Source organism: Streptomyces sp. NPDC006552, assembly GCF_040611655.1.
Taxonomy (GTDB): Bacteria; Actinomycetota; Actinomycetes; order Streptomycetales; family Streptomycetaceae; genus Streptomyces.
Genome location: NZ_JBEXOS010000010.1, coordinates 1 through 57,671, shown reverse-complemented (window position 1 = coordinate 57,671; position 57,671 = coordinate 1). Strand labels below are relative to the sequence as shown.

Below are 57,671 nucleotides of genomic sequence, written 5' to 3'. Positions count from 1 at the left end.
AAATCGCCCTGTTCATGGGGGACTTCGGGCTGAGCATCGCGGCCGCGGTCGCCGCGGTGTCGAACTTCTTGTACGCCCGCCGCCGGCGCAGCCGCTTTCGAGCCGCCTGGCTCCTGTTCGCGCTCTCCTCCCTGATGGCGGCGGTGGGCAACGGCGTATGGGGCTGGTACGAGGTCGTCCTGCGGGTGCCCGTGCCGACGCCGGGCCTGGCCGACCTCTTCTTCCTCTGCTTCGCGCCGCCCGCGATCATCGGCCTCCTCGTCCTCGCGAAGCGGCCCGTCACCAAGGCCGGATGGATCTGCCTCGGCCTCGACGCCTGGCTGATCGCCGGGTCGCTCGTCACCCTTTCGTGGAGCCTCGCCCTCGCGCACACCGCCGAGTCCGAGGGACAGAGCGTCACCCGCACCGCGCTCTCGCTCACGTACCCGCTGCTGGACATCGCGCTGGTCAGCATGGTGCTCGCGCTGCACTTCCGGCGCTCGTCCGGCAACCGCACGGCGGTGAACACCGCGATCGGCGCGCTCGCCCTGACGGTGATGTGCGACGCCCTGTTCACCTCGCCGCTGCTGCACGCCAGTTACCGCTCCGGGGAGATTCTCGACGCGGGCTGGTTCGCCGGGTCGCTGCTGCTCGCGTACGCCCCGTGGGTGAGCCCCCTGGGCGGGGCGGCCACCGAGGAGCGAGCGCCGGGCCCCGGCGGGCGCTATCAGGTCAGCCACACCCGGCCCATCTCCGGTTCGCTGGCCGCGCTCACCCCGTATCTGGCCGCGGCGGTCTGCACGCTGGGGATCCTCTACAACGTGTTGAACGGCCACAGCGTGGACCGGGTCGTCCTCTTCACGGCCTGCACCGTGGTCCTGGCCCTCGTCGTGCGCCAGGGCATCATGCTCCTCGACAACATCACGCTCACCCAGGAACTGGCGCAGAAGGAGAACCACTTCCGCTCCCTGGTGCAGGGCTCCAGCGACGTCATCATGATCGCCGCTCCGAACGGGATCCTGCGTTACGTGAGCCCGGCCGCCGCCGGGGTCTACGGACGCGACGCGGAGGAACTGGTCGGCTCCGAGCTCGCCACGCTCATCCACCCCGAGGACCTCGGGCGGGTGGTGCACGAGATCCGCAGGTTCCTCGCCGCGAGCCAGGTCGAGGAGCCCACCACCCGCATCGAATGCCGCTTCCGCTCCGGCACCGGAGCCTGGCTGAACGTGGAGTCCACGATCAACCGCCATCACGGCGGTCTGATCCTCAACAGCAGGGACGTCACCGAGCGAGTGCGCCTCCAGGCACAGCTCCAGCACAACGCCGAGCACGACCCGCTCACCGACCTGCCCAACCGCGCCCTGTTCACCAAGCGGGTCGGCCAGGCGCTCAACGGGCGGCGGGCCACCGACCGGGGCACGGCAGTGCTCTTCATCGACCTCGACGGCTTCAAACAGGTCAACGACACGATCGGCCACCAGGCGGGCGACGAACTGCTCGTACAGGCGGCAAGAAGGCTGGCCGACTCCGTACGGTCCGGAGACACCGCGGCCCGGCTCGGCGGTGACGAGTTCGCGGCGCTCATCGTCGGCGACGGGGGCCGCGACCACACCGCCAGGGAGCAGCAGATATACGAGCTGGCCGACCGGCTCAGAATCACCCTCTCCCAGCCCTACACGATCGACGGGCACAAGGGCGTCCGGGTCGCGGCCTCCATCGGCGTCTCGTTCGCGGAGCCCGACATCTCGGCGGGCGAGCTGCTGCGCAACGCGGACCTGGCGATGTACCGGGCCAAGGCCGGCGGGAAGGACCGGGTCGAGCTGTACGCGCCGCAGATGCAGGCCGACGTCGTGCGCAAGGCGGAGCTGTCCACCCGGCTGCGCACGGCCCTGCACGAGGGCCAGTTCGCGCTGCTGCACCAGCCGATCGTCTCTCTCGACGACGGCCGGATCACCGCGGTCGCCGCGCAGGCGCGCTGGCGCTCGTCGCAGGGCCTCCTCTTCACGCCCGGCGAGTTCCTGCGCGTGGCCGACGACGGCGAGCGCACGGCGGAGCTGGGGCGCTGGATGCTGGAGGAGGCCGTCGCGCAGGCGGCCGAGCGCGGCCGCAGCGGACAGGCGACCCCGGTGGCCGTGCGGATGAGCGCGCGCCGGCTCCTGGACCGCGCCATGCCGCTCGGCTCCGTCGAAGGGCTGCTGACGCGGCACGGGCTGCCTTCCGGCGCGCTCGTCATCGAGCTGGCCGACAGCGATCCGCGCGTCCCGCTCGACGAGCTGGAGCGGCGTCTGACGGCGCTGCGCCGGCTCGGCGTCCGGATCGCCCTGGACGGCTTCGGCAGCGGCTACGCGGCCATCACCGCGCTGCGCCGGCTCCCCGTGGACGTCCTGAAACTGGACCGCTCGCTCGTCGAGGGCGTCGTCGAGTCCGCGCGGCTGCACAAGATCACCAGCGGGCTGCTGCGGATCGCCGGGGACCTCGGGCTCGCGTCCGTGGCCGACGGGGTGGACCTGCCCGAACAGGTGCGGGCGCTACGGGCGATGGGGTGCACGCACGGCCAGGGGATGGCGTTCTCCGGGCCGCTCGACGAGTACCGGCTGCGCCGCGCGCTGGCCTCGGGGGAGTACGCCGTACCCGGGGACATGGCCGAGCCGGCGCTGGCCGGAGCGGCCGGGGGGCGCTCACATAATGAGACTCCCGTCCCACCCACTTGACACGCCCGGTGCGCCGGGGGGAGGGTCAGTGCCATGCGCACCCGAATTCTCGTACTTGGAAAGCGCGTCGGCTGAAGCCGGGATCCAGCGGTGGGACCACCGCGATCCCCGGCACCCGCTCCCGGCGCGCTCCCCTCGCTTGCCTCACGGCACGAGGGGTTTTTTGTTGCACCGGACCAGCCGCGCAGCTTGTAGCACCCCCGCACAACCCTCGCAAAAACCCTCAGCATCGAGAAGAGAATGCCGATGACCGAGCAGGCCACCGGGGCCCACCATCCGCAGCCGCGGCCCCGTTCCGGAGGACAGTCCGCCCCTGTCGAGCACGTCACGGGTGCGAAGTCCCTCATCCGCTCGCTTGAGGAGGTCGGGACCGACACCGTATTCGGCATTCCCGGCGGCACGATCCTTCCCGCGTACGACCCGATGATGGACTCGAGCCGGGTGCGCCACGTGCTCGTCCGTCACGAGCAGGGCGCGGGGCACGCGGCGACGGGGTACGCGCAGGCCACCGGCAAGGTCGGAGTGTGCATGGCCACCTCGGGTCCGGGTGCGACCAACCTGGTGACGCCGATCGCCGACGCGATGATGGACTCGGTGCCGCTCGTCGCGATCACCGGCCAGGTCGTCTCCAAGGCGATCGGCACGGACGCCTTCCAGGAGGCGGACATCGTCGGCATCAGCATGCCGATCACCAAGCACAACTTCCTGGTCACCAAGGCCGAGGACATCCCGAAGACGATCGCCGAGGCGTTCCACATCGCCTCCACCGGCCGTCCGGGCCCCGTGCTCGTGGACATCCCCAAGGACCTGCTGCAGGCGCAGACGACGTTCTCCTGGCCGCCGCAGATGGACCTGCCCGGCTACCGCCCGGTGACCAAGCCGCACGCCAAGCAGATCCGCGAGGCCGCGAAGCTCATCACCAGTGCGAAGCGGCCCGTCCTGTACGTCGGCGGCGGCGTCCTCAAGGCCCGGGCCACCGCCGAGCTCAAGGTCCTCGCCGAGCTGACCGGAGCGCCCGTCACCACCACGCTGATGGCGCTCGGCGCGTTCCCCGACAGCCACCCGCTGCACGTGGGAATGCCGGGCATGCACGGTGCGGTCACCGCCGTCACCGCGCTGCAGAAGGCCGACCTGATCGTCGCCCTCGGCGCCCGCTTCGACGACCGCGTCACCGGCAAGCTGGACAGCTTCGCCCCCTTCGCCAAGATCGTCCACGCCGACATCGACCCGGCGGAGATCGGCAAGAACCGCGCCGCCGACGTGCCGATCGTCGGGGACGCCCGCGAGGTCATCGCCGACCTGATCCAGGCCGTCCAGAAGGAGCACAGCGAGGGCCACACCGGCGACTACGCCGCCTGGTGGAAGGGGCTCAACCGCTGGCGCGAGACCTATCCGCTCGGCTACGACCAGCCCGCCGACGGCTCGCTCTCCCCGCAGCAGGTCATCGAGCGGATCGGCCAACTCGCCCCCGACGACACGATCTTCGCCGCGGGCGTCGGCCAGCACCAGATGTGGGCCGCCCACTTCATCCAGTACGAGAAGCCGGCCACCTGGCTCAACTCGGGCGGCGCCGGGACCATGGGCTACGCGGTCCCCGCCGCGATGGGCGCCAAGGCCGGCGCCCCCGGCAAGCCGGTCTGGGCGATCGACGGCGACGGCTGCTTCCAGATGACGAATCAGGAGCTCACCACCTGCGCCCTGAACAACATCCCGATCAAGGTCGCCATCATCAACAACGGCGCCCTCGGGATGGTCCGCCAGTGGCAGACGCTCTTCTACAACCAGCGCTACTCGAACACCGTGCTGCACGCGGGCCCCGAGGGTGACACGCCCCCCAACAAGGGCACGCGCGTCCCGGACTTCGTGAAGCTGTCCGAGGCGATGGGCTGCTACGCCATCCGCTGCGAGCGCCCCGAGGACCTCGACAAGTGCATCGAGGAGGCGAACTCGATCAACGACCGGCCGGTCGTGATCGACTTCATCGTCCACGAGGACGCCATGGTCTGGCCGATGGTCGCCGCCGGGACCTCGAACGACGAGGTCATGGCCGCGCGTGGCGTCCGCCCCGACTTCGGCGACAACGAAGACGACTGAGAGCCGGAACGGAAGAGGGAACCCGCACCATGTCCACCAAGCACACGCTCTCCGTCCTGGTCGAGAACAAGCCCGGCGTGCTCGCCCGGATCACCGCTCTGTTCTCCCGCCGCGGCTTCAACATCGACTCGCTCGCCGTGGGCATCACCGAGCACCCCGACATCTCCCGCATCACCATCGTCGTGAATGTCGAGGGACTCCCGCTCGAACAGGTCACCAAGCAGCTCAACAAGCTGGTCAACGTCCTGAAGATCGTCGAACTGGAGCCGGGCGCCGCCGTCCAGCGCGAGCTGGTGCTCGCCAAGGTCCGCGCCGACAACGAGACGCGCTCGCAGATCGTCGAGATCGTCCAGCTGTTCCGCGCCAAGACCGTGGACGTCTCGCCCGAGGCGGTCACCATCGAGGCCACCGGCTCCAGCGACAAGCTGGAGGCGATGCTCAAGATGCTGGAACCCTTCGGCATCAAGGAGCTCGTCCAGTCCGGGACCATCGCGATCGGCCGCGGCGCGCGCTCCATCACCGACCGGAGCCTGCGCGCGCTCGACCGCTCGGCCTGAGACCGGCCCGACCCCGGTCCCGCCCGCATGGCGAGACCCGAAAACTTCCCGTCCTTCTCCCGCCGTACGGTGGGACGCAACACCAGCACACAAGGAGAACCCCAGTGGCCGAGCTGTTCTACGACGACGACGCCGATCTGTCCATCATCCAGAACCGCAAGGTCGCGGTGGTCGGATACGGCAGCCAGGGCCACGCCCACGCGCTGTCCCTGCGCGACTCGGGCGTCGACGTGCGCGTCGGTCTGCACGAGGGCTCCAAGTCCAAGGCGAAGGCCGAGGAGCAGGGCCTGCGCGTGGTCACCCCCGCCGAGGCGGCGGCCGAGGCCGACGTCATCATGATCCTGGTCCCGGACCCGCTCCAGGCCAAGGTCTACGAGGAGTCCATCAAGGACAACCTGAAGGACGGCGACGCGCTGTTCTTCGGCCACGGCCTGAACATCCGCTACGACTTCATCAAGCCGCCGGCCGGCGTCGACGTCTGCATGGTCGCCCCCAAGGGCCCCGGCCACCTGGTGCGCCGCCAGTACGAAGAGGGCCGCGGCGTGCCGTGTATCGCGGCGGTCGAGCAGGACTCCACCGGCAAGGCCTTCGAGCTGGCGCTCTCCTACGCGAAGGGGATCGGCGGCACCCGCGCCGGCGTCATCAAGACGACCTTCACCGAGGAGACCGAGACCGACCTCTTCGGCGAGCAGGCCGTCCTGTGCGGCGGCACCGCCGCGCTGGTGAAGGCGGGCTTCGAGACGCTGACCGAGGCCGGCTACCAGCCGGAGATCGCGTACTTCGAGTGCCTGCACGAGCTGAAGCTCATCGTGGACCTCATGTACGAGGGCGGCCTGGAGAAGATGCGCTGGTCGATCTCGGAGACCGCCGAGTGGGGCGACTACGTCACCGGCCCGCGGATCATCACGGACGCCACCAAGGCCGAGATGAAGAAGGTCCTCGCCGAGATCCAGGACGGCACCTTCGCCAAGAACTGGATGGACGAGTACCACTCGGGCCTGAAGAAGTACAACGAGTACAAGACGCAGGACGAGAACCACCTCCTGGAGACCACCGGCAAGGAGCTGCGCAAGCTCATGAGCTGGGTGGACAACGAGGAGGCGTAAGCCCTCCGGGGACGGGGCCGCGGCACACGCCGCGGCCCCGTTCTCCATAGGCGGTCCACGCCGTTGTCCATGGCGTCCAGCCACGGACGGGTGATCCTTCCAGGGAGGCGCAAGCCCGCCCCCCTCGCGCCACTACACTGCTGAACTACATTCGCGTCGGGCCCACAGCGTCGTGCGTCTTTCACGCGGCTAGCCACCTCCACCGCTTGCGGCCGTCGGGACGGCCGTCCGCATTGGGACTTGTGAGGACTCACGTGAGCACTGCTGACACCGGCAAACCCGTCGTACTCATCGCCGAGGAGCTGTCGCCCGCCACCGTCGACGCCCTGGGCCCGGACTTCGAGATCCGCCACTGCAACGGCGGGGACCGCGCGGAGCTGCTGCCCGCCATCGCCGACGTCGACGCGATCCTGATCCGCTCGGCCACCAAGGTCGACGCCGAGGCGATCGCCGCCGCGAAGAAGCTGAAGGTCGTCGCACGAGCCGGCGTCGGCCTGGACAACGTGGACGTCTCCGCCGCCACCAAGGCCGGCGTGATGGTCGTGAACGCCCCGACGTCGAACATCGTGACCGCCGCCGAGCTCGCCTGCGGCCTGCTCATCGCCACCGCGCGCAACATCCCGCAGGGCAGCCAGGCCCTCAAGGGCGGCGAGTGGAAGCGCAGCAAGTACACGGGTGTGGAGCTGGCCGAGAAGACCCTCGGTGTCGTGGGTCTGGGCCGCATCGGCGCCCTCGTCGCCCAGCGCATGTCGGCCTTCGGCATGAAGGTCGTCGCCTACGACCCGTACGTGCAGCCCGCGCGGGCCGCGCAGATGGGCGTGAAGGTCCTCTCCCTCGACGAGCTGCTCGAGGTCTCCGACTTCATCACCGTCCACCTCCCGAAGACGCCCGAGACCCTCGGTCTCATCGGTGACGAGGCGCTGCACAAGGTCAAGCCGAGCGTGCGGATCGTGAACGCCGCGCGCGGCGGGATCGTCGACGAGGAGGCGCTGTACTCGGCGCTCAAGGAGGGCCGCGTCGCCGGCGCCGGCCTGGACGTGTACGCGAAGGAGCCCTGCACGGACTCCCCGCTCTTCCAGTTCGACCAGGTCGTCTGCACCCCGCACCTCGGCGCCTCGACCGACGAGGCGCAGGAGAAGGCGGGCATCGCCGTCGCCCGGTCGGTGCGGCTCGCGCTCGCCGGCGAGCTGGTGCCGGACGCGGTGAACGTGCAGGGCGGGGTCATCGCCGAGGACGTCAAGCCGGGCCTGCCGCTCGCCGAGCGCCTCGGCCGCATCTTCACCGCGCTCGCCGGTGAGGTCGCGGTCCGCCTCGACGTCGAGGTGTACGGCGAGATCACCCAGCACGACGTGAAGGTGCTCGAACTCTCCGCGCTCAAGGGCGTGTTCGAGGACGTCGTCGACGAGACGGTCTCGTACGTGAACGCGCCGCTGTTCGCGCAGGAGCGGGGTGTCGAGGTCCGGCTGACGACGTCGTCCGAGTCGCCCGACCACCGCAACGTCGTCACGGTGCGCGGCACCCTCGGCGACGGCCAGGAGGTCTCGGTCTCCGGCACGCTCGCCGGCCCCAAGCACCTGCAGAAGATCGTCGCCGTCGGCGAGTACGACGTGGACCTGGCGCTCGCCGACCACATGGCCGTCCTGCGCTACGAGGACCGTCCCGGTGTCGTCGGCACCGTGGGCCGCGTCCTCGGCGAGGCGGGCATCAACATCGGCGGCATGCAGGTCGCCCGGGCCGATGTGGGCGGCGAGGCGCTGGCCGTGCTGACCGTCGACGACTCGGTCCCGCAGAGCGTCCTCACCGAGGTCGCCGCCGAGATCGGTGCGACGTCGGCGCGCTCGGTCAACCTGGTCTGACGCACGACCGGCAGGCGCCGGACGCCCGTACGGCACACGAGGGCCGGGCCACCCACGGGTGGCCCGGCCCTCGTGTCGTGGCGGGCGCTCAGCCGGAGGGGCTGGTCTCCGGCTCGATCAGGCCCTCGCGGTAGGCGATGCCCACGGCCTCGGTGCGGCTGGCGGCGCCCAGCTTGGCCAGGATGTTCGAGACGTGGACGCTCGCCGTCTTGCCGCTGATGAACAGCTCCTCACCGATCTGGCGGTTGGTCCGACCCCGGCCCAGCAGCCGCAGTACGTCGCTCTCGCGGGCGGTCAGCGCGGCGATCCGCTCGCCGTCGGGCCCGTCGCCGAAGCCGCCGCGCCGGGCCAGTGCCGCCAGCGCCTCGCACAGCGGCGCGGCGCCGAGCCGTACGGCGGTCTCCCGGGCCGCGCGGAGCTGCTCCGCGGCCTCCTCGCGGCGCTCCGCGACGAGCAGCGCCTCCGCGAGCCGTCGCCGGCACCGGGCCAGCTCGTACGGCTCGCCGTAGCCGAACGCCGTGACGGCCTGCTCCCAGGCGGTGACGGACGGGCCGTTGGCGGCCCGGGCCTCCTCGGCCTCCGCGCGCGCCAGCCACGCCTGGCCCTCGGGTCCCTGGCCGGTGCCGTCCTCGCCCCGGGCCGCCGTGGACCGGGCCAGCCCCACCAGGTCGGCGGCGGTCCCCGTCCAGCGGCCGAGCGCTTGCGTGTCGCCGGCCAGGCGGGCCTCCCCGGCGGCGTCGGCGACCGCGGAGAGGGTCAGCGCGGCCAGCCGCACGAAGGCGTCGGGCCGCTCGGAGCCCGCGCCGTCCGTGAGCCGCTCGACCGCGGCCCGCATCGTGCGGACGCAGTCCTCGGCGTCGCCGCGCAGCGCCGCCGCGTCGAGGAGGACGATGTTCGCGACGAGCGCCGCCATCCAGTCGCCGTCCGGGGAGAGCAGGGCGCGGGCCCCGACCACGGCCGCCTCGAACTCGCCGCGCGCCAGGGCGACGTAGAGGGCGGGCGCGGTGGTGAAGGCGACGGCGGCCGGGAGCAGTGCGGCGTCGGCCTCGGCGGCCCGGGTGCACTCGTCCCAGCGGCCCAGCGTGTAGAGCAGTACGGAGCGCAGGTAGCGCAGTTCCAGGGCGTAGGGCGAGGAGAGGAGGCCGGCGCGGCGGGCGCGGTCGAGGCCGTCGGCGAGCCAGGTCAGGCCGGCGTCGAGGTCGCCGGACTCGTAACAGCCGAGGCCGAGGTTGTACAGCGCCCGCATCTCCACCGGGAGGTTGGCCGCGGCCGCGGCCAGTTCGCGGGCGCGCACCAGGCGCTCGCGGCCCTGCGGTGTGCGCCGGTTGTGGGTCTCCAGGCCGACCAGCGAGATCAGCAGGTCGGCCTGGGCGTCGGCGAGTCGCAGCCGCTCGGCCACGTCCAGGGCCTGCCGGGCGACCCGCTCGGCGTCCTTGTCGCGCCCCACGTACCGCGCGGCCATGACGTGCGTCGCCGCCGCCCACACCCAGGTGGCGGAGGGCGGTTCGGCCGGGATCAGGGCGAGCGCCTCGCTGCTGTACGTGTACGCCGCTTCGAGGTTGTCGATCCGCATCAGGTTGCCCGCGAGGGTGTAGCGGACCCGGGCGGCGAGTTCGGAGCCGGTGTCGGAGCCGACCTGGGCGAGCGCGGAGCGGGTGAGCTGGACCGCGCGGTGCGGTTCGCCGGTGCGGGCGGCGGCGGCCGAGGCGCGCAGGGTGAGCGTGACCGGGTCGGTGCCGGCGGGGCGTACGGCGTCGTCCACCGCGCTCCACAGGTCGAGCGCGGTCTCCAGGTGGCGCAGCTCCTCGGCGGGGGCGCCGACGCGCTGGGCGTGGTCGGCGGCTTCGAGGGAGGCGGCCAGCGCGTCGGGCAGGTCGTGGCTCGCGCGCGAGTGGTGGGCGCGCTCGGCCGCGCTCTTGGCCTGCCGGCCCTCCGCGGAGAGCAGGCGGGCGAAGATCCGGTGCAGCCGGACCCGTTCGCCGGGCAGCAGGTCCGCGTACACCGCCTCCCGGGTGAGGGCGTGCCGGAACGAGTACGTCGCGTCGTCGTCGGGCAGCAGCAGCTGGCGCCCGACGGCCTCGCGCAGCGCCGACTCCAGCTCCTCCTCCGGGAGTTGGACGGCGTCGCGCAGCAGGTCGTGGCTGACGCGGCGGCCCGCGACGGCCGCCGTGCGCAGGACCTGCTGGGCGGTCTCGGGGAGTTGCTCGATGCGGATCAGCAGGACGTCGGCGAGGCCGCCCAGGGCCTCGGGCCCGGTCTGCGGGCCGGCCGCGCCGGGCGCGTCGTCGCCGGGCAGGGCGGCGAGCAACTCCTCGGCGTAGAAGGCGTTGCCCTCGGCGCGGTCGACGATGCGGCGGACCGTGCTGTCGGGGACGGGGCCCGTGCGCTGCGCGCGCACGAGCCGGGCCACGTCCGCGTCGGCCATCGGGCGCAGTTCGATGCGGTCGACGGCGGGCAGCCGGACCAGTTCGGCCAGCAGGGGGCGCAGGGGGTGGCGGCGGTGCAGGTCGTCCGCGCGGTACGAGCCGAAGAGCGCGAGGCGGTGCGGGGGGCCGCCGGGGGCGGGCCGTTGCAGGACCCCGCGGCTGAGCAGGAAGCGGAGCAGGTCGCGGGAGGACCGGTCCGCCCAGTGCAGGTCCTCGATGACGAGCAGGAGCGGGGTCGCGGCGGCCAGGTCGGCGAGGAGCCCCGCGACCCCCTCGAAGAGCTGGAGGCGGCTGTCGGGGTCGGGCGCGGTGCCGGTCCCCGGTGCCGCGCCGATCAGCCGGTTCACCGCGGGGCGGCCCGCGAAGGTCTCGGCGAACCGGGGGTCGGCGGCCGCCGCGCCCAGGATCTCCGTGAACGGCAGGTACGGCAGGCCCACGTCGCCGAGGTCCACGCAGTGGCCGGTCAGGACGGTCATGCCGGTGGCGGCGGCGTGTGCGGCTGCCTCCGTCAGGGTGCGGGTCTTGCCGACGCCGGCGTCCCCGCCGACGAGGACGGCGCGCGGCTCGCCGGCCGCGGCTCGCTCCAGGACGCCGGTGAGCCGGGCGAGTTCGCCCGCCCGGCCGATGAACGGCGTATCGAATGTCTGTGGCACCGGGCCATCCTGGCATGCGGGGTGGGGGTTGCTCGCGCAGTTCCCCGCGCCCCTGAAAGGCGGTTCGTCGGCTGCCGGCCGGTGGGGCTTCTCGCGCAGTTCCCCGCGCCCCTGAGGGGCCTGCGCCCCAGGGGCGCCGATGAGATGGCGCACGTAGTGCGCATCTCAGGGGCGCGGGGAACGGCGCGCGCAACCACGACGGCGCGTCAGCCGGAGTCTCTTCCGGGGCGCGAGCAACCACCACGGCGGTGCCTCTGTCGAGCGGGGCTCAGGCGCTCGCGGCGCCGGGCCCCGCCGCGTCCGACCCGCACGCCAGCTCCCCAGACCCTTCGGCGGGACCCGTGGCAGCGGCCCCCGCCCCGCGCAGCGCCACCGCGGCCAGGAGCGCCCCCGCCAGCAGCAGGACCGCCCCCGCGGCCGACGCCGCCTGCATGCCGTCGGTGAAGGCCTCCCGGGCCGTCGCCGTCAGGGCCCGGGCCGCGTCGCCGGGCAGGTGGCCCGCCACCGCCAGCGCGCCGCCCAGCGTCTCGTGGGCCTCGGCCGGGGCGCCGGCCGGGATGCCGTGACGGTAGACCGCCGTGCCGATGGAGCCGAGGACGGCCATGCCGAGCGCGCCGCCGAACTCGGCGCCGGTCTCCAGCAGGGAGGCCGCCGCGCCGGCGCGGGCGGCCGGGACGGTGCCGAGGGCGAGATCCATGAGCTGGGACATGACGGTGACGATGCCGGCGGCGAGGACCCCGGCGCCGGCCAGGACGAGCCACAGGGAGCTGGTGCCGGCGCCGGCCAGCAGGGCGTAGCCGCAGGCCGCCACGGTGAAACCGCCGGCCACGACATGGGCGCGGTGCACCCCGCGCCGGACGAGCCCCGCGGCGACCGGTGCCGCCGCGCCGACCAGGACCGTGGGCAGCAGCGACCAGAGCGCGGCCGCCATGGAGCTCTTGCCGAGCACGGACTGGAGGTACTGCGTGGTGAACAGGGCCGAGCCCATCATGCCGAACGTGGACAGGAGGTTCAGTGCGACGGCGGGGGCGAACCCGCGGCCGCGGAAGAGGGCGGGGGAGATGAGCGGGGACGCCGCGGTGCGCTGGCGGTGCACGAAGAGGGCGGCGAAGAGCAGGCCCACGGTGATCGAGACGACGTACCGCACGTTCCAGCCCTCGGACGGGATCTCCTTGACGCCGTAGATGACGGGCAGCACGGCGGCCAGCGAGAGCGGCACGCTGAGCAGGTCGAAGCGGCCGGGCTCGGGGTCCTTGGACTCCGGGAGCAGGAACGGGCCGAGGACCAGGAGCAGCACCATCGCGGGCAGGTTGACGAGGAAGACCGAGCCCCACCAGAAGTACTCGACGAGGACGCCGCTCATGACCGAACCGAGCGCGACGCCACCGGTCATGACGCCGGACCACAGGGCGATCGCCTTCGCCCGCTGGCCGGGGTCGGTGAACATCGTGCGGACGAGCGCCATGGTCGACGGCATGAGGGTCGCGCCGCCGACACCGAGCAGGGCGCGGGCGGCGATGAGCGTCCCGGCGCTGTCGGCGTAGGCGGCCAGGACGGAGGCGGCGCCGAAGGCGGCGGCGCCGGTCAGGAGCAACTTGCGGCGGCCGATCCGGTCACCGAGCGCGCCCATGGTCATCAACAGTCCGGCCAGCACGAAGGCGTAGATGTCGAAGATCCACAGCTGCTGCGTGCCGCTCGGCTCCAGGTCCGCGCTGATCGCGGGGACGGCGAAGTAGAGGACGGAGACGTCCATCGAGACCAGGAGCAGCGGCAGCATCAGGACGCCCAGAGCGGTCCATTCGCGGCGCCCGGCACGGGAGTCGGGGGGTGCGGTGGTGGTCGGCGGGTTCGTCATGCCCGGAACTGTACGAGCGTCTTATACGGTTGTCTAGTACGCACGTATAAGACGGTTGTCTGGGGGCTGGGTAGGGTGACGGCATGGGACACCGCGAGGATCTGCTCGAAGGCGCCAAGCGCTGCCTGCTGGAGAAGGGGTTCGTGCGCACGACCGCGCGCGACATCGTCCGGGAGTCGGGGACCAACCTGGCCTCCATCGGCTACCACTACGGCTCGAAGGACGCGCTGCTCGCCCAGGCGTACGTGGCCCTCGCCGAGAGTGCCTCGGACGAGTGGGGCGCGCCTCAGGAACTCCCGGGCGCCGACGGCTCGTTGGAGCGTTTCAAGGCCGTCATCGCGGGCATCACCGAGAGCCTCGGCAGGCCCGGCTCCATCTGGCACCTGAGCATCGAGCTGGTGACGATGGGGGACAAGCTGCCGACCGTGCGCGCGGACCTCGCGGCGGCTCAGCGCGAGGCGGGCCGCGGCTTCATCGGCATGATCATGGGCGGCGCGGAGCCGCCCGCCGACGACCCGAGCGTGGACACCCTCGGCAAGTTCTTCTCCGTCCTGGTCCTCGGCCTGATCGCACAGCACACCTTCGACGCGGAGTCCTCGCCGAGCGCCGGGGAACTCACCGAGGGCCTGCGGCAGCTGCTGGCCGCGGCGCGCCCGTGTAGGGTCCACGACTCGATGAGCACTGGCCGCTGTGGGAACGCGCAGTTCCACGCCTGACGGGCACTCGTTCTATCGGCGTTGCGTGAGCAATCGCCACCCTCCGAGCACCTTCGCGGTAACGGTGCGTGGGGACGGCGGGTAGGGCGGGTACACGCCGAGTTCGCGCCCAATGCGGTTCAGCCAACCGGCACCGTGCCCACCGGATCAAGGTCAAGGCAGATCTTGCTCAGCCAGTCTCCGAGCACATGCTCGCCGGTAAGGGTATCGGCGGAGCCGCGGAAGATGCAGGTAGCGGACATGGATCAGCCGATCTGGGATGGGTCCGATGCGACCCACGCCGGGGGTGGCTGTGTGATGCGCGCACGAACCGCTCGACGTCGAATCGGCGCACGCGCAGCCGCCGTTCGGCGGTCTCCAGCTGCTCATCGGTGAACAGTTCCCGGTACCACGGCAGCACGTGCGCCTCGACAGGCATCTCCAGCCGTCCGTTTTCCCAGAGGGTGGTGAAGCCGTCCGAAGCGTCCCGACCGCGTAGTAACTGGCGGGCGGCTTCGGCACTGCCCAGTTCGCCGACCATCTGCATGAAGCAGGTCGCGCTGTAGCCGATCTCCCGCTTGAGGCGCTCCACGTCAAGGACCATGTCCCGGTGGAGCTGCCGTTCCGCCTCGCTGCTCACGACGTCCCCCGGATGCTCTGGAGGAACTTCCCAGAGCCGTCATCCAGCACCCAGAACGACCAGCCGTTGCGGTTAGGGCTGACCCCAGGCTTGTAGTGCGCCACCACGGCGCGGGCCGCACCGGTCGGCGACTTGAAGCTCTGCCCACTGAGCGGCCCCGACGTGATGTCGATGCGCGTCGTCCTCGGGTCGTAGCGGCCCTGCGTGCGGTGTCCCTCGTAATCCGCGTACACCGTCACGCCGCTCGCCGCTTCGGGCTGCTCCGTCTTCTCCTTCGCGGCAGCCATGGGCATGCTGGCGACGGACACCAGCCGTGCCACCACCTCGCCTGCCGTACAACCGCTGATGCGAGCCGCGAACTCCAGCGACTGGTAGGTCTGTGTGTCGACCTCGACTGTCTCAGTCATGGCGTCTCCTCTCTCTAATTGGAGCGTATCAACAAGAAAGGAGATTAAGTAAGCAAACTGAGAGAACAGAGGATGGCCCCGGCGGTCGACACCGGGCTGAAGGTCAGGCGGCAACCGGCCGCAGGTATGTACGCCTCCGCTCTGAACCACGGTGTGCCTACGATGCCTGGTTCGTGCGCCATCCTCGTGACTGTCGGTGGTGGTCCGTAGAATCTTCCCGTGAGCGATACAGACAAGTCCCAGCTGACCGAGACGGAGATCCGTACCCGGTACATCACGCCTGCCCTAAGTACCGCCGGTTGGCCCCTGACGTCGCTCCGCGAGGAGTACTACTACTTCTCGGCTGGACGCATCCAGGTAGTCGGCAAGAAGGGTGTGCGCAAGAAGCCCAAGAAGGTCGACTACCTGCTTGAGTGGCGTCCCAACCTCCCGATCGCCGTGGTCGAGGCCAAGGACAACAACCACGAGCCGGGCGACGGCATGCAGCAGGCCATTGAGTACGCCGAGCAGCTCGACGTGCCCTCGGTCTTTACCAGCAACGGTGACTCGTTCGTGTGGCACGATCGCACCGGCATCCGGCCAGAGATCGAGGTCGAGATCCCGCTGGAACAATTCCCCTCTCCCGAAGCCCTCTACCAGCTGTATAAGCAGTGGAAGGGCATCGAGGACGCCGACGAGCCGGTGATCGCAGGTCAGTTCCATGACGATGGGTCGGGACGCCGGCCGCGCTACCACCAGCGCATCGCGATCAACCGGACGCTCGAAGCGATCGCCAAGGGGCAGCGCCGGCTGTTGCTGGTCATGGCCACGGGGACGGGTAAGACCTACACCGCCGCGCAGATCATCTGGCGCTTCATGGAGTCCTTCCGGGCGATCAACCCGGACAAGGGCCAGGCCCGCGTGCTGTTTCTGGCCGACCGCAACATCCTGATCGACCAGACCATGATGAACGACTTCGCCATGTTCAAGGGGCGCATGGCCAAGCTCAGCGCCTCGCGCGGCACCATCTCCAAGGTGGCGAACGCCGACGCCCCGGGCAGCAGGGGCAGCAAGGTCGTTGACAAGAGCTTCGAGCTGTACCTCTCCCTGTACCAGGCGGTGACTGGCACCGAGGAAATCGACAACGTCTACAAGCAGTTCTCACCCGACTTCTTTGACCTGATCATTGTCGACGAGTGCCACCGTGGCAGCGCCCGGGAGGACAGCGCTTGGCGGGGCATCTTGGAGTACTTCGGCTCGGCCGTCCAGCTGGGCATGACGGCCACGCCCAAGGAGACCAAGACCGTCAGCAACAGCGACTACTTCGGTGACCCGCTCTACACCTACTCCCTGAAGCAGGGCATCGACGACGGCTTCCTGGCCCCGTACAAGGTCATCCGCACGGCGCTCGACGTCGACACCTTCGGCTGGCGGCCGGAGGAGGGGCAAGTCGACGACTCGGGAACGCTGATCCCCGACAGGCACTACACCGGCGAGGACATCGACGACTCGATCGTCTTCCCAGAGCGCGACAAGCGGGTTGCCGAGCGCATCACTGAGTACCTGAAGAGTACGGACCGCTACGCCAAGGCGATCGTCTTCTGCCAGGACATCCCGCACGCCAACCGCATGCGCCGGATACTGGCCAACCTCAACGCCGATGAGGTCCGCAAGGACTCTCGCTACGTCATGCAGATCACTGGCGACGACCAGCAGGGCAAGCAGGAACTCGACAACTTCATCGATCCTGAGATGCCCTACCCCGTGATCGCGACGACCAGCAAGCTGCTGGCGACCGGTGTGGACGCCCAGACCTGCAAGCTGATCGTGCTCAACAGCCGGGTCGAGAGCATGACCGACTTCAAGCAGATGATCGGGCGCGGCACCCGCGTGCGAACGGACTACGACAAATGGTTCTTCGTGATCATGGACTTCAAGAACGTCACCAAGCTGTTTGCCGACAAGGACTTCGACGGCGATCCGGTCAAGGTCTACGAGCTGCCGCCCGACGGCGATATGAACGATGCCGTCGAAGAGTTGGACGATGTCGACGAGACCGAGGGCGAAGACCAGGACGACGGCCCGGAGCAGTGGGTCGAACGGCCGGGAGCGCGCAACATCCGTCGCAAGCGGATCGTAGTCAGCGGCCAGGCCGTGACGATCATCGGCGAACAGGTGCAGATGCTCGGGACCGACGGCAAGCCGCTCACCTCCAGCCTCAAGGAGTTCGTCCGCAGCGGCCTACTGGCGCGATACCCGGCCGCAGACGACTTCGTGAACGCCTGGTCGGCCGCGGACCAGCGATCGGCTCTGCTCGACGAGCTGGCGGACGCCGGCATACCGCTGGAAGACCTGGTCGAACAGGCAGGCCTCGCGCTTGATCCATTCGACATGGCGCTCGATGTTGCCTACGAACGCCAGCCGATCGAGCGTCGGCAGCGGGCCGCAGCAGTCCACGCGAACGGCTACCTTGGCAAATACCAGGGCCAGATGCGCTCCGTGTTGGAGGCGCTGCTCGAAAAGTACGTTGAGTCCGGCGTGCGCTCGTTGGAGGACATCGGGGTGCTGCGGGTGGAGCCCTTCCGCTCGATGGGCGGCCCCATGGAACTCATACGATCCTTCGGAACCCGCGAGACCTATTTCAAGGCTGTGCATGACCTTGAGCAGCAGTTGTACCAGGAGGCGCAGTGATTTCGTCCACGCTCATCAAGTCCATCCAAGACGTCATGCGGCAAGACCAGGGTGTAGACGGCGATGCGCAGCGCCTCAGCCAGCTCGTCTGGATGATCTTCCTCAAGATTCTGGACGACACTGAGCAGGAGCTGGAGTTGATGACCGACGGCTACGTGCCGGCGATCCCAGCGCAGTACCAGTGGCGGGCCTGGGCTCGCGACGAAGAAGGCTTGACCGGTGAGGGCCTCAACGACTTCGTCAACAATGACCTCTTCCCGGCGCTGCGCAAGCTGAGTGGCGGTACCAACCCGCGGACCATGATCGTGCGCGAGGCCTTCGAGGACTCGTACAACTACATGAAGAGCGGCACACTGCTCCGTCAGGTGATCAACAAGATCAACTCGATCGACTTCACGGTTCGAGCTGACCGACACCAGTTCAACGACCTCTACGAGAAGCTGCTCAAGGACCTCCAGAGCGCCGGCAACGCCGGTGAGTACTACACGCCGAGGGCGCTGACGCAGTTCATCGTGGAGATGGTGCGTCCCCAGCTTGGGGAAGTGGTGTTGGACCCAGCCTGCGGCACCGGCGGCTTCCTGGCCAACACCATCGACCACCTGCGGGGGCAGGTGAAGACGCCCGACGACGAAGCGCTTCTACAGGCCTCGCTGCGGGGCATCGAGAAGAAGCAGTTGCCGCACCTGCTCTGCCTCACCAACATGATCCTGCACGGGATCGACGCGCCGACCGCCATCCGCCGGGCCAATACCCTGACCCGCCCGCTCCGTGACTATGGTCCGGCCGACCGCGTAGACGTGATCGTCACCAACCCGCCCTTCGGTGGCGTCGAGGAGCCAGGGGTTGAGCAGAACTTTCCGCAGAAATTTCGTACTCGCGAGACGGCTGATCTCTTTCTTGTCCTTATCATGCGGCTGCTCAAGCCGGGAGGCCGGGCGGGGGTAGTGCTTCCGGACGGGACGCTTTTTGGCGAGAGGGGAGTCAAGACTCGCGTCAAGGAACAACTGCTGGAAGAGTGCAATCTGCACACGATTGTCCGTCTGCCAAACTCGGTGTTCGCGCCCTACACGACAATCGCGACTAATCTCCTGTTCTTCACCAAGGGTGAGCCTACATCTGAGGTCTGGTACTACGAACACCGGCTGCCGCTTGGGGTTAAGGCGTACAACAAGACGTCACCCATTCGTATCGAAGAGTTTGACGATATTCGCGAGTGGTGGGGAAATCGTGTTGAGAACGACCATGCTTGGCGAGTCTCGATCGACGAGTTGAAGGATCGCGGATATGATCTTAATATTCACCATCCCACGAGTCGTATCACGGAGACGGTCCGCGCAGCCAGCGTGTTGACTGATCATCGAAGCGACCAACATCGTATTGATGAGATTTCGGAGAGTCTCGGCGAGTTGCTACGCGAGATGGTCACTGGGGCTGATGAAAGTGATCAGTGCGTGGTGGCGGACAACCTACCTGAGATCGCCAGAATTTCGGGCGGTGCGGACTATGCTTGGAAAGTTGTGATCTCGGCCGCTTTGCGTGGGCAGACGAGCCACACGGCTGGGTCGCCCTCAGACCTTGTTGGCGAGGGCATTCCGATTGAGGAAAGCGGCCCCTGGGATCTGCCGGAAACGTGGAACTGGGTAAACCTAGCTCATTTGTCGGAGAGTGTCCTCGGTAAGATGCTCGATAAGGCCAAGAATAAGGGAGAATATAGGCCCTACCTTCGGAATACTAATGTTCGCTGGTTCGGGTTCGATCTGGATGATCTCAAAGAGATGCGCTTCGAGGATCGCGAATTCGACCGGTATGGGCTGCTGCCGGGAGACGTGATCGTGTGCGAGGGCGGCGAACCGGGTCGAGCTGCTGTGTGGACGCGCGACGACATCGACATGAGGATTCAGAAGGCTCTGCATCGTATTCGGTGTAACCACCTACTGCGACCTGAGTGGCTTGTCTATGTGCTGCGTGGTTTCGCTGACGACGGAACACTGAAGTCCTTTTTCACTGGGATCGGAATCAAGCACCTAACTGGGGCATCCCTAAAGAAGATTCCGATCCCGCTTCCTCCCGTAGGCGAGCAGGATCAGATTCTAGCCATGCTTGAAAATGTGAAGGCGGGCGTCGCTGAGCTAAAGGGCGCCCTCGACTCACAGACGCGATTGAATTGAGCGGAGGCTTTAGGGTCATTGCTTCTAAGCACTGCGTGCCCGTCGCCCTGGGTCGTAAAGCCCAGGGTGACGGACGTTTTGCTCAGGGGGCGCTATGTCCCTCTTCTTGGAGGCCCGTTCAGCGTGTGCTGAGTGGTGTCTGCGCGGTGGTGCGTATGTCAGTGCATGGGAACCCTCGGGTCCGTACTCGGTGAGAACTGAGCGTGGTGGTGAGGTGAGCGCTTGAGGCTGCTATCGCTGTTGGAGCTGCTCGCTGTCGGTAGCGGCGTGGAGGATTTCCTGGGCTTCGAGGAGGAACTCACGTCCGCGTTCGGTGGCGGCGAGGGGCCTGGCGGAGCGGTCGATGATCTGGAAGCCAACTGCCTTTTCGACGCCAATGACTCGTTGGCGGAGCGCGCTGTCGGTTCCGGCGCCGGCGCTTCGGGCCGCGGCGGCGAAGCTGGGGTGGCCGGGGATCTGGGTGATGGCTCGCAGTCGGTTGAAGGCTTGCGAGTTCATGACTACTTTGCGCATGTCCTCGGACAGGGGGCGGTGAAGGTTCAGGTGTCCGACGGCGTTGTAGCACTGCCCTCCAGCGGGGCGGATCGTGATGCCCCAGGCTCTGGCCATCTTGGTGAGGTGGTAGTGGGTGACGTCGCGTTCGCGGGCGAGGTTGGCAATGTCGCGTTGGCGTTCGACGTATTCGTGGTGGAGCCATTCGCGGGTGATGTCAGGGCGGTCTGGGATCCGTCGTGGCCGGGGGCGGAGTGGGATGCCGCCTTGTCTGAGGAGCCGGCGGACTGTGTCGGGACTGCAGGACGCCAGCCTGGCGATGTGCGTGAGTTCCAGTTTCTGTTTCACGTAGAGGTCGCGGAGTCGGTCCGGAGCGAGAATGCCTTCGCGGGTCTTGACCGTTCTCACGGTGCGTGTGCTGAGGTGCTTGCCGATCACGTCGCTCGGGGTGGCTGCGCCGGTCTCCGTGAGATCGCAGTAGAGGCGGACGTGTTCTGTGGCCAGGCCGAGAGCATCAGCGGCCTCGTGGACGGTGCCGGACGTTGCGAGCAGGTCGCGGAATTCGTCCTCGACGATGTCTGTGGGGGAGAGGCCGGGCCATTGGACGGCGGTCACCCAGGCGTCGGGTGGTTCCCAGGTGACGGGTTCGGTGATCTTGTGGTGGGTGAGGTTGTCCTCGGCCTGCTGGCGGAGGAACGAGCGGAGGGCCTGGGGTGCATGGAACCGGAACTGCGAGCAGTGCCATGCGAATCGGTAGGACGCTCCTTCGGGTGGGGGATGAACCTCGCCGGTCAGCAGCATCAGGAGATAGGCGCGCATGAGGAGGACGCGATGCTGCTGGCCGGGGTTCCAGCCCTGCTGTGCGCATAGCCGTGTATATGCGTCGAGATCGAGGGTGACCGTGGTGCTGGTGAAGGTGGCTCGCCGTCTGGCGTAGTCGATGGGAGAGCTGTGCTCGTCCAAGGCGCGGGCGAGCTGGGCCAGCGTGGATGCCAGTGGGGTCAGATCGTGATCGAGGTAGAGGCGTCGTTCGATGCTGTCGCGATCGGTGTTGATCTCCTGGTTGCCCAGGAGCGGGCCGACACGTTCGAAGTTCAGTTGGGGCGGCCCGCCGGGAAGCAGGAGGAAGCTGCTGCAGCCGCGGCGGAACGTGCCAGCGCGGGGGTCATTGTTGTTCGTGGGGCGAGGGAGCAGGCGCATCGTCCATCCGGGCCAGAGCATGGCAGGGATCATGGTCGCCCGGCGGGTGATGGCGTCGGCGGGGAGGTCTGGCCAGCGTGGTCGGGGGCTGGCGCTGGCGTAACGAAGCCGGGCGTGCAAGGTGGCCTGGGGGTCGAGCTTGGCCAGCACGCGGCCGACCAGCTCGGGACCGCTCCAGGTCCATCGGTCGGCCATCGCGCCGATGTTGTTCTTCGAGGTCTTCAGCAGTGAGCGGTCGGCTTCGAGGATCCACTCGAAGAGTGCCTCGTGGTCGGCATGGCCGGGGTGAAGGGCGACGCGGGCCAGTGTGGTGCCGACGGCGGCGTTATGGGCGTCGTGTCCGACGTCCTCGCCGGTCAGTTGTGGTAGCTCTCCGCCGCATTCGGCCACCACGGTGTGTACGACTTCCGGTGCCCGGTCCGCGATGGTGTGCAGGCCACGCAGAATGCGCCAGGCCAGAGCGTAGAGCTGCTTGACCTCGGCCAGCGCGGTCGGCCTTGCGGCCGGTTCGCCGTTCAGCAGCGTGGCGATGTGCTGCTGGGCGCCCAGTACGAGTCCCGAGGTGGGCAGCGGGGTGGCCGGGGCCTGCGTGAGGTTGGCTCCGCAGGCCGCTCTGAGGCCGAGACTGCTGTGGGCTCGCGTGCAGGCGCCCGTTGCGCGGGGGCCGAGCCGTCTGGCCTTCCAGGGGTGCGGGGGCTGATTGCAGTCCGGACAGAAGTCCAGCAGCAGAGTGTGATGGGTGGGACAAGCGAAAGCCCACGGGAGGCGCCAGAAGAGCGGCCCACGGCCGGCGTTATCGCCCAGGCACCCAGGGCAGTAGCGGGCTCGGCTTCCGCTGAATCTCCAGGCCGGTGGTCTGGCCAGCTTGCGCCGGTCGGGCATGATCGCCACTGCCAGTCCGTCATAAGGTTCGAGCGTCATGCTGGCGAGTGCTTGCCGTTCGACGCCGGTGGCCCGCTCCAAGGCGGCCGCTTCGTCGGCGGTGAGCCGTAGCGCGAGGTGTGGCGTGCGGGCGCCGGGCAGCCCGACGGCTTCGAGGAAGGCGCTGTTGGTGACGCGGAGGCGCCGGGCGTAGGCGCCGATCCAGCTTTCCAGGGCCTCGCCAGCCAGCGGCGTGACCACGAGGGGGATGCGGTCGGGAGTCCAGAGCGTCATGCCGGCCGTTTCAGGCTCGGTGAGCGCAGACCGGGTCGCGTGGTCAAAAGCCCTGCCTTGATCGCGGCATCGAGTTCCAGACGGGCCTCCTCCGCCGCCGCGTCGTTCTTGACCCCGTTCATCAGGTCTTCATCAAGACGCTCGTGACCGCGGCGGATCGCCCGCAGACACCCGCGGTTGATCAGCGACATCAGCGAGGCGAAGTGCCCGGTCGAGCGGGCGTAGAGGTAGTCCGAGAGGTCCTCGGCCAGCATGCCGGGGAACTTCTCCGCGAGGACCAGTTGCTGTTCGATCGTCTTCAGCAGCGTCCTCCACTCCAGACGGCCCTGCTCGCTTTCGACATCGAAAGGCCGCAGGGTCAGCGGGGTGGTGCGTCGCCCGAACTGGGCGAAGAGAGAGTCTCCGTGGCCCATGCCTTCCTTGAGGATGCCGCGGTGCTGGACTCCGACACCCACATAGATCAAGGTGACGGGGAAGACGTTCGACAGATACTTCAACTGGTTGGCCATCCTAGACGAGTTGGTTCTCGAACCCGCCAGGAAGTGGACGTCATCCACGATGATCGCGGTGGTCTTCATGCTCAGCACCGCATCGACGGCCCGCTCGGCCAGAGTGTCGGCGTCCCCGGTGACCGGCAGGCCGTAGAAGCGGCAGATCGAGGCATTCAGCCCGCGGATCTGCGTGTTGCCGCTCAAAGCGATGTAGATCACCGGGACCCTGCGGTCCCCGCTGGGCGTGGTCTCCCCTCGCAGGGCGACCTGGTTGCGGTAGAGGCCGCAGCCGTAAGCCCGCACTGCCGTACTCTTCCCCAGCCCCGGATACGCGTCCACCAGCGCGGCCGGCTTGGTCTTGTCGCCGTCGTGCCGGTTCGACTCCACGATCTCCGCAAGCTCATCGTGCAGCGCGAGGAGTTGGGGCGTGTCGATCGGGCCGATGTTGGCGTGCCAGACCTCCCGGCCGTCGTTGTGCACCAACAGATCCCGCGGCGAGAGGCTGGCGAGCTGGGCCCGGGTGAGCTGCTTGGGCTTGACGCGGTCCGGGCCGTTGACCTCCTGCAGCCAGCCCGCAAGCCGGGTGGGCGAGTACTGGCGGTCATCGCCCTCGAACGGCGCGAGGCCCCCGGCCGTACTCAACGGCTCTTCCAGACATCCGCGTAGTACTCATCCTCATCGACCAGGCCCGCGGTCTCCTCATCTGCCGGGGCTGCCTCGCACTCCTCGTCCTCGTCGTCGTCCCCGCCCAGGTCCTCATCCGCAGGCGCGACCACCTGCAAATCCGGTGCCGACTCCGGGCCCGCTCCCGCGTCCGGCGAACCGAGCGTTGCCAGACGGCGCACGGAAGGAAGGCCGGCGATCTCGTCGACCTCCGGATCGCCTTCGCCGACCAGCCGCAGACGGTCCTGCGACAAGCGCACCGCCATGCGCCGCTCCGTCCGGTCCTCCGTCAGCCCGGCACCCCAGCGTTCCAGCAACTCGATCAAGGCGCGCTTGGTGTCCGGGAAACGATGCGTCTTGGCCGCGAGCCGGCGTGCGTACTTCAACGCTTCCAGGCTGGCCGGCCCGTTCAGGGCCGGGGCATGCTCCCAGTCCAGGGTGTGCCACAGGTGTGGCTGCTTCGGATCCTGGAAGTAGATCTTTCTGATGTCGGCGCGATCCACGGCGACAGGCCATTTGCCGGCGTGCTCGCCGCGGTGCGGGCTGACCTGGTTGCGGTAGTCGTCGAGCCCGTCACCGTTGTAGCGGAGCCCGTTGATCTCCACCCCGTAGTGGTGGATGGGGCACCACTCCTCTTCCAGGAACTCGAACGCGAGGCCCGGCCTGGACGGGATGCGCAAGGGCCCCGCCCGGTTCACGCCGTGCTCGAACATCTCCAACGGGCTCAGCTTCAGTCCGGGGACCTCCGGGACTGTCAGCCCCCGGTGGTGCCGCCTGTGATAGATCAAAGTGATCCATTCGCGGATGATCATCTCAAGCTCGTCCAGGAAGAAGTACGCCTCGTCCTCGACTTTCTCGCCCCGGCTGTGCACGTCCGGCCCCTTGTAGCCCGGCAGAGCCGCCAACAGCCCCTGGTTCAACGTCTTGAACCACCGTTCCACCGGCTTGTCGGTCGGCGTATAGGGACGCGCCGGCTGCAGCGAGATCTCCAGCTTCGCGCAGACGCTCGCGATGTGGTTCGAGACATAGATCTTGCCGTGGTCGTAGATGATCGTCTCCGCGGCAACAGGCGGCAGTAGCGGCTGCCCGTCCGCGTCCACCAGCTTCTCCGCGTCGAATACCACGGTGGAGGGAACCCCGCAGTACGGAAATGGCTCACCCGTGCCGGTAGACACTTCCCGCGGACGAACCGTCTCGAACAAGACGCCGGCCACGTCGGTCGACTTCGTCGACACCGGCGTCAGCCGCAGCCCTGTGATCACCTTGCTGTAGAGGTCCATCGCGACCGTGAGCTCGCACTGCACCCACCGACACGTCACCGGCTCCATCGCGAAGACATCCAGACTGTTGGTGTCCAACACGACGTACTCACCCGGCCGCGTCGCCCGCAGCCTGCCGAAGACCCCCTGCGGACGGTTCGCAATCGACCGCTTCCCCTTCGTGCTGCCATCGAACGTGTTCGTCCCCCGGCCGAGCTCCTTCAGCAGCGCGTACCCTTTCGTCTGCTTCGGAATACTCACCACACCGGGGCCGTACTCCTTGACCACACGCTCCTCGATCTCCAGCAGCACCAGACCACGAACCGGGCGGCTGGACTTCTCAAGGCTCTTGATCACCGAGCGGGCTGTCTCCAACCAGCGCGGATCCACGCGGTCCAGCACGCTCGTGGGCTCGCGCTTGCTCACCAGGCCCGCTGGCCCCGACTCCTCCACCAGTGCCACCCACCGGCGCACCGTGGTCACGCTGACGCCGAGCTCCGCGGCCTTCGCCTTGTACCGATGCATCAAGGGCACTCCCGGCGCGTAGTCAGGCCGCGGTTCACCCTCCAACGCCATCTCAGCAGAGCCCAACTGGTAGCTGGACCGCACTTCCTGGACGTGCTGGAACCGGGTGGTGAGCGCGTCGTCCTCCGCGGTGCTGAGCTCGCCCAGCGTCGTTGCGACCGTCGGCTGTGCAGGCGGAGTTTCCACCAGGAGCTCGGTGGAGGGATGGGCCATCAGTACCGACAGATCGATCTGCCGCCACGTGGGACGGCCGTCCGCCGAGATCTGCTGCAGGAGAATACGGCGGCCTTCGATCTCCGCGATGGTGAACTGCTCGCCGTCGTAGGTCAGCGGCAGGCCTGTCCGAAGCGGTGTAGTCCAGTTGTTCACGCGGACCTCTGCAGGACCCAGTCGCCACTGAGCGGACGGGACAGATCGGTGGTCAGCCGTCCTGACCACACCAGAGCAAGCAGTGGTGGCCGTGCCTCGTAGTCGGGCCGCCCGGCGGCCAGGCGGCGCTCAGCGTCCGCGAGCTGGTCCCCGTCCCGGACCGTCTGCCAGGCCCGCTCGATGTCGGCCTCGGGGACCACCCCGGGTCGGCGGTATGCCGCCAGGAAGCGGACGTTCTCCAAGAGCACACGATCCGCCCCGGACCAGATCTCGTACTCCCAGCCATGCCGCTCGATCAATTCCCCTGGCCAGGCCAGAGCTTCCACGATCTTCGGATCGGCAAGCCGATCAGCTGGCTTGACATTGACCACGCGTACCGTCCCCAACGCCGTGACCAGCAGAAAATCCGGAACATGGCGACGAACGCGATCTCCGACCCGGGCCGTCAGATGACACGGCTGGGCGTAGATTCCACGTACCGCAGGATCCATGTCGGCCAGGAGCAGCCGTGCTAACTCCAGCCGGCTCTCGTAGACGACGGGCCCAGCCAGCGTCGCCGACGCGTATCGCCCCGAGTGGTGCGTCTGGCCGTGTACGGAGCGAAAACTCCGCCACGGCACCGACCAGGTAAAGTCCGCCAGCCGCAGATCCGAGAAACGGACCTTGCGCACCGACGCGTCGTCATACCGGATCGACGCCATGGCTGGCGCGCTCTTCTTGCCGGACCGCACTGGACTCTGAACAACCATAGGAGCGACCGTAGTTACTGACCGCAGTCAGTGCCCACGGAACGGCGAAAGTGCCCAATCACTGTCTATTTCACGTGGATAGTGTCCGTCAAAATGCGGAACCTACAGCCCGTCACAGCCGTGACGCCTTGAGCGCCATGTGCAGCAGCAGCCGGTCCTCGCCCTCGTCCAGGTCGAGCCCGGTGAGCTGTTCGACGCGGGAGAGCCGGTAGTAGAGCGTCTGGCGGTGGATGCCGAGCGCCGCCGCGGTGCGGCCCGCCTGCCCCGCGCAGTCGAGGAAGACCTCGGCGGTGCGGGCCAGCTCGCGGTGGGCCGGCGCGAGCAGCGGCGCCACCGCCGGGTCGTGCGCGGCCTCCGGCGGCACCGCGGTCAGCAGCCGGTAGGGGCCGATCGCCGACCACTGCGTGTCGGGGCCGAGCCGCGGATCGGCGAGCGCCGCGCGGGCCGCCGCCGTCGCCTCCTGCCAGGCCGCCGCCAGCTCGGCGAGGTCCTGGCGGGGCGCGCCGATGCCCGCCGCCACCGGGCCCGTGCCGGCCCGCGCCCGCAGCTTCGCCGCCGCCGTCAGGGCCGGGTCGAGGACCTCCGCCGAGCGCAGCCGCACCAGCAGCGCCAGGCACTGGCCCATGGCCCCCCACGGCACGGTGCACAGGGCGTCCGCCGCCGGGAGGGAGCGGACCGAGGGCGCGTCGTCGGGGTCGGCCGAGGGCCAGGGCGCCACGCACACCACTGTGTGCAGCCCCTGCGCGCGGCTGCCGAGCGCCGTGCGCAGCGCGGCCACCGCCATGTCCCGCTGCCAGCCGCGCTCCGCCGTCAGGACGGAGTGGAACTCGCGGGTCAGATCGGCGCCCGCCTGCGCCTCGTCGGCGAGCTGCGCCCCGATCCGGCCGGCCACGTCCATCGCCGCGTCCAGCTGCTCCTGGGTGGGCCCCGGCTCGTCGTCGAGCAGCCAGACGTAGCCGAGGACGATGCCCCGGTGGCGCACGGGCAGGCAGATGCGGCCGCGGTACACCCCGGCCTCCGGCGTCGCCGGGATGCGGACCGGCGCCGTCGCGCGGGCGATGCCGAACCCCTCGAACCAGGTGCGCACGGCCGCCGTGGAGCCGCGGGTCAGGATCGAGCGGGTACGGACCGGGTCGAGAGCCGAGGCGTCGAAGTCGGGGTCGGCGTCGCTGAGCTGCGCGCCGAACGCGATCAGCCGGAAGTCGCGGTCCTCCAGGGTCGCCGGGGCGCCGAGGAGGGCCGAGATCTCGTCGACCAGTTCCTGGTAGTCGCCTTTCACCCCGCCATTCTCCCGCACCCCGCCCGCCTCCTCATACAGATGTCTGAGGTGGCGGCCACAGATGCGTGACAGCTGTCGATGGCACAGGATCGGAGGGATCCTTAGATTTCACGGTGGTTCCCCGTGCCGTTCCCCCTTTGTGGGGGTTGCGGCCTCTCCTCAACTTCTGCTCCGTGGAGGTGCCCCGTGCTGGCTCCCCTGATCCTCGCCGCGTCGCGCAGTGACAAGATGCGCTCGTTCGTGTCGGCGGCGCCGGGCACCAAGCAGGTCGTCGACCGCTTCATCGCCGGTGAGAGCGTCGACCAGGTCGTGCCCGTGATCGAGGACGCCGCCGCCAAGGGGCTCGAAGTGACCCTCGACGTCGTCGGTGAGGACATCACCACCGTCGAGCAGTCGCACGCCGCGCGCGACGCCTACCTGGAGCTGATCGGGCGCCTCAAGGAGCTGGGCCTCGGCACCAAGGCCGAGATGTCCGTGAAGCTGTCGATGTTCGGCCAGGCCCTTGCCGGCGGCCACGAGCTGGCCCTCGCCAACGTGCGGCCCGTGGTCGAGGCCGCCGCCGCCATCGGCACCACCGTCACCCTGGACGCCGAGGACCACACCACCCTCGACTCGATGTTCGCCATCCACGAGGAGCTGCGGAAGGACTTCCCGCAGACCGGCTGCGTCATCCAGGCCTACCTCTTCCGCACCGAGGACGACGCCCGCCGCCTGGCCGCCGCCGGCAGCCGCGTCCGCATCGTCAAGGGCGCCTACAAGGAGCCCGCCGAGGTCGCGTACCAGGACAAGGCCGAGACCGACAAGGCGTACGTGCGGATCACGCGCATCCTCATGGAGGGCTCCGGCTACCCCATGATCGGCTCGCACGACCCGCGCCTGATCTCCATCGCGCAGGAGCTGGCCCGCACGGCCGGACGCAAGCTGGACGAGTACGAGTTCCAGATGCTGTACGGCATCCGCAGCGACGAGCACCTGCGCCTGGCCGCCGAAGGACACCGGATGCGCGTCTACACCGCGTACGGCACCGACTGGTACGGGTACTTCATGCGCCGCCTCGCGGAGAAGCCCGCCAACCTGCTGTTCTTCGCCCGCTCGATCCTCACCAAGGGCTGAGCCGCCCGCACCCCGGGCCCCCGACCTCCCGATAACCCTCCGACCCCCCGAAGGAGATACGGACCCATGACGCTGGACGCCGTGACCCGAGTCCCCGCCCCGGTCAACGAGCCGGTGCACGGCTACGCCCCCGGTTCGCCGGAGCGCGCCCGCCTGGAGGCCAAGCTCAAGGAGCTGGCCGAGAACCCGATCGAGCTGCCCTGCACCATCGGCGGCGTGCGTCGGATGGGCGGCGGCGAGCGCTTCGACGTCGTGCAGCCGCACAACCACAAGGCCGTCATCGGGACCTACGCCAACGCCACCGAGCAGGACGCCCAGGACGCGGTCGACGCGGCCCTGGCCGCCGCCCCCGCCTGGCGCGCGATGGCCTTCGACGACCGCGCCGCGATCATCCTGCGCGCCGCCGAGCTGCTCTCCACCACGTGGCGCGAGACGATGGCCGCCTCCACGATGCTGGGCCAGTCCAAGACCGCGCAGCAGGCCGAGATCGACACCCCCTGCGAGCTCGTCGACTTCTGGCGCTTCAACGTCCACTACGCCCGCAACCTCCTCGCCGAGCAGCCGCCGGCCAACTCCACGGGCGTGTGGAACCGCATGGACCACCGCCCGCTGGAGGGCTTCGTCTACGCGATCACGCCGTTCAACTTCACGGCCATCGCGGGCAACCTGCCCACCGCGCCCGCCCTCATGGGCAACGTGGTGGTCTGGAAGCCGTCCCCGACGCAGACGCACGCCGCCGTGCTGCTCCTCCAGCTCCTGGAGGAGGCCGGCCTGCCCAAGGGCGTCATCAACCTGGTGACCGGCGACGGCCGCGCCGTCTCCGAGGTCGCGCTCCACCACCGCGACCTCGCCGGCATCCACTTCACCGGCTCGACCCCGACCTTCCAGTACCTGTGGAAGACGGTCGGCAACAACATCGAGAAGTACCGCACCTACCCGCGCCTGGTCGGCGAGACCGGCGGCAAGGACTTCGTCGTCGCCCACCCGAGCGCCGACCGCGCCGTCCTCAAGACGGCCCTGACCCGCGGCTCCTTCGAGTACCAGGGCCAGAAGTGCTCGGCCTCCTCGCGCGCGTACATCCCGGCCTCGATCTGGAACTCCGGGTTCAAGGAGGAGTTCGCGGCCGAGGTCGACGGCATCACGATGGGCGACGTCACCGACTTCTCGAACTTCATCGGCGCCGTCATCGACGAGCGCTCCTTCGCCAAGAACAAGGCCGCGATCGACCGCGCGAAGTCGGACGACTCCTGCACGATCGTCGCGGGCGGCACGTACGACGACTCGACCGGCTACTTCGTGCGCCCGACCGTCATCGAGTGCACCGACCCGGCCAACGAGGTCTTCACGACCGAGTACTTCGGGCCGATCCTCGCCGTGCACGTCTACGAGGACGACCAGTACGACGCCATGCTGGAGCAGATGGAGTCGGTCTCCGACTACGCGCTCACCGGCTCGGTCATCGCCAACGACCGCGCCGCCGCCGCGCACACGATGGAGAAGCTCCGCTACGCCGCGGGCAACTTCTACATCAACGACAAGTCGACCGGCGCCGTCGTCGGCCAGCAGCCCTTCGGCGGCGGCCGCGCCTCCGGTACGAACGACAAGGCCGGCGCCCCGCAGAACCTGATGCGCTGGACGCTGACCCGCGCCATCAAGGAGACGCTGGTCCCGCCGACCGAGTACGCGTACCCGCACATGGGCTGACGCCCGCCCGGTGGGCCCCGCCCACCCCTCCGACCCCGCCCTCGGCCACGGGCCCCACCCCGGCCGGGGGCGGTGTGCTGTCCGCGCCCGCAGGAACGGGAGGGTGAAGTGCGTCTCAGATAGTAGGAAGTCCGAGTAATTGTGGAGACAGGAGCGGCGAGCTGTCCTAACTTTGTAGGAGCCGAACGTATCGCTTACCTGGCGAATGGCGGCAGCGAGCCGGAGCACCTGGCAGGCAACCCCTGCAGCTCCCCGCTCCCCGCCTCTTCCGGCCCTCGAAATCCCCGTGATCTCAAGGAGTCGATCCGTCATGGCCACTGCGACGCCCGCCCGCCGCCGAGTCCGTCACACCTCCCCGTCGACCGAAGCCGATCGGCAGGCCGCCAAGACCGCCGCCGCCGCCCTCCAGCGCGCCCTGGACCGCCGGGACAACGGGGGCGAGACCGGTCACTGACCGGTCAGCGACCCCGCCGCACCTCGAAGTGGTCGATGCGCGCGCCGCTCTCGGCGAGCGCGGAGACCGTCATCCGGGGAGCGGGCCCGGCCGCCACCTCCACCGCGAGGAACGAGAAGCCGGTGTACCGCACCCGGGACCACTCCACGACGTCCTGGACGGACTCGGACGCGCCGGAGCCGTGTGACGCCGTCCAGCGGACGGTGGCGATCGCGTCGCGCTCGCGCACCCGGCCTTCGTAGCTGTCCGGTACGCCGGGGCCGAACCCGTAGAGGTCCTTGCCGGCGCCGCCCGCGGTGACATACACGATGCCGTCGCGCGTCGGATCGGTCGACGCGCCGACCGGCACCGGCTTGCCGACCTCCCCGCCGACCCCGTCACCCGTCGGCACGGACCGGATCGCGTCCGTGCGTTCGTACACGTGGTTGTGGCCGTTGATCACCAGGTCCACCTGGTGCTTCTCGAAGAGCGGCACCCACGCGTCGCGGACCCCGCCGTCCGAGGCGTGCCGGGACGTCGCGTACGCGCAGTGGTGGAAGAAGACGACGACGAAGTCGACGTCCGCGCGTGCCCGCAGCTCCCCGAGCCGCCGGTCGAGCCAGGCGGTCTGCTTCCCGTCCGTGCAGCCCCGGTTGGCCGGGATCTCGTGCGAGACGTCGTTGGCGTCGAGGGCGACGACGCCGAGGTTGCCATGAACGAACGAGTACACGCCCGGCGCGCCCGCCGGATCGGGCCCGTTGTCCGGCAGCGACCAGCGGGCGCTCTGCCCGCCGTAGCCGTGGGGCGAGTACCAGGCCTCCATGTCATGGTTGCCGGTCGTCACCATCCACGGCACCGACTTCGCGACCGTCTCGGTCTGCGCGAGGAACTGGTCCCACACGCGCGCGTCGTAGGTGTCCGTCTTCTTGCCGCCGCCCGAGCTGTCGGCGTAGCAGAGGTCGCCCGCGTGCAGGTGGAACGCGGGGTTCTGACCCAGGATCACCTGGTCGTTGGCGAGCGCGTCATAGCTGACGCCCTGGTCGCCGAAGGCGGTGAAGACGAACGTCTCCGGCGCGGCCGGGGCGGTGCGGAACGTGCCCAGGGTGCCCAGGCGTTCGGCGCTCGCCGGGTCGAAGCCGTCGTGGCCGACGCCGTAGTAGTACGTCGTGCCGGGCCGCAGGCCGTCGAGCGCGACGTGCAGATAGAGCTGTTCGACCGCCGGGAGCCGGGCCGTCAGCGCCGGGGTGTGCAGGGCGCGTACCTCCGCCTCGATCCGGCGGCTCAGCTCCCACGGCTTGAGCCCCACCCGCAGGAACGGGCGGCGCACGGCGAGCGGTACCTGCCAGGAGACCCGCATCTGCGTGCGCGGGTCGGCGCCGAAGGCCAGGTGGCGGCCGAACGGCGCCACCAGCGAGCCGTCCACCCGCACCGCGGGCCCGCGCGCGGGCGCCGCCGCCTGGACCGCGGAGGCCGCGGCCCCGCCGCCGAGCAGCCCGGCCCCGCCCACGGCGGCCGCCGCCCCGGCCAGGGCGCGCCGCCTGCTGAACCGGGCCCGCAGGTACGCGTGCTGTTCGGGCATGCTCATGCGGCGGGCGAGCGGGGCCGGGATGCCGACCTCGGGGGTGTCGTTGGCAGGGCTCATGACCGGAACCTCCCCGCTCCGCCCAACACCCGCCCCACAGGCGGGTGAACAGCACACGGCCGCAGGACAGCCTGTCCGTATTGTGGACGCGCCGTGTCATCCCATGGGACACGGGATACGGTGCGGACATGTCTCGCAGCATCAATCTCGCAGTGATCCCCGGTGACGGCATCGGCCAGGAGGTCGTGGCCCAGGGTCTGAAGGTCCTCTCCGCCGTGCTTCCGCAGGATGTGAAGCTGGAGACCGAGGAGTTCGACTTCGGCGCCAAGCGGTACCACGCGACCGGTGAGACGCTCACCGACGCCGACCTCGACGCCCTCAAGCAGCACGACGCCATCCTGCTCGGCGCCATCGGCGACCCGAGCGTGCCCTCCGGCGTCCTGGAGCGGGGCTTCCTGCTCAAGCTCCGCTTCGCCTTCGACCACCACGTGAACCTGCGCCCGAGCAAACTGCTCCCGGGTGTCGCGACGCCGCTCGCCGGTGAGCCCGCGATCGACTTCGTCGTGGTCCGCGAGGGCACCGAGGGCCCGTACACGGGCAACGGCGGGACGATCCGCAAGGGCACCGAGCACGAGGTCGCCACCGAGGTCTCGGTCAACACCGCCTTCGGTGTCGAGCGCGTGGTCCGCGACGCCTTCGCCCGCGCCCAGGCCCGCCCGCGCAAGAAGCTCACGCTGGTCCACAAGAACAACGTGCTGACCTTCGCGGGCCACCTGTGGACGAACGTCTTCAACAAGGTGGCGCGGGAGTTCCCCGAGGTCACCACCGACTACATCCACGTCGACGCGGCGACGATCTACCTCGTCACCGACCCGGCCCGGTTCGACGTGATCGTCACCGACAACCTCTTCGGCGACATCATCACCGACCTCGCCGCGGCCGTCTCCGGCGGCATCGGCGTCGCGGCCTCCGGGAACATCAACCCGAGCCGCGAGTTCCCCTCGATGTTCGAGCCCGTGCACGGCTCGGCCCCGGACATCGCGGGCCAGGGCAAGGCCGACCCCACGGCCACCGTCCTGTCCGTCGCGCTGCTCCTGCGCCACCTCGGCTACGAGACCGAGGCCGCCCGCATCGAGACGGCCGTCTCCGCCGACCTCGGTGAGCGCGGCACCGCCGTGCGCTCCACCGAGGAGATCGGCGACGCGCTCGCCGGCCGAGTAGCCGGCTGATCCGGCGCTCACTCTTTCGTAGCAGAAGCCGCCGGATCGCCTCGTGCGCCCGGCGGCTTCTCCTGTGCGGCCCCGGGTGCCACCATCAGCAGGGGCCGCACCACACCAGCGCACCTCCGGGCCCGTTTCGAGCACACCGTCCCACGCGCGATAATCGGACGTGGGGCCGCGATGTACGTGGAGATGCTCGGACGTCCTAGTACCAGGAGTGCAGGCGTGAACGCGGTCCGTCACAACCAACGGTGAAGGACACGCAACCATGACGACGCCCACGATCGAGCTCAAGCCCACCGCCACGCCGCTGTCCGCCGCGGAGCGCGAGGCGATCCTGGCCAACCCGGGATTCGGCCGCCACTTCACCGATCACATGGTGACGGTCCGCTGGACCGAGGGCCGCGGCTGGCACGACGGGCAGCTCGTGCCCTACGGACCGCTCTCCCTCGACCCGGCCACGAACGTCCTGCACTACGCGCAGGAGATCTTCGAGGGTCTCAAGGCCTACCGCCAGCCCGACGGCACCGTCGCCACGTTCCGCCCCGACATGAACGCCAAGCGCTTCCAGCACTCGGCCTGGCGCCTGGGCATGCCCGAGCTGCCGGTGGAGACCTTCATCGAGGCGTGCGACCTGCTGGTCAAGCAGGACCGCGACTGGGTCCCCGCGCACGGCGGCGAGGAGTCCCTCTACCTGCGCCCGTTCATGATCGCGACCGAGGTGGGCCTCGGCGTGAAGCCCGCGAACGAGTACCTCTTCATCGTCATCGCCTCGCCCGCCGGTGCCTACTTCCCCGGCGGCGTCAAGCCCGTCTCCATCTGGCTCTCCGAGGACCGGGTGCGCGCCGTCCCGGGCGGCGTCGGCGACGCCAAGACCGGCGGCAACTACGCGGCCTCGCTGCTCGCGCAGGCCGAGGCCGCCGCCAAGGGCTGCGACCAGGTCGCCTACCTCGACGCCGTCGAGCACAAGTGGGTCGAGGAGCTGGGCGGCATGAACCTGTACTTCGTGTACGGCGACCGCATCATCACCCCGGGCCTCACCGGCTCGCTCCTCGCGGGCGTCACCCGGGACTCGCTCCTGTCGGTCGCCGAGGACCTCGGTTACAAGTCGGAGGAGGGCCGCGTCTCCATCGAGCAGTGGCAGGCCGACTCCGCCTCGGGTGAACTGACCGAGGTCTTCGCCTGCGGCACCGCCGCCGTCATCACGCCGGTCGGCACGGTCAAGCGGGCGGGCGCCGAATGGCAGCAGTCCGGCGGCGAGGCCGGCGAGGTCACCATGAAGCTGCGCAACGCCCTGCTGGACATCCAGCGCGGCACCGCGCAGGACCAGCACGGCTGGATGCACAAGCTGGGCTGAACCGCCTCCGCCCGAGCGCCTGTCCTGCTGAGGGCAGGCGCTCAGTTCTGTGCGGCAGTGGCAGCGGCGTCGAACCCCGCGAACATGTCGCACAGCTTCTGCTGCGCGTCCGGGCCGAACATCAGCGCCAGATTGCCCGCCGAGTCGGCCGCCGTCGCCTCGCTGCGCGGGAACAGCTCCTCCTCGTACGCGGTGAGCGCCGCCTCCCGGTCGCCGGGGTGCGTGACGATCGTGCGGGCCAGCTCGGCGCCGTCGAACATGGCGAGGTTGGCGCCCTCGCCCGCGAACGGCGACATAAGGTGCGCCGCGTCGCCGAGCAGGGTGGCCCCGGGCACCCGCTCCCACCGCGTGCCGACGGGCAGCGCGTGGATCAGGCGCGGGGTCAGCGGCCCGGCGCCGTCCGCGATCAGCGCGCGCAGCCGCTCGTCCCAGCCGTCGAAGAGGGCGAGCACGGCGGCGCGCGCGGCCCGGGTGTCGCTGAAGTCGAGCGTGCCGAGCCACTCCTCGGGCGCCCGCACCGCGACGTAGGTGTGGATGCGGCCGTCGCCCTCGCGGTGCGTGAGCAGCCCCTTGCCGTCGCCGAGGGTGAAGGAGCTGCCGCCGCCGATGAACGCGGCCAGCTCCTCGAACCGCTCCGCGCCCGGCAGGACGTCGGACTCCACGAACGAGATCCCGGTGTACGCGGGCCGGGCGTCGGTCAGCAGCGGGCGTACCCGCGACCACGCACCGTCGGCGCCGATCAGCAGGTCGGTGGTGAACCGGCTGCCGTCGGCGAGGGTGACCAGGTGGCGGCCGGGCGGCTCGGCCGGCTCGGTGGCCGTGACCTTCGCGCCCCAGCGGATCGTGCCCGCGGGCAGGGAGTCGAGCAGCAGGCGGCGCAGGTCGGCGCGGTTGACCTCGGGCCGGCCGCCGTCGCCGTCGTCCGTGTCGAGGCGGCGCAGCGTGCCGTCCGGGTCGATCAGCCGGCTCTCCTCGCCGCCGGGCAGCACGAGTGCGCGGAACTCCTCGTACAGACCGGCCGCGCGCAGAGCGGCCTGGGCCGTTTCCTCGTGCAGGTCGAGCATGCCGCCCTGGTGGCGGGCGCCGGCCGAGGCGTCCAGGTCGAACAGGGCGCAGGGGACGCCGTGGACGTGCAGGACCCGGGCGAGCGTGAGGCCGCCGAGCCCGGCGCCGACGACGGCGATCGGGTGGTGCGGGACAGGGGTGTGCGGGGCGGTGTTCATGACGGCCTCCTCGTGACGTGCTGACCCCTCCACGGTAACGAACATGTTCGTGACGAACAAGTTCGTCAACGGGTGTGCGGAAGCCGGGTGACAGGGGACGGCGGTTCAGGAGCGGGTCAGCGGCGGCTCGGGTGCCGCCTCGATGCCCGCGATCAGGGTGGCGAATCCCCAGTTCAGCCGGGCGGAGCCGCCCCCCGCCACGAGTACGTCGGCGAGCCGGGCCAGCTCCGGGTGCCGGGCGGGGGAGGCGGTGGTGACGGCGGTGAAGGTGGCGTCCAAGGTGCCCGGGCCGCCGCCGGCGTGCTCGACCGCCGTCGCGGTCGCGCACTGCAGGAGCAGATCCACGCCCCAGGCGGCCCGGGCGTCCGGCACCCCGCCTTCGCGCAACAGGACGAGCAGCGCTTCCACGAGGTCCAGGTAGTGGTCTCCGGCGGGGTGCACGGTCAGCGCGGACCGGGCCAGGGACGGGTAGCGGAAGAGCATCTCCAGGTACGAGGTGAGCAGCCGGGTCAGCCGCTCGCGCCAGTCGCCCGAGGCTTCCCGCGCCGGGCTCAGGTCCACCTCGGCGAGCAGCGCGTCGAGGACGGCCGCGTGCAGCTCGTCGGTGTTGCGGACGTACACGTACAGCGAGGCGGGACCGGTGTCGAGCTCACGGGCCAGGCGGCGCATCGTCACCTTGCCGAGGCCCTCGGCGCGCAGGACGTGCACGGCGGCGGCGACGATGCCGGCCCGGCTCAGAGCGGGCTTCGCGGGGCGTTCGCGGCGGCTGCGCGGGGTGCTGGTCGGGTCGGGGCTGTTCACGGGGCCACGGTAACCGCAGCCGCACGCCGACTTCGAAGTTAGAGCGTCACTCAATACAGAAAAGCGCACGTCCTGGCGATGACTTGGCGCAATCGAATTCCGTGTTTAGAGTGGCGTTCAAATCCTGAGGAGGTGTACGGGCGTGCGACTGACCCCCACCGAGCGCGACCGGCTGCTGCTGTTCGGCGCCGCCGAGCTGGCCCGGGCCCGCAGAGCGCGCGGGCTGCGGCTCAACGTGCCCGAGGCGACGGCCCTGATCGCGGACACCGTCTGCGAGGCGGCCCGGGACGGCCGGCGGCTCGCCGAGGCGATCGAGGCGGCCCGCTCCGTGCTCGGCCCGGACGACGTGCTGCCCGGCGTCGCCGACGTGGTCACCGAGGTGCACGTCGAGGCGGTCTTCGACGACGGATCGCGGCTCGCCGTGGTGAGCGACCCCCTCGGCGGCGGACTCGGCGACCAGGCTCCCGGCGCGCTGCTCCCCGGCCCGGCCCACGCCGAGCCCGAACCGCACGTGACGCTCACCGTCACCAACACCGCGACCGTCCCGGTCTCCGTCACCTCCCACTTCCACTTCTTCGAGGCCAACCCGCGCCTCGACTTCCCGCGCGCCGCCGCCTACGGGATGCGGCTCGCGGTACCGGCCGGCTCGTCCGTGCGGTTCGGGCCGGGGGAGAGCCACGACGTGGGGCTCCTCCCGATCGGCGGGGCCCGGGTCGCCATCGGCTTCGCCGGACTCGTGGACGGGCCGCTGGACGCCCCCGGCGCCCGCGAGAAGGCGCTGCGCTCCGCCGCCGCCTGCGGATATCTGGGCGTACGTGACGAGGAGGCAGACCGATGAGCCGCCCTGGAGGCCACCCCGCCGAGGCCCGCCGCCTCACCCCGCACGAGTACGCGAGCACGCACGGGCCGCGCGCCGGCGACCGGCTGCGCCTCGGTGACTCGGGGCTGACGATCGAGGTGGAGTCCGACGCGCAGGCGTACGGGGACGAGTTCCTCGCCGGGTTCGGGAAGACCGCGCGCGACGGGCTGCACCTGAAGGCGGCGGCCGTCCGCGACACCTGCGACGTCGTGATCAGCAACGTCGTGGTCATCGACGCCGCGCTCGGCATCCGCAAGGTGTCCATCGGCATCCGCGAGGGCCGCATCCAAGCCATCGGCCGCGCCGGGAACCCGGACACGCTGGACGGCGTGGACGTCGTCGTCGGCACCGGCACCTCGATCGTCTCCGGCGAAGGGCTCATCGCCACCGCCGGAGCCGTCGACACCCACGTGCACCTGCTCTCCCCGCGCATCATGGAGGCCTCCCTCGCCTCCGGGGTCACCACCGTCATCGGGCAGGAGTTCGGCCCGGTCTGGGGCGTCGGCGTCAACTCGCCCTGGGCGCTGAAGCACGCCTTCTCCGCCTTCGACGCCTGGCCCGTGAACATCGGCTTCCTGGGCCGCGGTTCGTCCTCGCACGGGGCGCCGCTGGTGGAGGCGCTCGCCGAGGGCGGCGCCTGCGGGTTCAAGGTCCACGAGGACATGGGCGCGCACACCCGCGCCCTGGACACCGCGCTGCGCGTCGCCGAGGAGCACGACGTCCAAGTCGCGCTGCACAGCGACGGGTTGAACGAGTGCCTCTCGGTCGAGGACACCCTGAAGGTCCTGGAGGGGCGGACCATCCACGCCTTCCACATCGAGGGCTGCGGCGGCGGGCACGTACCGAACGTGCTGAAGATGGCGGGCGTCCCGAACGTCATCGGCTCCTCCACCAACCCCACCCTGCCCTTCGGCCGGGACGCGGTCGCCGAGCACTACGGCATGATCGTCTCCGTCCACGACCTCAAGACGGATCTGCCCGGCGACGCCGCGATGGCCCGCGACCGCATCCGCGCCGGGACGATGGGCGCCGAGGACGTCCTGCACGACCTGGGCGCCATCGGCATCACCTCGTCCGACGCGCAGGGCATGGGCCGGGCGGGCGAGACCGTGCGCCGCACCTTCGCGATGGCCGGGAAGATGAAGGCCGAGCTGGGCGACCCGGGCGCCGGCCACGACAACGAGCGCGTCCTGCGCTACATGGCGAAGCTGACCATCAACCCGGCCATCGCCCACGGCCTTTCGCACGAGATCGGGTCCATCGAGCCCGGCAAGATGGCCGACATCGTGCTGTGGCGCCCCGAGTTCTTCGGCGCCAAGCCGCAGCTCGTCCTGAAGTCCGGCTTCCCCGCGTACGGCGTCGTCGGCGACCCGAACGCGGCCACCGACACCTGCGAACCCCTCGTCCTCGGACCGCAGTTCGGCGCGCACGGCGCGACGCCCGCCGAACTCTCCGTCGCCTTCGTCGCCCAGGCCGCCGTCGACCAGGGCCACGACGGGATGCCCACGCGCCGCCGCCGTGTCGCCGTGCGCGGCACTCGCGGCATCGGCCCCGCCGACCTGCGCCTCAACTCCCGCACCGGCGCGGTCGACGTGGACCAGCGCACCGGCCTGGTCACGCTCGACGGCGAACCGCTGCGCTCCGAGCCGGCCGAGTCCGTTTCCCTGAACCGTCTCTACTTCCTCTGAGGACCCCGCGATGACGACGCAGTACTTCATGCCGCCCGAATGGGCCCCGCACGAGCGGACCTGGATGGCGTGGCCGGGCCCCAACCCCACCTTCACCGACGAGCGGGAGCTGGCCGCGGCGCGCACCGCCTGGGCCGGGGTCGCCCGCGCCGTGCGCCGGTTCGAACCGCTGACCATGGTCGTCGGCGCGGGCCAGCTCGACTCGGCCCGCGAACTGGCTGCCGACGGCATCGAGTTGGTGGAACGGGACCTCGACGACGCCTGGATGCGCGACATCGGCCCGACCTTCGTCAAGGACCGGGCGGACGGCGCACTCGCCGCCGTGGACTGGACGTTCAACGGCTGGGGCGCCCAGGACTGGGCCCGCTGGGAGCACGACTCCGCGATCGCCCGGCACATCGCCGGCCTCGCCGGCGTCCCCGCGCTCTCCTCACCCCTGGTCAACGAGGGCGGCGGCATCCACGTCGACGGCGAGGGCACCGTGCTGCTGACCGAGACGGTGCAGCTCGACCCGGACCGCAACCCGGGCTGGACCAAGGAGCGCGTCGAGGCCGAGATCCACGCGCGGATCGGCACCAGCGAGGCGATCTGGCTGCCGCGCGGACTGACCGGCGACTACGGCGAGTTCGGCACCCGCGGCCACGTCGACATCGTCGCCGCGTTCGCCGCGCCCGGCGTCGTCCTCGTCCACTCCCAGCGCGACCCGGCCCACCCCGACTTCGAGGTCAGCCGCGAGATCATCGGCACCCTCTCCGGGCGGACCGACGCCGCGGGCCGCCCCCTGGAGATCGTCGAGGTGCCCGCCCCGGCCGTCCTCGCGGACGACGAGGGCTGGGTCGACTACTCCTACATCAACCACTACCTCTGCAACGACGGCGTCGTCCTGTGCGGCTTCGACGACCCGCGCGACGAGGAGGCCGCGGCCCTCTTCCGCCGGCTGTTCCCGGCCCGGACCGTCACCCTCGTCGACGCGCGGACCGTCTTCGCGGCCGGCGGCGGCATCCACTGCATCACCCAGCAGCAACCCGTGGCAGGGTTCTGACGTGACCCGCCGAAACCCCCGCACCCCCGCCCCGCCCCTGGACACCGTGCTCGCCGCGACCATGGCGATGATCGCCGAGCGCGGCCTGGAGCGGCTCACCCTGGCCGCGCTCGGCCGCGAGGTGGGCATGAGCAGCGGGCACGTCGCCTACCACTTCGGGTCGAAGGACGAGCTGCTGCTGCGCACGCTGGAGTGGAGCGAGGGGCGGCTCGGCGAGGAGCGGCGGGCGCTGCTCGCGCGGGAGGGCAGCGCACGCGAGCGGCTCGACGCCTACGTCGCCCTGTACGTGCCCGACGGCCACCGCGACCCGCACTGGACGCTCTGGCTGGAGGTGTGGAACCGCTCGCAGAACGCCGCGGCCGGCACCTCCGCCCGCGCCCGCCAGTCCGCCATCGAGCGGGCCTGGCACCGGGACCTCGTGGCGCTGCTCGCCGAGGGCAGCTCGCGCGGCGAGTTCCGGCCGGTCGACCCGGACCGGTTCGCGGCCCGGCTGCGCGCGCTGCTCGACGGGTTCGCCATCCACGTGGCGATCGGGCTGCGCGGGGCGGGCCGCGACGAAGTCCTCGCCCACGTACGGGAGTTCCTGGACGACGGGCTCATGGCGCAGGGGGCCCCGCAGTCCTGACCCCGCGGCCCGTTCAGGCGCGCACGAAGCGCACCGGCGTGCCCGGTACGGCCTGCGCCGCCGCGGCCAGTGCCGCCGGCGCCACCACGGCGATCACCGGGTAGCCGCCGGTCGTCGGATGGTCGTGCAGGAAGACCACGGGGCGGCCGTCCGGCGGCACCTGCACCGCGCCCAGCACCATGCCCTCGCTGGGCAGTTCGCCCGCCGCGCCGCGCTCCAGGGCGGGCCCCTCGGTCCGCAGGCCGATGCGGTTGCTCTGCGCCGACACCGTGAACGTGGCGGTCAGGAAGGTGCGCAGGGCCGCCGCGGTGAACCAGTCGTCGCGGGGGCCGGGGCGGGCGGGGAGCACGAGCGCCGTCGGCGGCGCGGGCCAGGGCGGGGCGACGGGCAGCGCCGGGGGAGCGGTGCGCTCCGCGCGGCCGGCGGGGAGCAGGTCGCCCTGGGCGAGCGGGGCCGGGCCGAGGCCCGAGAGGAGGTCGGTGGAGCGGCTGCCCAGGACGGGCGGGACGGCGATCCCGCCGGCGACGGCCAGGTAGGAGCGGACGCCCGCGGTGGCCGGGCCCGCGTCGAGGGTGGCCCCGGCCGGGACGCGGACCGGGACGCCCCAGGGGGCGGGGCGCCCGTCGAGCGTGACCCGGCAGGGGGCGCCGCCGACCACCAGGGTGACGTCCGCGTCGGGGCGCAGGGCGCACCCTGTCAGGGTCGTCTCCAGGACGGCGGTGCCCTCCGGGTTGCCGACGAGTCTGTTGGCCAGGTCCATCGAGGGGGCGTCCAGGGCGCCTGACCGGGGGACGCCGAGGTGGGCGTGGCCGGTTCGTCCCGCGTCCTGGATCGTGGTCAGGGCGCCGGGCCGGGTGATCGTCAGTTCTGTCGTCATCGCTGGTTCGCATCCGGCTGCTCGCCGTGGCATGTCCGCTCGGCCGCCGTCCGATCGTCGTCCGTGGCTGGTCGCGCAGTTCCCCGCGCCCCTGGCGGGGTGAATCGCACCCGGGTCCCGGGCGAGAGCAGAGCCGCCTGTTGCCTCTCGGTGTTCCACAAGCGGGACGGATCCGCCATCGTGCCGATGAGCTGCCAGCCGCCCGGCGTCGCCCGCGGGTAGACCGCCGTGTACGGGCCCGCAAGCGCCAGGGCGCCCGCCGGGACCCGGGTGCGCGGGGTGTCCCGGCGCGGGACGCGCAGCTCCGGCGGCAGCCCGGTCAGATAGCCGAAGCCGGGGGCGAAGCCGCAGAAGGCGACGCGGTAGGTGTACGAGGCGTGGCGCGCGGCGACCTCGTCCTCGGCCACGCCCCACAGGGCGGCGACATCGGCCAGGTCCGGGCCGTCGTACGCGACCGGGATCGTCACCACCTCGCCGTCCGCCGGGGCGGTCGCGGGGAGGGTCCAGCCGGTGAGCCGGCGGGTCAGCGCGGCGGGGTCGGAGACGCCGTCCAGCAGCACCGTGCACGCGCCGGGCACGATCTCGGCGACCGGCGGCAGCGTGCCGTCCGCCCGGCGCCGCAGCAGCTCCGCATGGAAGGCGCCGGCCCGCTCGGCGTCCGGCAGCTCCACCAGGAGCGCGTGCCGCCCGGCCGGACGGACCACGAGGCCGGTGCTCACGCGAACGCCTCCACCGTGATTCCGGCCCCGGCCAGCGCCGCCCGCACCCGCGCGGCGATCCGGGCCGCGCCCGGGGTGTCGCCGTGCACGCACAGCGAGCGAGGCGCGACCGCGACGCGGGTGCCGTCGACCGCCTCGACACCGCTCTCCACGGCGAAGCCGACGGCCCGGCGCACCACCGTGTCCGGGTCCTCGACGACGGCGCCCGGCTCGCGCCGGGGGACCAGCGTGCCCCGCGCGGTGTACGCGCGGTCGGCGAAGGCCTCGCGCACGGGAGCGAGCCCGGCCTCCCCGGCGGCGGCGAGCAGTTCGGAACCGGGCAGGCCGAGCACCGGAAGGTTGCCGCCCGCGAGCCGGACCCCGGCCACCACGGCCTGCGCCTGCGCGGTGTCGTGGACCGTGCGGTTGTAGAGCGCGCCGTGCGGTTTCACGTACCTCACCTCGGCCCCGGCCGCCTGGGCGAAGACCCGCAACGCGCCGATCTGGTACGCCACTTCGGCCGCCAGCTCGTCCGGGGGCACGTCCATGGCGCGGCGCCCGAACCCGGCGAGGTCGCGGTAGGAGACCTGCGCGCCGATCCGCACTCCACGCTCGGCGGCCAGGTCGCAGACCCGGCGCATGACGGACGGGTCGCCGGCGTGGAAGCCGCACGCCACGTTGGCACTGGTCACCACGGAGAGCAGGGCCTCGTCGTCGGTGAGCGTCCACCGGCCGAAGCCCTCGCCGAGGTCGGCGTTGAGGTCGATCACGCCTGGAATGTCGTCTCGGGTCACCTGCTCAACGTAAGGGATCGTTCAACAATCCGACAAGAGGTCGATCGGGTGGGTGATATGCCACAACCCCTTGTTCGATCGTTCAACGATCCCCTAGTGTCCGTGCATCCCCCACGGAGACGGGCCCCCGCCGGATTCCGTGCCCTCCCCGTGCCCTCGTCCCGAAGAAGGCGGCCGCATGATCGTGCTTCTCGGCGTGCTCGTGGTGATCCTCGGATTCGTCACGCGCCGCAATCCCGTCCTCGTGGTCGGTGTCGCCGGTATCGCCACCGGACTGCTCGGCAAGATGAACCCGCAGGAGATCCTCGCCGCCTTCGGCCACGCGTTCGCCGACAGCCGGTCCGTCACCGTCTTCGCCATCGTGCTCCCGGTGATCGGCCTCCTGGAGCGGTACGGCCTGCGCGAACAGGCCCGCACCCTCATCGGCAAACTCGGCAAGCTCAGCGCCGGCCGCTTCCTCACCGTCTACCTGCTGATCCGCCAGATCACGGCCGCGTTCGGGCTCAACAACCTCGGCGGCCCGGCGCAGACCGTGCGCCCGCTCGTCGCGCCCATGGCGGAGGCCGCCGCCGAACGCACCGCGGGCGCCGCGCTCCCCGACAAGCTGCGCGAGAAGGTCCGCTCCTACTCCTCCTCCGCCGACACCGTCGGTCTCTTCTTCGGCGAGGACTGCTTCATCGCGATCGGATCGATCCTGCTGATCACCGGCTTCGTGAACTCCACCTACCACCAGGAGCTCGAACCCACCCAGCTCGCCCTGTGGGCCGTGCCGCTGGCCGTCTGCGCCTTCGTCATCCACGGCGCCCGGCTGCTGCTGCTCGACAAGAAGCTGGAGCGGGAGATGGCCCTGGCCGCCGCCGAGAACGACCTGCCGCTGCCGCCGCAGGCGCCCGGACCGTCCCGTGAGGAGCCCGCCAAGTGATCAAGGTCGAATGGCTCTACTGGCTCATCGGTCTCGTCTTCGTCGTGATGGCCGCGCAGATGGCGAGGGACCGCACCAACCCCAAGCGCTGGACCTCCGCCGCCTTCTGGGGGTTGCTCGGCCTGACCTTCCCCTACGGCACCGGCGTCGTCGAGGGCGGCGCGAGCTGGACCCTGCCCGCCGAACCGCTCGGCGTCGCCGTCCTCGCGCTGATCGTGCTCGCCGGGTTCAACTTCATCGGCAAGGGCGTCCCGGTCACCACCACGGCCGAGCAGCGTGAGGTCTCGGCGGCCCGGCTCGGCAACAAGCTCTTCGTCCCCGCGCTCACCATCCCGCTGGTCGCCATCGTCTGCGCCTCCTTCCTCGACGAGTCGGGCCTCTTCGAGACCGGCAAGGCCACGCTGATCGGCCTCGGCCTCGGCTGCATCGCGGCGCTGGCCGTCGGCATGCTGGTGACGGGCGAGCGCAAGCTGTCGGTGCCGATCCACTCCGGGCGCTCCATGCTGGAGGCGATGGGCTCCGCCCTGCTGCTGCCCCAGCTGCTCTCCGTGCTCGGCTCGATCTTCGCGGTCGCCGGGGTCGGCACTCAGGTCGGCAAGATCGTGAACGACGTGCTCCCCGACAACTCCAAGTACTTCGCCGTCGTCGCGTACTGCGTCGGCATGTTCCTGTTCACCGTGATCATGGGCAACGCGTTCGCGGCGTTCCCCGTCATGACCGCGGCGATCGGCTGGCCGGTCCTCATCCAGCAGATGCACGGCAACGAGGCCGGAGTGCTCGCGGTCGGCATGCTCGCCGGGTTCGCCGGCACCCTGTGCACGCCGATGGCGGCCAACTTCAACATCGTCCCCGCGTCCTTGCTCGAACTGAAGGACCAGTACGGGCCCATCAAGGCGCAGCTGCCGACGGCGCTCGCGCTGCTCGTCTGCAACATCGTGATCATGGCCGTCTTCGCGGTCTGAACGGCCTGTGCGGCCTGGAAGGAGCAGCCATGACCCGCGTACTGGTCACCGGCTTCGAACCGTTCGGCGGAGAGTCCGTGAACCCGTCCTGGCAGGCGGCGCAGCTCGTCGCCGCCGCGCCGCCGGAGGGCCTCGCCGTCACCGCGGTGCAGCTGCCCTGTGTCGTCGGCGCGTCGCTGGAGGTGCTGCGGGAGGCGGTCGAGCGGGTCCGGCCCGAGCTGGTGCTCTGTCTCGGGCAGGCGGGGGGCCGGGCCGGGGTCACCGTCGAACGCGTCGCCATCAACGTCGACGACGCGCGCATCCCCGACAACGCCGGGGCCCAGCCCGTCGACGAGCCCGTCGTGCCCGGGGGGCCCGCCGCGTACTTCTCCACGCTGCCGGTGAAGGCGTGTGTCGCCGCGATGCGGGGTGCCGGGGTGCCGGCGGCGCTCTCCAACACGGCCGGCACGTTCGTCTGCAATCACGTGGCGTACGGGTTGGCGCATCTGCTGGCCACCAGGTTTCCCGGCGTCAGGGGCGGCTTCGTCCATGTGCCCTGGGCCCCGGCCCAGGTCCCGGACGGCTCCGCTCCGTCCCTGCCGCCGGATCTGGTGGCGGAGGGGGTGCGTGCGCTGCTTTCGACTGCCGTGACGACGACGGCGGACCTACGCGTCTCGGAGGGGACGACCCACTAGCGGGGCTGCGTCTGGTGCGTGCGGGCCCCGCCGAGTGCGGCTCCGGTGGGGGCGGGCCGCGCAGTTCCCCGCGCCCCTGAGATGCGCACTACGTGCGCCATCTCACCGGGCGCCCCTGGGGGACAGCGGCGAAGCCGCAAGCCCCCAGGGGCGCGGGGAACTGCGCGCTCAGCCCCCACGAGCCGGCACCCGACGGCGAAGCCGATGTTTTCTGAGGGGCGCGGGGAACTGCGCGACCAGCCCCCACGAGCCCGCGCCCGACGGCGAAGCCGATGGTTTTCAGGGGCGCGGGGAACTGCGCACAAGTCGTGCCCGGCCGCACCCATGAACCGCCAGGCCCCCGACCCAGAAAGGCCCCCATGCCCACCCCGGAGGACACCGCTCAGCTGGCAGCAGCCAATGTCACCAGGGAGTTCCCCAACTTCCCCGCTCACCTGATGACGACGGCCACCGAGACCACCCGCCCGAGCACCCTGCACCCCGCGTTCTACGGCGCCTACGACTGGCACTCCTCCGTACACATGCACTGGCTGCTCCTGCGCACTCTCCCCGCCCTGCCCCCCGCCACGACGACCCCGTACACCGCCGTACTGGACCACCACCTGACCCCCGAGAACCTCGCCACGGAAGCCGCCTACCTCCTGGACCGGCCCGGATTCGAGCGCCCGTACGGCTGGGCCTGGCTCACCGCGCTCGCCGCCGAGGCCCGGGACACCCGATGGGGCCCGGCCTTCGGGCCCGCCGTGGACGCCGTGGAGCGGCTCCTCGCCGGCTGGCTGCCGAAGGCCACGTATCCCGTGCGGCACGGCGTCCACACCAACAGCGCCTTCGCCCTCGGCCTGATCCTGGACACCGGCGCGGCGGCCGGCCTGTCGCAGACGACGCTGGAAGGCGTCCGCACCCGCCTGCGCACCTGGTTCGCCGACGACCACGACGCGCCCGCGCACTGGGAGCCCTCCGGCCAGGACTTCCTGTCGCCCGCGCTCAGCGAGGCGGACGCGATGCGCCGGGTCCTGGACGCGGAGGCGTTCGCGCGGTGGCTCGACCGGTTCCTGCCGGGCCTGCGCACGGGTGCGCCCTGCGCCCTTCTCGACGTGCCGCTCGTCTCCGACCCCGCCGACCCGCACATCGGCCACCTGCTGGGCCTCGCCCTCTCCCGCGCCGCCGCGCTGCGCACGATCGCGGGCGCCCTGCCGGACGGGCCGGTGCGGTCCCGTCTGACCGAGGCCGCCGACGCCCACCTCGCGGCCGGGCTCCCGGCCGTGGACAGCGGGGACTTCACCACGGACCACTGGCTGGCCACGTTCGCGGAACTCGCCCGCCGGCGCGCCGACGGGTGACCGTGATCCGGTGAACGCAATGAACGCAAGTACGCGCGATCGTTGCGCGGTACACCCTTGTCACGCGGCCCGGCGGTCCTCCAATGTGGCCCCTCATGGGACGAGAGCAATGGAAGAAAGTCCTGGTCGGATCGGCCGGGAACATGGTCGAGTGGTTCGACTGGTTCGTGTACGCGAGCTTCGCGACGTACTTCGCGGGCGCCTTCTTCCCCGACGGGAACCCGACCGCGCAGCTGATGAACACGGCCGGCATCTTCGCCGTCGGCTTCTTCATGCGTCCGGTCGGCGGCTGGCTGCTCGGCCGGGTCGGTGACCGCAAGGGCCGCAAGGCGGCGCTGACGCTGACCGTGACGCTGATGTCGGCGTCCGCCGTGCTCATCGCGATCGCGCCGACCTACGCGGTCGCCGGGTACGGCGGCGCCGCCGTCCTGCTCGTCGCCCGCCTGCTGCAAGGCCTCTCCGTCGGCGGCGAGTACGCGGCCAGCGCCACCTACCTCACCGAGGCCGCCGCCCCCGAGCGGCGCGGCTTCGCCTCCAGCTTCCAGTACGTGTCCATGACCGCGGGCCAGATCATCGGCCTCGGGCTGCTGATCGTCCTCCAGCGCACCCTCTCCGACGACGCGCTGCACGGATGGGGCTGGCGCGTACCCTTCGTCGTCGGCGCCCTCGGCGCGGCGATCATCTTCTACCTGCGCCGCAACATGCTGGAGACCGAGGTCTACGAGGAGTCCGCCGACGCCGGCGCCGTGGCCGGGGACGACAAGGGCAGCATGAAGGCCCTGTGGGCGCACAAGCGCGAGGCGTTCCTCGTCGTCGCGCTCACCATGGGCGGAACCGTGGCGTACTACACGTACACGACCTACCTCACCAAGTACCTGTCGAACTCGGCCGGGCTCAGCAAGCAGACCGCGACCCTCGTCTCGTTCTGCGCGCTCATCGTCTTCGCCTGCCTCCAGCCGCTCGCGGGCGCGCTGTCGGACCGGATCGGCCGCCGCCCGCTGCTGATCACGTTCGCCGTCGGCTCGACCTTCCTGACCGTGCCGATCATGACGATGCTCAAGCACGCGGGCTCGTTCTGGCCGGCGCTCGGCCTCTCGCTGCTCGCGCTCGTCATCGTCACCGGCTACACCTCGATCAACGCCTGCGTGAAGGCGGAGCTCTTCCCGACCGGCATCCGCGCCCTGGGCGTCGCCCTGCCGTACGCCCTCGCCAACGCCCTGTTCGGCGGGACGGCCGAGTACGTCGCCCTCTGGTTCAAGGACGGCGGCCTGGAGTCCGGCTTCTCCTGGTACGTGGCCGGCTGTGCGGCCGTGTCGCTGGTCGTCTACCTGTCCATGCGTGAGACCCGCACCATCGACCTGAACCGGGTGCAGCAGCCGGAGCGAGCCCCGCAACCGGTGGCCTGAACCCCGCTGACCGCATCGTGAGACCACAGTCCGGCGCCGGTCCGGGCTGTGGCAGACTGCGGGCGTGCTCTCGTTCGCCATGATTATTGGCAGCAGGCGCGCCGGTCCGCAGTGACCGTCTCGTACGACCACGTACGGGCGGACACCGTCGTCCTCGACCCGCGCGCAGACCTCTCGCACCCGCGAGAGGTTTTTCTCGTTTCTGGCCCACCCCATGCCAGGCGGAGAGCGCGCGGGATCATAGTCGGACGGTGGAGCCGGTCATTCCGGTAGACCGAGATCCCATACAGGAGCCCGATCAGCATGAGCAGCAGCCCCAGCGAACGCAGCGACGAACGCGCCGGCGAGCCCGACGATTCCTTCCACGTCTTCGACACGACGCTGCGCGACGGCGCGCAGCGCGAGGGCATCAACCTCACCGTCGCGGACAAGCTGACCATCGCACGGCACCTGGACGACTTCGGCGTGGGCTTCATCGAGGGCGGCTGGCCCGGCGCCAACCCCCGCGACACCGAGTTCTTCGCCCGCGCGCAAGCGGAGATCGACTTCCGGCACGCGCAACTCGTCGCCTTCGGCGCCACGCGCCGCGCGGGCGCCAAGGCGGCCGAGGACCCGCAGGTCAAGGCGCTCCTGGACTCCGGCGCCCCGGTGATCTGCCTGGTCGCCAAGTCCCACGACCGGCACGTGGAACTGGCCCTGCGCACCACCCTCGACGAGAACCTGGAGATGGTCCGCGACACCGTCTCCCACCTGGTCGCCCAGGGCCGCCGGGTCTTCGTCGACTGCGAGCACTTCTTCGACGGGTACCGTGCCAACCCGGCGTACGCGAAGTCGGTCGTGCGCACCGCGCACGAGGCGGGCGCCTCCGTCGTCGTGCTCTGCGACACCAACGGCGGCATGCTGCCCGCCCAGGTCCAGGCGATCGTGCACACCGTCCTCGACGACACCGGCGCGCGGCTCGGCATCCACGCCCAGGACGACACCGGCTGCGCCGTCGCCAACACCCTCGCCGCCGTCGACGCGGGCGCCACCCACGTGCAGTGCACGGCCAACGGCTACGGCGAGCGCGTCGGCAACTCCAACCTCTTCCCGGTCGTCGCCGCCCTGGAGCTGAAGTACGGCAAGAAGGTCCTGCCCGACGGGGCGCTGAGCGAGATGACGCGCATCTCGCACGCCATCGCCGAGGTCGTGAACCTCACGCCCTCCACGCACCAGCCCTATGTCGGCGTCTCCGCCTTCGCCCACAAGGCGGGGCTGCACGCCTCCGCGATCAAGGTCGACCCGGACCTCTACCAGCACATCGACCCCGACCTCGTCGGCAACCGCATCCGGATGCTCGTCTCCGACATGGCCGGCCGCGCCTCCATCGAGCTCAAGGGCAAGGAGCTGGGCGTCGACATCTCCGGCGACCGCGAGCTGGTCGGCCGCGTCGTCGAGCGCGTCAAGGCACGTGAACTCCAGGGGTACACGTACGAGGCCGCGGACGCCTCCTTCGAACTGCTGCTGCGCGAGGAGGCCGAGGGCCGGGCGCGCCGCTACTTCCGCGTCGAGTCCTGGCGGGCCATCGTCGAGGACCGCCCCGACGGCAGCCACGCCAACGAGGCGACCGTGAAGCTGTGGGCCAAGGGCGAGCGGATCGTCGCCACCGCGGAGGGCAACGGCCCGGTCAACGCGCTCGACCGGGCCCTGCGCGTCGGCCTGGAGCGGATCTACCCCCAGCTCGCCGGGATGGAGCTGGTCGACTACAAGGTCCGCATCCTGGAAGGCAAGCACGGCACGTCCTCCACGACCCGCGTCCTGATCTCCACGACGGACGGGGCGGGGGAGTGGTCGACGGTGGGGGTCGCGGAGAACGTGATCGCCGCGTCCTGGGGCGCCCTGGAGGACGCGTACACGTACGGTCTGCTCCGCGCGGGCGTGGAGCCGGTCGAGTAGCCGAGGTCACGGGGCTCCGCCCCGGACCCCGCTCCTCAATCGCCGGAGGGGCTGGATTTTCCAGCCCCTCCGGCTCCGGTCTACTGCAACGTCCACTTCTGATTCGCCGCCCCGGTGCACGACCACAGCTGAGTCGCCACCCCGTCCGCAACAGAATTCCCGGTCACATCAAGGCACTTGCCGGCACCCGCATTGACCAGGTCCCCGGACGACTCCAGACGCCACTGCTGAGCCCCGCTCCCATTGCAGTCGTACAGCTGGACCTTGGCCCCGTCCGCAGTCGACCCCCCGCTCACGTCAAGGCACTTGCCAAGAGCCCGCACGGACCCGTCCGCCTTCACGGTCCAGGTCTGGTTCTGCGACCCCGTGACACAGGACCAGATCTGGGCGACGGCCCCATTGGCGGTGGACCCGTCCCGGACGTCGAGGCACTTGCCGCCCAGCCCGTGCAGGGCGCCCACCCGGTCGCCGCCGCCGGCCTGCGTGCCGCCCCAGGTGAATGTCGCCGAGGTGTTGCCCGGCAGCGAGTAAGTGACGTGCTGGGCACCCCAGTTGACGGTGACGTCCTTCGCGCCCGACGCGTCGTTGAAGGCGATCAGCGCCTTCGAGCCGTCCGGGTTGCGCCAGGCCACGTTCGGCACGGTGCTGGAAGCGGTGGAGGCGATCCGGGACGCGCCCGGCCGGACGAACTTCGTCAGGTGGCCCATCGTGTAGTACTCGATGTTGTAGTCGACCTGGCCGCTGCGGGAGTCCCCGTTGTGGACGGTGACGAGTCCGTCGCAGGTACCGCAGCCGCCGTTGTGCGGGCCCCGGTTCTGGTCCACGGCCAGCGACCACTTCGTCACCGACTTCGCCCAGTTGCGGGTGTAGTCGATGATGTTCATCATGTCCTCGCGCTGCTGGTCGGCGATCCAGGTGCCACCGGAGTGCTCGGTCTGGAAGGCGTCCAGCTGCGGGTACTTGTTGTGGATCTCGGTCTGCTTGGCGACGTCGCCGCCGTAGCCGTGCCAGGCGATCCCGCCGAAGTTCGGGTGGGAGCGCACCGCCGCGTCGTCCACGGTCGGCGCCGCGTACGCGTCGTAGGTGTCCCAGTTCCAGTCGTGGGCGAGCACCTTGGTCTTCAGGTTCGCGCCGGCCAGCTTCGGCAGCAGCTCGTTCTTGGTGAAGTAGGCGAGCCCGGAGCCGTTCCAGCTCATCGAGGGGTAGCCGGAGCAGCAGGTCGGCTCGTTCTGGGCGGTGACGTAGTCGATGGGGACACCGGCGGCCTGGTAGGCCTGGATGTACTTCACGAAGTAGTTCGCGTAGGCGCCGTAGTTCTCGGCCTTGAGCCAGCCGCCGTTGAGCTGGCCGCTGTCCTTCATCCAGGCGGGTGCCGTCCACGGGGAGGCCATCACGGTGGCGGCCGGGTTGAGCTGCTTGGCCTGCTTGGTCAGGGGGAGCACGTCGGCCTGGTCGTGGGCGATCGAGAACTTCGCCAGTGACGGGTCGCTCTGCCCGGCGGGCACGTCGTCGTACGTGTACCCGGTGCGGGCCAGGTCCGAGCCGCCCATCGGGTTGCGGAGGAAGGAGAGCCCGATACCCTCGGTCGGCGAGAACAGCTTCTTCATCGTCGCGTCGCGGGTCGCCCCGGACAGGGCGCCGCTGGAGTTCATCAGCCAGGCCGCGGTGTCCGTGAAGGACGCGCCGCCGCCGGTGAACGTCTGGTACCGGGTGTTCTCGTCGACGGTGATCGTGGTGCCGGTGGTGCCGCTGCCCGCCTGGAACGCGACCGGGGGCTGCTGCTGGAGTCCGCGCGTGACGTGGCGGCCGCCGCCGTCGTCGGTGGTGGTGAGCCAGACGGAGACCTGCTCGCCCGCGGCCTGGGCGGGTGCGGTGCCCGCGCCGGCGAGTCCGACCGTGACCAGGGCCCCGGCCAGCAGCAGCCGGAGCAGGGTGGGGGGCCTTGTGGGGGTGGTTGTGGGGGTGCGCACGATGCCTCCTGTGTCCCAACAGTCAACTCTCATGGCTTAGTTCAAGACGTGAGTTAAAGGGCGTTCGCGGACCGCGTCAAGACTTCACGTCACGAACGCCCCGACCCGTCATTCACACCCCGTCTGGGTTAGCGTCGAGGTATGAGGCCCTTGTTCGCCGCCCTCGCCGCGCCGCTGCTCGCCCTCGCCGCGACGCTCACGGTCACGCCCGCCGCCTCCGCCGCGTCGGACGTCTCCACCGTGGCCGATGCCCTGCGGAAGAGTCCGGTCTACGTCGATCCGGCCGCCGCCACCGATCTGACCTCGGCGGACGTCGACGCGCTGGAGAGAAGGATCAAGGACGCGGACAAGCCGGTGATGGTGGCGGTGCTCCCGGCCGACTTCCCGAAACAGGACCTCTTCACCAATCTGCGCACCAAGACGGGGATCGTCGGCGTCTACGGCGTGCGGCTCGGCAGCGCCTTCGACGCCCGCGCCGACCACCAGGTCCTGTCGAACGCCGCCGTTCACAACCTGACGACGAGCGTGCGCGGCGAGTCGGCCCGCCGGCAGCTCGACGACTTCGTCGCCACGGCGGTCCGCACGGCGCACGGTTCGGCGCCCTCCTCCTGGGCGGGCGCGGGCGGCGGCGCCGAACGCGGTACCTCCGCGGCCCCGCTGCTGGGTGTCGGCGCGGTCGTCGTGGTCGGCGGCGCGGGCGCCTACGCCCTGGCCCGCCGCAACCGGCGCCGCAAGGAGGAGGAGCAGCGCCAGGCCCTCGACCGGCTGCGCGTCGTGGTCGACGAGGACATCACCGCGTTCGGCGAGGAACTGGACCGGCTCGACTTCCATCCGGCGGAGGCGGGCGCCGACGACGCGATGCGCGCGGACTACGAGCGGGCGCTCGACGCGTACGAGAAGGCCAAGCAGTACATGGCGGCGGCCCGGCGCCCCGAGGACGTCCGGGGCGTCACCCAGGCCCTGGAGGACGGCCGCTTCTCCCTCGCGCTGCTGGCCGCCCGCCGCGAGGGCCGCCCGCTGCCCGAGCGCCGGGCCCCCTGCTTCTTCGACCCGCGCCACGGGCCCTCGGTCGAGGACGCCGCATGGACCCCGCCCGGCGGCGCGCCCCGGCAGGTCCCGGTCTGCGCGGCGGACGCCACCCGGCTGCGGGACGGACAGGACCCCCTGGTGCGCACGGTCGATGCGGGCGCGGGTGAGCGCCGCCCGTACTACGACGCGGGCCCGATGTACGGCCCCTGGGCCGGCGGCTACTTCGGCGGCGGCATGCTGCCGGGGCTGCTGGTCGGCACCATGCTCGGCTCGATGATGTCGGGCCCGGCGTACGCCGCGGACTACGGCTCCGGGTACGGCGACTTCGGCGCCGGGGACTTCGGGGGCGGCGACTACTCGGGCGCGGACTTCGACGCGTCGGACTTCGGCGGCGGATTCGGCGACGGTGGGGGCGGCGGGGACTTCGGTGGCGGCGGCGGTGGCGGCGGCGGGGACTTCGGCGGCGGATTCTGATTCCGGGCCATCCAGGTCACCGGTGGTCCGGTCCGGTCAGGCGCGGCTGAGCGCCCGGGTCACCCCGGCCAGGACGGTCGTGGTCAGCACCCAGCCCAGCGCGATCAGCGCGTACGCCAGCCCCTGGACCCCGGCGTCGGCCCAGTGCCAGCCGTCGCGCTGGCCGAGCCCGCCCACCGGGATCAGCAGATCGAGCGTGTACGCGACCGGGTTGAACGGCGCCCCCTCGCCCTTCTTGTTCGGCAGGGGCGTGTGCGTGTGGAAGACGAGCGAGCCCAGCAGGGTGAGCACCATCAGCCAGATCCCGGCGATCCACGGCCGGTAGCCGTAGCCGACCGTCGCCTCCAGCAGCCAGCCCCACACCCGGCCCAGCGGCCGCAACGTGGCGCGCCGTCTGCGCTCGCGCACCAGCAGCACCCGGCGCGCCTCGTCCTCGTGCCCCAGCTTCCGGTAGTACGCGGCCAGTTGCTCGTACGGCTGCGGAGTGAAACCGGTCTGGAGGCGCAGCCACGCGAGGCGGTTCGTGGTGTCCTCGCGCTGGGTGGCGGCCGTCGACTCCATCCAGTCGTACAGCAGTCCGTCCAGACCGAGCGGGGCCCGCCAGGTGCCCGGCCGGTCCTGGATGCGGGTCGCCCGCGCGTTGCGCAGGTCCACGCCGCCCGCCGGGGGAGCGGCGAGCCGCAGGTCCAGCGCCTCCACCTGCGCGCCGACCGCCATCAACGACGAGGCGCGGCCGCGCAGTTCGGCCTCGTGGAAGGAGAGGAGATCCTCGATCCGAGCGCCGCGCAACCGGACCCGTCCGTCGGCCCGGAACCCCTGGTGGAGGCGGACCGTCGACGCCCGCAGCGCGTCCCCGTTGAACGCGATGTCCTCCGGGGCCGGGACCACGATCCGCGCCCCGTCCATCCACAGGCCGCCGGGCAGCTCGGCTCCGGGGAACAGCACTTGGCCGTGGGCCACGAACCCGTTCTTGCAGAAGACGCCGCCCTGCATGACGAGCCCGCCCGCGTGCAGCGCGATCCCACCGGGCGCCAGCAGCCGGCCCCGGTCCAGCACCAGCGCGCCCGCTATGTGGGTCAGCGTGACGTTCACGGCGCCGCGCTCCCCGCCGGTGACGGTGGACCCGCGCAGGTCGAGCCGCCCGCCGATCTGTGCGGTCGGGGCGACGAAGCCGGGCAGCTCGCAGTCGGTGACGCTGAACGCGAGCGTGCTCGCGCCTTCCAGGGTCACGGGCCCGTCGAACCGGCACTCCTCGAACCGCACGAGCCGCCCGATCTCGGCCCCGTCCAGCGCGAGCGCTCCGCGGATGTGGGCGCGGCGCAGGAGGTACGGGTCGGACCCGGCGCCGGGGTCGAGGATCTCCCGCTTCACCGCCTCGGCGGTGACGCTCCGCTCAGGGGCGGGTGGCATGGGGGCGCAGGAACGCGGTCCAGGTGTCCGGGGTGACGGTGAGCACGGCGCCGGTGGCGGGGTCGTTCTTTGAGTCGCGGATGTGGATGGCGGTGGGGTGGGTGGCGACTTCCAGGCAGTTGCCGCCCTGGTCGCCGCTGTACGACGACTTCCGCCAGTCGCAGGCGACTTCGAGGCAGTTGCCGCCTTCGCTGCCGCTGTAGCTGGACTTGATCCAGGCAAGTCCGGTGGTGGGTGCTGCGCGGTTCATGAGGCTCCTAGCAGTGTGTCCAGCAGGTGTGCGCTCTCCGCCGGAGATAGTGCCTGCGACCGCAGCATTCCATACTTCAGCTGGTAGATACTTACCTCGTCGGGATCGTCGACGACGCTGCTCACGCGCTGGCCTTCCAGGTACGCCACGAAGTCGTGTTCGGGGTTTTCCAACAGCTCCAAGGGGCCGTCGAGCCCGGCGTGCGGCACCCGATCCGAGGGCATGATCTGGAGCCCCATGCAGTCGAGTTCGCTGAGGTCCAGGAGGCGCCGGATCTGCTCGCGCATGACTTCGCGACCGCCGATGGGTCGCCTGAGGATCGTCTCCTCCAGGATGAAGTTGGCGCCGGGCGGCTCCTCCCGTTCCCACACCTTCTGCCGCTCCAGGCGACCCAGGACCCAATCGTCCAGCATGCCGCGCCCGATAGGTGGGTAGCGGCAGTTGAAGACGGCCCGCATATAGTCCTCGGTTTGCAGCAAGCCTGGTACGACCTGTGCCTCATACGACAGGATCGACACAGCGACCTGTTCGATCTCCACCAAGTCGGCCACGAGCACCGGAAACTTCTCTCTGGCCGGGACCTTGGCCACCGCAACGGCCAAAGCCCCCTTGGTGTCGAGAAGTTCATCGATGCGGGCCGCTAGTGCCAGATCCACCGGGCGCCGCCCCTGCTCAATGGACGCCATCTTGTCGTGGCTGACGGCCAGTTGATCGGCCAGCCCGGTCTGCGTGAGCCCGGCCCACTTCCGGAAGTGCGCGATCTGCGCCCCAATCGCATGCCAGGAAGTCACTTGCTTCTTCATACGCGGACCGTTCCCCTCTTCAACCCGCGCCGACCGGCAGGGACTCGTACAAATGCAGATGTACGACCTCCCGCCCTGCCCCGCGGAGCGCACCCGTCCCACAGTCACCCCATGGAACAACTGCCCTTCCAGCGCGAAGCGTTCTACACACGCGAACGCAAATCGATCCCTGCCGCCCGCGCGTTCACAGCCTGGGCCCTGCACGACTGGCAGGCAATCGAACGGCTGGACGACGTGCTTCTCTGCGTCAGCGAGCTGGCGACCAACGCCCTGCTGCACGGCGTACCGCCCGGGCGGGGTTTCCGGCTGCACATCGCGATGTGCGCGCACCGGGTCGTGCGGATCGAGGTGCACGACTCCGGCGGCGGCACGGTCGCCGCGCAGGTGCCACGCCCAGAGGCGGAACACGGCCGCGGGCTCCAGCTGGTCGCGGCGCTCGCCGACCAATGGGGGGGCGGCGGGCGCGACCCGGGCCAGGCCC

At 70.6% G+C, this 57,671-nt stretch carries 44 protein-coding genes (1 of these 44 running past the window's edge); 25 read left to right on the top strand and 19 right to left on the bottom strand.

Features of this window, described 5'->3' with window-relative positions; translation table 11 throughout:
• From ABZY33_RS08915 to serA, 5 genes are all read left to right on the top strand, one after another.
• On the top strand, positions 1-2,690 hold the 3' portion of the coding sequence (locus ABZY33_RS08915) for an EAL domain-containing protein (RefSeq protein ID WP_356490824.1). The gene continues 139 nt to the left of window position 1, outside the view; only the last 2,690 of its 2,829 coding nucleotides appear in the window; its start codon lies off the left edge, out of view; it ends in the stop codon at positions 2,688-2,690.
• A gap of 246 nt (positions 2,691-2,936) precedes the next feature.
• Positions 2,937-4,784, top strand: coding sequence for an acetolactate synthase large subunit (locus ABZY33_RS08910; protein WP_356490823.1), 1,848 nt, complete (start codon positions 2,937-2,939; stop codon positions 4,782-4,784).
• Positions 4,785-4,813: 29 nt separating this feature from the next.
• Positions 4,814-5,341, top strand: a complete 528-nt coding sequence (gene ilvN, locus ABZY33_RS08905; protein ID WP_356490822.1) for an acetolactate synthase small subunit — start codon at positions 4,814-4,816, stop codon at positions 5,339-5,341.
• A gap of 104 nt (positions 5,342-5,445) precedes the next feature.
• The gene (gene ilvC, locus ABZY33_RS08900) at positions 5,446-6,447 is read left to right on the top strand and encodes a ketol-acid reductoisomerase (protein ID WP_356490821.1); all 1,002 of its coding nucleotides are present in this window, start codon (positions 5,446-5,448) and stop codon (positions 6,445-6,447) included.
• A gap of 254 nt (positions 6,448-6,701) precedes the next feature.
• Positions 6,702-8,303 carry a phosphoglycerate dehydrogenase gene (serA, locus tag ABZY33_RS08895; RefSeq protein ID WP_356490820.1) on the top strand — a complete coding sequence of 534 codons (1,602 nt, stop codon included), beginning with the start codon at positions 6,702-6,704 and terminating at the stop codon, positions 8,301-8,303.
• A gap of 88 nt (positions 8,304-8,391) precedes the next feature.
• On the opposite strand, the gene ABZY33_RS08890 is transcribed toward serA, so the two are convergent.
• Positions 8,392-11,382, bottom strand: coding sequence for an AAA family ATPase (locus ABZY33_RS08890; protein ID WP_356490819.1), 2,991 nt, complete (start codon positions 11,380-11,382; stop codon positions 8,392-8,394).
• 268 nt (positions 11,383-11,650) lie between these two features.
• Positions 11,651-13,237: an MFS transporter gene (locus tag ABZY33_RS08885; protein ID WP_356490818.1), complete on the bottom strand. Its 1,587-nt coding sequence runs from the start codon at positions 13,235-13,237 to the stop codon at positions 11,651-11,653.
• A gap of 83 nt (positions 13,238-13,320) precedes the next feature.
• Here ABZY33_RS08885 and ABZY33_RS08880 point away from each other — a divergent pair, with 83 nt between their 5' ends.
• The gene (locus ABZY33_RS08880) at positions 13,321-13,953 is read left to right on the top strand and encodes a TetR/AcrR family transcriptional regulator (RefSeq protein WP_356490817.1); all 633 of its coding nucleotides are present in this window, start codon (positions 13,321-13,323) and stop codon (positions 13,951-13,953) included.
• Between the two features lie 169 nt (positions 13,954-14,122).
• Here ABZY33_RS08880 and ABZY33_RS08875 read toward each other — a convergent pair whose 3' ends face one another.
• Complete coding sequence (locus ABZY33_RS08875) at positions 14,123-14,572, bottom strand: hypothetical protein (RefSeq protein WP_356490816.1); 450 nt, start codon at positions 14,570-14,572, stop codon at positions 14,123-14,125.
• The gene (locus ABZY33_RS08870; protein WP_356490815.1) at positions 14,569-14,979 is read right to left on the bottom strand and encodes a hypothetical protein; all 411 of its coding nucleotides are present in this window, start codon (positions 14,977-14,979) and stop codon (positions 14,569-14,571) included. The genes ABZY33_RS08875 and ABZY33_RS08870 overlap by 4 nt, the downstream gene beginning before the upstream one ends.
• Positions 14,980-15,198: 219 nt before the next feature.
• Between ABZY33_RS08870 and hsdR the strand changes: the two genes are divergently transcribed.
• Positions 15,199-17,649: an EcoAI/FtnUII family type I restriction enzme subunit R gene (hsdR, locus tag ABZY33_RS08865; protein ID WP_356490814.1), complete on the top strand. Its 2,451-nt coding sequence runs from the start codon at positions 15,199-15,201 to the stop codon at positions 17,647-17,649.
• Positions 17,646-19,817: an N-6 DNA methylase gene (locus ABZY33_RS08860; RefSeq protein WP_356490813.1), complete on the top strand. Its 2,172-nt coding sequence runs from the start codon at positions 17,646-17,648 to the stop codon at positions 19,815-19,817. Before hsdR ends, ABZY33_RS08860 begins: the two co-directional genes overlap by 4 nt.
• Before the next feature lie 231 nt (positions 19,818-20,048).
• On the opposite strand, the gene ABZY33_RS08855 is transcribed toward ABZY33_RS08860, so the two are convergent.
• The 5 genes from ABZY33_RS08855 to ABZY33_RS08835 all read right to left on the bottom strand — a co-directional run bounded on the left by ABZY33_RS08855 (position 20,049) and on the right by ABZY33_RS08835 (position 27,999).
• The gene (locus ABZY33_RS08855) at positions 20,049-22,664 is read right to left on the bottom strand and encodes a TniQ family protein (protein WP_356490812.1); all 2,616 of its coding nucleotides are present in this window, start codon (positions 22,662-22,664) and stop codon (positions 20,049-20,051) included.
• Positions 22,661-23,797 carry an AAA family ATPase gene (locus ABZY33_RS08850; protein ID WP_356490811.1) on the bottom strand — a complete coding sequence of 379 codons (1,137 nt, stop codon included), beginning with the start codon at positions 23,795-23,797 and terminating at the stop codon, positions 22,661-22,663. The genes ABZY33_RS08855 and ABZY33_RS08850 overlap by 4 nt, the downstream gene beginning before the upstream one ends.
• On the bottom strand, positions 23,794-25,971 hold the full coding sequence (locus tag ABZY33_RS08845; RefSeq protein WP_356490810.1) for an integrase: 2,178 nt from the start codon (positions 25,969-25,971) through the stop codon (positions 23,794-23,796). The genes ABZY33_RS08850 and ABZY33_RS08845 overlap by 4 nt, the downstream gene beginning before the upstream one ends.
• Entirely contained in the window at positions 25,968-26,672 is a 705-nt protein-coding gene (locus ABZY33_RS08840) for a TnsA-like heteromeric transposase endonuclease subunit (protein WP_356490809.1), read from the bottom strand. The genes ABZY33_RS08845 and ABZY33_RS08840 overlap by 4 nt, the downstream gene beginning before the upstream one ends.
• Before the next feature lie 160 nt (positions 26,673-26,832).
• On the bottom strand, positions 26,833-27,999 hold the full coding sequence (locus ABZY33_RS08835; protein WP_356490808.1) for a helix-turn-helix domain-containing protein: 1,167 nt from the start codon (positions 27,997-27,999) through the stop codon (positions 26,833-26,835).
• A 186-nt stretch (positions 28,000-28,185) separates the two neighbouring features.
• Between ABZY33_RS08835 and ABZY33_RS08830 the strand changes: the two genes are divergently transcribed.
• The 3 genes from ABZY33_RS08830 to ABZY33_RS08820 all read left to right on the top strand — a co-directional run bounded on the left by ABZY33_RS08830 (position 28,186) and on the right by ABZY33_RS08820 (position 31,270).
• Positions 28,186-29,112 (top strand): proline dehydrogenase family protein, encoded by a 927-nt coding sequence (locus ABZY33_RS08830; protein ID WP_356490807.1) that lies wholly within the window; start codon positions 28,186-28,188, stop codon positions 29,110-29,112.
• Between the two features lie 72 nt (positions 29,113-29,184).
• Positions 29,185-30,816 carry an L-glutamate gamma-semialdehyde dehydrogenase gene (pruA, locus tag ABZY33_RS08825; RefSeq protein WP_356490891.1) on the top strand — a complete coding sequence of 544 codons (1,632 nt, stop codon included), beginning with the start codon at positions 29,185-29,187 and terminating at the stop codon, positions 30,814-30,816.
• Between the two features lie 310 nt (positions 30,817-31,126).
• Positions 31,127-31,270 carry a hypothetical protein gene (locus ABZY33_RS08820; protein ID WP_356490806.1) on the top strand — a complete coding sequence of 48 codons (144 nt, stop codon included), beginning with the start codon at positions 31,127-31,129 and terminating at the stop codon, positions 31,268-31,270.
• A gap of 4 nt (positions 31,271-31,274) precedes the next feature.
• Here the strand turns inward: ABZY33_RS08820 and ABZY33_RS08815 are convergent, their stop codons facing one another.
• Positions 31,275-32,891, bottom strand: a complete 1,617-nt coding sequence (locus ABZY33_RS08815) for a metallophosphoesterase family protein (RefSeq protein WP_356490805.1) — start codon at positions 32,889-32,891, stop codon at positions 31,275-31,277.
• Positions 32,892-33,019: 128 nt separating this feature from the next.
• Between ABZY33_RS08815 and ABZY33_RS08810 the strand changes: the two genes are divergently transcribed.
• Together ABZY33_RS08810 and ABZY33_RS08805 are read left to right on the top strand one after the other, a co-directional pair.
• Positions 33,020-34,060, top strand: a complete 1,041-nt coding sequence (locus tag ABZY33_RS08810; protein ID WP_356490804.1) for a 3-isopropylmalate dehydrogenase — start codon at positions 33,020-33,022, stop codon at positions 34,058-34,060.
• Between the two features lie 259 nt (positions 34,061-34,319).
• A complete protein-coding gene (locus ABZY33_RS08805) occupies positions 34,320-35,408 on the top strand; it encodes a branched-chain amino acid aminotransferase (protein ID WP_356490803.1) in 1,089 nt (362 codons plus the stop codon).
• A gap of 41 nt (positions 35,409-35,449) precedes the next feature.
• On the opposite strand, the gene ABZY33_RS08800 is transcribed toward ABZY33_RS08805, so the two are convergent.
• Both ABZY33_RS08800 and ABZY33_RS08795 read right to left on the bottom strand, forming a co-directional pair.
• Entirely contained in the window at positions 35,450-36,631 is a 1,182-nt protein-coding gene (locus ABZY33_RS08800) for an NAD(P)/FAD-dependent oxidoreductase (RefSeq protein WP_356490802.1), read from the bottom strand.
• Positions 36,632-36,736: 105 nt separating this feature from the next.
• Positions 36,737-37,432, bottom strand: coding sequence for a TetR/AcrR family transcriptional regulator (locus ABZY33_RS08795; protein WP_356490801.1), 696 nt, complete (start codon positions 37,430-37,432; stop codon positions 36,737-36,739).
• Positions 37,433-37,574: 142 nt separating this feature from the next.
• On the opposite strand from ABZY33_RS08795, the gene ureA reads away from it, so the two are divergent.
• The 4 genes from ureA to ABZY33_RS08775 all read left to right on the top strand — a co-directional run bounded on the left by ureA (position 37,575) and on the right by ABZY33_RS08775 (position 41,646).
• Positions 37,575-38,270 (top strand): urease subunit gamma, encoded by a 696-nt coding sequence (ureA, locus tag ABZY33_RS08790; RefSeq protein WP_356490800.1) that lies wholly within the window; start codon positions 37,575-37,577, stop codon positions 38,268-38,270.
• On the top strand, positions 38,267-39,979 hold the full coding sequence (locus tag ABZY33_RS08785) for an urease subunit alpha (RefSeq protein ID WP_356490799.1): 1,713 nt from the start codon (positions 38,267-38,269) through the stop codon (positions 39,977-39,979). The genes ureA and ABZY33_RS08785 overlap by 4 nt, the downstream gene beginning before the upstream one ends.
• 10 nt (positions 39,980-39,989) lie before the next feature.
• Positions 39,990-41,021, top strand: a complete 1,032-nt coding sequence (locus ABZY33_RS08780) for an agmatine deiminase family protein (protein WP_356490798.1) — start codon at positions 39,990-39,992, stop codon at positions 41,019-41,021.
• Positions 41,022-41,082: 61 nt separating this feature from the next.
• On the top strand, positions 41,083-41,646 hold the full coding sequence (locus ABZY33_RS08775) for a TetR/AcrR family transcriptional regulator (protein WP_356490890.1): 564 nt from the start codon (positions 41,083-41,085) through the stop codon (positions 41,644-41,646).
• Positions 41,647-41,659: 13 nt separating this feature from the next.
• On the opposite strand, the gene ABZY33_RS08770 is transcribed toward ABZY33_RS08775, so the two are convergent.
• The 3 genes from ABZY33_RS08770 to ABZY33_RS08760 are packed head-to-tail and all read right to left on the bottom strand — an operon-like array spanning position 41,660 to position 43,991.
• The gene (locus ABZY33_RS08770; RefSeq protein WP_356490797.1) at positions 41,660-42,523 is read right to left on the bottom strand and encodes a biotin-dependent carboxyltransferase family protein; all 864 of its coding nucleotides are present in this window, start codon (positions 42,521-42,523) and stop codon (positions 41,660-41,662) included.
• The gene (locus ABZY33_RS08765; protein ID WP_356490796.1) at positions 42,520-43,242 is read right to left on the bottom strand and encodes an allophanate hydrolase subunit 1; all 723 of its coding nucleotides are present in this window, start codon (positions 43,240-43,242) and stop codon (positions 42,520-42,522) included. The genes ABZY33_RS08770 and ABZY33_RS08765 overlap by 4 nt, the downstream gene beginning before the upstream one ends.
• Positions 43,239-43,991, bottom strand: coding sequence for a 5-oxoprolinase subunit PxpA (locus tag ABZY33_RS08760; RefSeq protein ID WP_356490889.1), 753 nt, complete (start codon positions 43,989-43,991; stop codon positions 43,239-43,241). Before ABZY33_RS08760 ends, ABZY33_RS08765 begins: the two co-directional genes overlap by 4 nt.
• Positions 43,992-44,193: 202 nt before the next feature.
• Between ABZY33_RS08760 and ABZY33_RS08755 the strand changes: the two genes are divergently transcribed.
• The 6 genes from ABZY33_RS08755 to cimA all read left to right on the top strand — a co-directional run bounded on the left by ABZY33_RS08755 (position 44,194) and on the right by cimA (position 51,254).
• On the top strand, positions 44,194-44,937 hold the full coding sequence (locus ABZY33_RS08755; protein ID WP_356490795.1) for a DUF969 domain-containing protein: 744 nt from the start codon (positions 44,194-44,196) through the stop codon (positions 44,935-44,937).
• Positions 44,934-45,899: a DUF979 domain-containing protein gene (locus tag ABZY33_RS08750; RefSeq protein ID WP_356490794.1), complete on the top strand. Its 966-nt coding sequence runs from the start codon at positions 44,934-44,936 to the stop codon at positions 45,897-45,899. Before ABZY33_RS08755 ends, ABZY33_RS08750 begins: the two co-directional genes overlap by 4 nt.
• Before the next feature lie 29 nt (positions 45,900-45,928).
• A complete protein-coding gene (gene pcp, locus ABZY33_RS08745) occupies positions 45,929-46,573 on the top strand; it encodes a pyroglutamyl-peptidase I (RefSeq protein ID WP_356490793.1) in 645 nt (214 codons plus the stop codon).
• Positions 46,574-46,932: 359 nt separating this feature from the next.
• A complete protein-coding gene (locus ABZY33_RS08740) occupies positions 46,933-47,913 on the top strand; it encodes a DUF2891 domain-containing protein (RefSeq protein ID WP_356490792.1) in 981 nt (326 codons plus the stop codon).
• Positions 47,914-48,008: 95 nt separating this feature from the next.
• On the top strand, positions 48,009-49,319 hold the full coding sequence (locus tag ABZY33_RS08735) for an MFS transporter (protein WP_356490791.1): 1,311 nt from the start codon (positions 48,009-48,011) through the stop codon (positions 49,317-49,319).
• A gap of 303 nt (positions 49,320-49,622) precedes the next feature.
• The gene (cimA, locus tag ABZY33_RS08730) at positions 49,623-51,254 is read left to right on the top strand and encodes a citramalate synthase (protein ID WP_356490790.1); all 1,632 of its coding nucleotides are present in this window, start codon (positions 49,623-49,625) and stop codon (positions 51,252-51,254) included.
• An 80-nt stretch (positions 51,255-51,334) separates the two neighbouring features.
• Here the strand turns inward: cimA and ABZY33_RS08725 are convergent, their stop codons facing one another.
• Positions 51,335-53,224 carry a ricin-type beta-trefoil lectin domain protein gene (locus tag ABZY33_RS08725; protein ID WP_356490789.1) on the bottom strand — a complete coding sequence of 630 codons (1,890 nt, stop codon included), beginning with the start codon at positions 53,222-53,224 and terminating at the stop codon, positions 51,335-51,337.
• Positions 53,225-53,365: 141 nt separating this feature from the next.
• Between ABZY33_RS08725 and ABZY33_RS08720 the strand changes: the two genes are divergently transcribed.
• Positions 53,366-54,727, top strand: a complete 1,362-nt coding sequence (locus tag ABZY33_RS08720; RefSeq protein ID WP_356490788.1) for a hypothetical protein — start codon at positions 53,366-53,368, stop codon at positions 54,725-54,727.
• A gap of 36 nt (positions 54,728-54,763) precedes the next feature.
• Here ABZY33_RS08720 and ABZY33_RS08715 read toward each other — a convergent pair whose 3' ends face one another.
• From ABZY33_RS08715 to ABZY33_RS08705, 3 genes are read right to left on the bottom strand one after another with little or no spacing between them, the layout of a single operon-like run.
• Positions 54,764-56,137, bottom strand: coding sequence for a pentapeptide repeat-containing protein (locus ABZY33_RS08715; protein ID WP_356490787.1), 1,374 nt, complete (start codon positions 56,135-56,137; stop codon positions 54,764-54,766).
• The gene (locus ABZY33_RS08710) at positions 56,121-56,387 is read right to left on the bottom strand and encodes a DUF397 domain-containing protein (protein ID WP_356490786.1); all 267 of its coding nucleotides are present in this window, start codon (positions 56,385-56,387) and stop codon (positions 56,121-56,123) included. Before ABZY33_RS08710 ends, ABZY33_RS08715 begins: the two co-directional genes overlap by 17 nt.
• Complete coding sequence (locus ABZY33_RS08705; RefSeq protein ID WP_356490785.1) at positions 56,384-57,190, bottom strand: helix-turn-helix transcriptional regulator; 807 nt, start codon at positions 57,188-57,190, stop codon at positions 56,384-56,386. The genes ABZY33_RS08710 and ABZY33_RS08705 overlap by 4 nt, the downstream gene beginning before the upstream one ends.
• A gap of 111 nt (positions 57,191-57,301) precedes the next feature.
• Between ABZY33_RS08705 and ABZY33_RS08700 the strand changes: the two genes are divergently transcribed.
• Positions 57,302-57,671: ATP-binding protein (locus ABZY33_RS08700; protein ID WP_356490784.1), on the top strand; the 370-nt coding region annotated here is incomplete at its 3' end.

What these genes read in the sequence shown, in the direction of transcription:
- ABZY33_RS08815 (WP_356490805.1), bottom strand. Translation starts at nt 32,891, where the DNA reads ATGAGCCCTGCCAACGACACCCCCGAGGTCGGCATCCCGGCCCCGCTC.
- pcp (WP_356490793.1), top strand. Translation starts at nt 45,929, where the DNA reads ATGACCCGCGTACTGGTCACCGGCTTCGAACCGTTCGGCGGAGAGTCC.
- ABZY33_RS08800 (WP_356490802.1), bottom strand. Translation starts at nt 36,631, where the DNA reads ATGAACACCGCCCCGCACACCCCTGTCCCGCACCACCCGATCGCCGTC.
- ABZY33_RS08885 (WP_356490818.1), bottom strand. Translation starts at nt 13,237, where the DNA reads ATGACGAACCCGCCGACCACCACCGCACCCCCCGACTCCCGTGCCGGG.
- ABZY33_RS08770 (WP_356490797.1), bottom strand. Translation starts at nt 42,523, where the DNA reads ATGACGACAGAACTGACGATCACCCGGCCCGGCGCCCTGACCACGATC.
- ABZY33_RS08785 (WP_356490799.1), top strand. Translation starts at nt 38,267, where the DNA reads ATGAGCCGCCCTGGAGGCCACCCCGCCGAGGCCCGCCGCCTCACCCCG.
- ABZY33_RS08715 (WP_356490787.1), bottom strand. Translation starts at nt 56,137, where the DNA reads ATGCCACCCGCCCCTGAGCGGAGCGTCACCGCCGAGGCGGTGAAGCGG.
- cimA (WP_356490790.1), top strand. Translation starts at nt 49,623, where the DNA reads ATGAGCAGCAGCCCCAGCGAACGCAGCGACGAACGCGCCGGCGAGCCC.
- ABZY33_RS08735 (WP_356490791.1), top strand. Translation starts at nt 48,009, where the DNA reads ATGGGACGAGAGCAATGGAAGAAAGTCCTGGTCGGATCGGCCGGGAAC.
- ABZY33_RS08870 (WP_356490815.1), bottom strand. Translation starts at nt 14,979, where the DNA reads ATGACTGAGACAGTCGAGGTCGACACACAGACCTACCAGTCGCTGGAG.
- ilvN (WP_356490822.1), top strand. Translation starts at nt 4,814, where the DNA reads ATGTCCACCAAGCACACGCTCTCCGTCCTGGTCGAGAACAAGCCCGGC.
- ABZY33_RS08805 (WP_356490803.1), top strand. Translation starts at nt 34,320, where the DNA reads ATGACGACGCCCACGATCGAGCTCAAGCCCACCGCCACGCCGCTGTCC.
- ABZY33_RS08880 (WP_356490817.1), top strand. Translation starts at nt 13,321, where the DNA reads ATGGGACACCGCGAGGATCTGCTCGAAGGCGCCAAGCGCTGCCTGCTG.
- ABZY33_RS08780 (WP_356490798.1), top strand. Translation starts at nt 39,990, where the DNA reads ATGACGACGCAGTACTTCATGCCGCCCGAATGGGCCCCGCACGAGCGG.
- ABZY33_RS08775 (WP_356490890.1), top strand. Translation starts at nt 41,083, where the DNA reads ATGGCGATGATCGCCGAGCGCGGCCTGGAGCGGCTCACCCTGGCCGCG.
- ABZY33_RS08720 (WP_356490788.1), top strand. Translation starts at nt 53,366, where the DNA reads ATGAGGCCCTTGTTCGCCGCCCTCGCCGCGCCGCTGCTCGCCCTCGCC.
- ABZY33_RS08740 (WP_356490792.1), top strand. Translation starts at nt 46,933, where the DNA reads ATGCCCACCCCGGAGGACACCGCTCAGCTGGCAGCAGCCAATGTCACC.
- ABZY33_RS08810 (WP_356490804.1), top strand. Translation starts at nt 33,020, where the DNA reads ATGTCTCGCAGCATCAATCTCGCAGTGATCCCCGGTGACGGCATCGGC.
- ABZY33_RS08910 (WP_356490823.1), top strand. Translation starts at nt 2,937, where the DNA reads ATGACCGAGCAGGCCACCGGGGCCCACCATCCGCAGCCGCGGCCCCGT.
- ABZY33_RS08820 (WP_356490806.1), top strand. Translation starts at nt 31,127, where the DNA reads ATGGCCACTGCGACGCCCGCCCGCCGCCGAGTCCGTCACACCTCCCCG.
- ABZY33_RS08710 (WP_356490786.1), bottom strand. Translation starts at nt 56,387, where the DNA reads ATGAACCGCGCAGCACCCACCACCGGACTTGCCTGGATCAAGTCCAGC.
- ABZY33_RS08705 (WP_356490785.1), bottom strand. Translation starts at nt 57,190, where the DNA reads ATGAAGAAGCAAGTGACTTCCTGGCATGCGATTGGGGCGCAGATCGCG.
- ABZY33_RS08840 (WP_356490809.1), bottom strand. Translation starts at nt 26,672, where the DNA reads ATGGCGTCGATCCGGTATGACGACGCGTCGGTGCGCAAGGTCCGTTTC.
- ABZY33_RS08855 (WP_356490812.1), bottom strand. Translation starts at nt 22,664, where the DNA reads ATGACGCTCTGGACTCCCGACCGCATCCCCCTCGTGGTCACGCCGCTG.
- ABZY33_RS08755 (WP_356490795.1), top strand. Translation starts at nt 44,194, where the DNA reads ATGATCGTGCTTCTCGGCGTGCTCGTGGTGATCCTCGGATTCGTCACG.